This is a genomic window from Streptomyces sp. Rer75, from assembly GCF_013414305.1.
GTDB lineage: Bacteria > Actinomycetota > Actinomycetes > Streptomycetales > Streptomycetaceae > Streptomyces > Streptomyces himastatinicus.
Genome location: NZ_CP058693.1, coordinates 8,419,523 through 8,477,193 on the forward strand (window position 1 = coordinate 8,419,523; position 57,671 = coordinate 8,477,193).

Genomic DNA, 57,671 nt, shown 5'->3' on the forward strand with positions numbered 1-57,671 from the left:
ATGACATTGAAGGTGCCGATCAGATTGACCTGAATGACCTTGCTGAAGGCAGCCAGCGGGAACGGCCCGGTCCTGCCCACCGTCTTGAAGGCGTTGCCGATGCCCGCGCAGCTCACCGCGATGCGCAACGGGCCAAGGCTCTCGGCCAGTTCGATGGCGGCGGTGATGTCCTCCTCGCTGGTCACATCGCCGGGGGAGTAGGTCACCCGCGGGCCCAGCTCCTCCGCCGCTTCCTTGCCCGTGGACGACCGCCCGACGATGACCACGCGGGCTCCCCGGTCACGCAGTTCACGTACCGCCGCCAGGCCGAGGCCGGACGCTCCACCGGTGACCAGTGCGACGTTTCCTTCGATACGCACGTTTCGCTCCCCGTTCCCAAGCCGTGTGAAAGATCCCTGGCAGCCCCGGCCGGCAATCACGCTGAGCTGCCGCAACCGCTGTCATGCCATGGGCCGGAGGCGGCAGACGGCCGGCTCCGCGGGTGATGGGTGCGGTGATCCTATCCCGCATCTGCCGACTTCATCCGCTGATTCCGCATTCACCTGCCGCTGTTACGCTCCGCTTCCGGGCCGAGCGGATGATCACGCTGTGTTCATTGCCTTAGGTCGCACGCCTTGGGTAGCGTTCCGGCTGCCGTACAGAACGGCGGGCAGGAGCGATGAGCCTCATCGCGGAGCTTCTGCGCCAACGGGGGAAAACGGGGAAATCATGACTTTCGGCTGTACGTAGCGGGTTTACCACCTCTTTGAGCAGGTCGGCGCCGCTGTGCTGCCCACCTGCGGTGTTCACGGTCGTCCGGCGCATTTGGGCTATTTGGTCCCGGGGTTTCCGGGAGCCCGCCAACGCATTCCGCATTGCTTTGCGCTGACGCACGCACATGTAACTCCGGGACGACGTGTTCCCGTTGGAATTGTCCATTGAAATGGGACCGGACCCCATCGCCGGTTCGCCCTGCTCCGGGCTGGACAACGACTCACTGGGATGGATTACCTGTGTCCGATTCGCCGACGTTCGCCGCGACATTCACCGTGACCGCGGAGAACCCTCTGCTGAAGGGGCATGTCGTCCATGGACGCAGCCTGTTGCCCGGCGTCGGCTACGTCGACCTGGTGTTACAGGTCCTCGCCCGGCACGGCCACGCCATGCGGGACATCGAGCTGCGCAACCTCACCATCCTCGCGCCGCTCGTCGCCGCACCGGGCGAAGAGGTCCTGACCACCGTCGAAGGGCGCCCCGCGCCCGCCGGAGGGTGGCGGATCGAGGTCCGCAGCAGGCGCCCGCAGGACCGGGCCGACGTCCTGCACGCGAGGGCGACGGCACACCGGCACACCGCACCCGCCTTCCAGAAGCGACTGCCGCTGCCGCTGACCGGGCACCATCGGGCCACCACGCTCAACGACATCTACACGTGGCTCCGGCAGCAGGACCTGGTCCACTCGGGTCTGATGAAGTCCGAGGGCGTGGTGCACCACCGCCCCGATGACTGGGTCGTGGAACTGGAACTGGCCGCCGGACACCGCCCCCAACACCGCGATGGCGCGGACGGTTTCCTCTTCCACCCGGCCCTGTTCGAGGCGGGGTTGCTGGGCGGCAGCGTGGGCAGCCACATGCTGTACGAGGGAGACGCGGACGAGGGCCTGTACCTGCCGCTGGTCTTCGAGTCGTTCCGGGCGGATGCCCCCTTGGGCAGCCGTTGCTACGTCCGGGTCCCGGCCGCCTCGACGCACCGGGACGACGAACTCATGCGTCTGGCCGTGGAGTTCTACGACGAGACCGGGGCTAAGGTCGCCGAGGTCGGCAGGCTCTCGGCCAAGCGGGTCCGGGACTTCTCGGCCCTCGACGTCCGGGAGGGTCCCGTGCTGCACACCGCGGTCTCCGCCCCTCCTGCCGGAGACCCGGTCGCCGTCGCGGTGGCTGCCGGACCGGACGTGGCGGCCACGCTGCGCGAACTGATCGCGGTACGGCTGGACGTACCGGCGGCGCAGGTCGACGTCGAGAGCGGCTTCTACGAACTGGGCCTGGCCTCGGCGGACCTGGTGTCCCTGGTGCCCGATCTGGAAGACCGGCTGTCCCTGTCGCTCTCACCGACCCTCATGTTCGAGTACCCGTCCGTCGTCGAGGTGGCGGCATGGCTCGAAGGCCAGACCGCCGGGGTGCCGGACGGAAGCGGATCGGCCGACTCGCCCTCCGTCACCCGTGCCGCGCTGACCGACGAGATCTCCGCGCTGCTGGGGGTGCCGGCGGAGGAGGTGGACCCGGACGCGGCGTTCGAGGAGTTCGGTTTCGACCTGACCGGTCTGGCCCGGCTCGTCGACCGGCTGAACGACCGCTACGGGCTGGCGCTGACGCCCGCGGTGTTCGCCGAACGCCCGACCGTGCGTGCCGTCGCCGCGTACCTCGCCGAGGCCCGGGGCGGGACGACGGCGGTCGCCGCGGACACCCGCCCGGCGCCGGACCCGGAGACGCGGGCGCGTCCGCATCCGATGCTGCATCGCGTGGAGCGGGACGGCGAGGGTGCCGTCTGCCATGCGCGTTTCGAGGGCGACGAGTCGTTCCTGCGGGACCACCAAATTCGCGGTGCCCGGGTGCTTCCCGGGGTGGCGCAGCTGGAGATGGCGCGCGCCGCGGTGGCAAGTGTCCTCGTCGACGGGGCGGAGCAGGGCCGGGTGCGGCTGACCGACGTGGTGTGGCTGCGGCCCGCGGTGTGCGGCCCGGAAGGGCTGGAACTGCGCGTGGACGTGCGCACCCTGCCCGGGCACGGCTGGGAGTACACGATCCACCAGGTGGGCGCCGACGGTGAACTCACCCTGTGCGGCCAGGGCCGTGCGGACCTGTCGGACACCGGCTACCGGAGCCTGCCGAGCCTGGACGAGCTGCGTGCGGCCTGCACCGAACGGACACTGGCCTCCGCCGACATCTACGGGATCTACGCCCGTGTGGGCATGGACTACGGCCCCGCACAGCGCTCGCTGGCCACGCTCGGCGTGGGTACGGACGGAGCGGGACGCCCCCAGGCGCTGGTGGAACTGCGGCTGCCCGTCGCGGCGGACCCGCTGGACGGCTATCGGCTCCACCCGGGCATCGTGGACGGCGCGCTGCAGGCCGTCATCGGACTGCGGCTGGCAGAGGAACGATTCAGCGGCTCGTCGGCGCGTCCTGCCCTGCCGTTCGCCCTCCAGCGTGCGGAGGCGTCCGCACCCACCCCCGGGACGGCGTACGCCTGGATCCGGCACCAGCCGGGGAGCGGGCCCAAGGACACCTCGCCGAGGCTGGACATCACGGTGTTCGACGAACGCGGCCGGGTGTGCGCGGACCTGGCCGGACTGAGTACCCGCACCCTGACGGACGCCCCGGCGAACGCCTCGGTGGATGCCCCGGCAGACGCGTACCCGTCCACGCCCTCGGCGCACGCCGCGACGGACATCGCCATCGTCGGCGTCAGTGGCCGCTATCCGGAGGCGGCGGACCTGGACGAGTTCTGGCGGAATCTCCGCTCGGGCCGGGACTGCATCCGCGAGGTCCCGGCAGAGCGCTGGGACCACCGGCGCCACGCCGATGTCGGCGGCTCCTCCTCGGGCAGATGGGGCGGCTTCCTCCAGGAGATCGACCGGTTCGACCCCCTGTTCTTCCAGATCTCGCTACACGAGGCCGAACTTCTCGACCCGCAGGAACGCCTGTTCCTCCAGTGCGCCCACCACACGCTCGAAGACGCCGGATACGCGGGCGAACTGCCCGGCAGGGTGGGGGTCTTCGTCGGTGTGATGTACCAGGAGTACCAGCTCTACGGCGCACAGGCGCAGGACCGCGGCGTGCCCGCCGCCCTGTCGGGCAGCGCCTCCACCGTGGCCAACCGGGTCTCGTACTTCTACGACTTCACCGGCCCCAGCATGACCGTGGACACCATGTGCTCGTCCTCGCTGACGGCCATCCACCTGGCCTGCGAGGCCATCAGAAGCGGCCAGTGCGACACGGCGCTCGCGGGTGGGGTGAACCTCCACTCCCACCCGAACAAGTTCCTGATGCTCAGCCAGCGCCGTTTCCTCTCCAGCGACGGCCGCTGCCGCAGCTTCGGTGAGGGCGGCGACGGCTACGTGCCCGGCGAGGGCGTCGGGGCGGTGCTGCTCAAGCCCCTGGAGCGGGCCGTCGCCGACGGGGACCAGATCCACGGCGTGATCAAGGGGACCGCGCTGAACCACGGCGGGCGGACCTCCGGCTACTCGGTGCCCTCCCCGGCGGCGCAGGGCGAGGTCATCACCGAGGCGCTTGCCGCCGCGGGCGTCGACCCCCGCTCGCTCGGCTACCTGGAGGCCCACGGCACGGGGACGTCCCTCGGCGACCCGATCGAAATCGCCGGGCTGACCAAGGCGTTCCACGCCCCGGGCGGTCTGCCCACGGACCTTCCGATCGGCTCGGTGAAGTCGAACATCGGCCACTGCGAGGGCGCGGCCGGCATCGCGGGCGTCACCAAGGTGCTGCTCCAGATGCGGCACGGGGAGCTGGTGCCGAGCCTGCACTCCGGCGTGCTGAACCCGCACATCGACCTCACCGGCACACCGCTGAGCGTGCAGCAGCGGGCGGAGCCGTGGCGCCGACCGGTCCTGGAGGGCGACGGCGGACACCGGACGCATCCGCGGACCGCCGGTGTGTCCGGCTTCGGCGCGGGCGGCTCCAACGCCCACGTCGTCATCGCCGAGTACGAGCCGCCGACCCCGCCCCCGGCGCGGTCCGACGCGCCGCGCCGTCCCGCCCTGCTCGTACTCTCCGCCCAGAGCCAGGTCCAACTCGTCGAGCAGGCACGGCGGTTGCACGCCCGGCTGGCGGAGCTGACCGACGACGACCTCCCCGATGTCGCGTGGACCCTCCAGGTGGGGCGCATGGCCCTGGAGGAGCGGCTGGCCTTCGCCGCCACGTCCATCGAGGCCGCCCGCGCACGGCTGGAGTCGTTCGCCGCAGACCCGGGGCACCCGAGATCCTGGGTACGGGGCACCGCGCCCCGTGGCCGGGGGAGGACCGCCGGGGCGGACGGCGACGCCTTGCGGTCGGCCCTCGCGGAGTGGACCGCCCACGGCACGCCCGACCGGCTGCTGGGCATGTGGGCGGAGGGAGCCGCCGTGGCGTGGGACACGCTGTATCCGTCGCTCCCTCCCGCACGGCGCATCAGCCTCCCCGGATATCCCTTCGCCCGGGAGCGGTGCTGGTTCGACCTCGACCTCGCTGCCGGGACCCGGGTCACGACGGAGCCGCGCCAGACCGCCACCGGGCAGGACGCCACGGGCCAGGGCTCCACCAAGCAGAACACCACCGGCCCGGACGAGATGGTGCTGCTGCGCCCTGAGTGGGTCGAGCGTAACTCCCGTCCCGCCGAGGACACCTTCGCCGAACACCACGTCCTGGTGATCGGCCACCTCACGGCCGACGACCGCGATGCCCTCCGGACCGCCCTGCCCGCCGCCGCGTGCCACTTCCTGGAACTCGCGGACGGTTCGCTCGACCGCCAGTACGCGCAGGCCGCCGAGGGCGTGTTCACGCTGGCCCACGGGATCCTCGACGGCAGGGTGCGACGGCCGGTCCTGCTCCAGGTCGCCCTCGTCGGCGCCGCCGCCACCGACGCCGAACGAGACCGCCTCGCCTGCTTCGGCGGGCTGGCGGGTCTGCTGAAGACGGCTCACCAGGAGAACCCGCTCCTGCACACCGGATATGTCGAATGCCTCGACGCGCCCACACCGGCCACTGTCGCCACCCGACTGGCCGGTGAAGCGGTGCGCGACCCGGAACCGGAGGTGCGCCACCGCGACGGCCACCGGCTCGTCGCCACGCTGGCCCCCATCGCCGCTCCCCGGGCCCAGGCCCAGCCGTGGAAGCAGGACGGCGTCTACCTCATCACCGGCGGCGCCGGGGGACTCGGCCGGATCGTGGCGAAGGAGATCGCCGCGTCGGCAGGCCGGGCCACCGTCGTGCTCACCGGCCGGTCGCCCCTGAGCGCGCAGGCACGGGCCTCACTGAACGAGCTGCGTACGGCCGGGCTGACCGTCGACTACCAGCGGACCGACGTGACCGACCGGGCGTCGGTCGAGCGTGTGCTGGCTCATGTGGCGGACAACCACGGGCCACTGACCGGCATCGTGCACAGCGCCGGGGTCATCGACGACGGCTTCCTCCTGCGCAAGAGCCCCGAGCGGCTGGCGCGCGTCCTCGCCCCCAAGGTCGCCGGACTGGTCAACCTCGACGAGCTGAGCCGGGACCAGCCGCTGGAGGTGTTCCTGTGCTTCTCGTCGACCGCCGGGGCCTTCGGCAACCCCGGACAGGCCGACTACGCCGCCGGAAACGCGTTCATGGACGCCTACGCCGCGTACCGCAACCGCCTCGTCGGCGCCGGGCTGTGCACCGGTTCGACGGTCTCCGTCAACTGGCCGCTGTGGGAGGAGGGCGGCATGGACGGCGACGCGGTGCGGGAGAGCCTGCGCGACGCCGGTCTGGCACCGCTGGACACCCCGCGCGGACTGGAGGCGCTGCGGTGCGCCATGGACCCGCGGGACAACGGCCTCGCCGACGGCCGGTTGCTCGTCCTGGTGGGTCGCCGTGACGAGCTGCTGTCCCGACTGCCCGGCAACGCCCCCGAGCCCGCCGTTCCCGAGCCCGCTGCGGCCGTCCCGCCCGAGGCACCGAATGACGAGGCGGACCGGGCCCTGGAGGACAGGGCGGTGGGTCATCTGCGGCGGCTGCTGGCGTCGTCACTGAAGCTCGGCCCCGAGCGCATCGCCGTCGACACGCCGCTGGAGCGGTACGGCATGGACTCCGTCATCGCGGTCAACGTGATCTCCCGGCTGGAGGAGGACTTCGGGCCGCTGTCCCGGACGCTGCTCTTCGAGTCCGAGACCGTACGCGAACTGGCACGGTACTTCGTCGCCGACCACACCCAGACCCTGCGCACTCTGCTCGGCGTCCCCACTCCGCCGCCCGCGCCGCCCGTCCAGGACACCACCACCGCACGGCAGGTGGTCACGGCTTCGCCGACCCCGCCGCACCGGACGGACACCGGGGACGAGACGGAGCCACGGAGCGGGCGCGCGGACGTCCACGACCGCGGCGAGGACATCGCCGTCATCGGCATCACCGGCCGTTATCCGGGGGCCGAAGACCTCGACACCCTGTGGACCAACCTGCGCGATGGCAAGGACGCCGTCACCGCGGTGCCGCCCGGCCGCTGGAACCACGAGTCGGCCGACGGCACCGGGGAGGAACCCGGCCCGTGGGGCGGATTCCTCGACGGCATCGACCGGTTCGATCCCCTCCTCTTCGGCATCTCGCCGCGCGAGGCCGCCGCGATGGACCCGCAGCAGCGGCTGTTCCTGGAGACGGTGTGGCATCTGCTGGAGCAGAGCGGCGTGACCCAGTCCGTCATCGAGCGACGGTACGAGCGGCGCGTCGGGGTCTACGTCGGAGCGGCGTACCAGCTCTACCGGGCCGACGCGTCGGACCCCGCGCTCGCGGCGGTCACCTCGGCGGCCTCGTACAACATGATCGCCAACCGGGTCTCGCACTTCTTCGGTCTGGAGGGGCCCAGCCTCGCCGTGGACACCATGTGCGCGTCGTCGGCCACCGCCATCCACCTCGCCTGCGCCGACCTGCGGCGCGGCGAGAGCGAACTGGCCGTCGCCGGAGGCATCAACCTCACCGTCCACCCGGACAAGTACATCGCCCTGGCCGAGTTGCAGCTGCTCGGCAGCCACCCGGGCAGCCGCAGCTTCCGCGACGGGGACGGCTACCTCCCCGCCGAGGCCGTCGGCGCCGTGCTGCTCAAGCCGCTGGCCGCGGCGGTCCGCGACGGCGATCGGGTCCACGCCGTCATCAAGGGCACGTCCTCGCTGCACGGCGGCCGGTCCAACGGCTTCATGCGGCCCAGCCACCGGGCCCAGGTGAAGGTCATGCGGCGGGCGCTGGAGCAGGCCGGTGCCGGACCGGACTCCATCGGGTACGTCGAGGCCGCGGCCAACGGAACCACGATCTCCGACGAGATCGAATTCCAGGCCCTGCGGGAGGTGTTCGACGGGGTGACCGAGCCGGTGGCGCTCGGCACGGTGAAGTCGAACCTCGGACACCCCGAGGCAGCCTCCGGGATCGCCCAGCTCACCAAGGTCATCCTGCAACTGCGCCACCAGGAGCTGCCCCCGCTGGTGGCGGCGGGTTCCCCCAACCCCCACCTCGACGCCGACGGCACCGCGCTGCGGCTGTGCGACCGGCTGACGCCCTGGGAACCCCGTGGCGCCGCCGGTCCCGATGGCCGCCCGGCGCCCCGCCGCGCGCTCATCAACTCGGTGGCCGCGGGCGGAAGCCACGTCAGCCTGGTCGTCGAGGCCCCTCCACCGACCGGTGCCGCCGCGCCGGAGCCCGACGACCCCGCCCCCCAACTGGTGGTGGTGTCCGCCGCCACTCCCGAGCGGCTGCGGACGGCGGTACGGCGGCTCCATGCCTACCTGGAGGGCGACGGCCCGGCGAGCCTGGCCGACATCGCGTACACCTCGCAGCTGGGCCGCGAGGCGCAGGCCGAGCGGTTCGCCGTGGTGGCGGGCTCCCTCGACGAGCTGAGGCAGGCCCTGGCGCAGCAGTCCGCGGGCCCCCCGGGGGCCGGGGACATGCTCGCGGACGACGCGGCCCCGGCCGTACCCGTCCACCGGGGCAATGCCGAGGAGGACGCGGGCCCGCTGGGGACCGTGCTGTCCGGGGCGCGGGGCGAAGCGTTCCTGGCCGGTCTGGTGGCCGACGGCGACCTCGACCACCTCGCCGAGCTGTGGGTGCGCGGGATCGACGTGCCGTGGGACGGCCTGCACCGCGGGGCGCGCCGACTGGCGCCCCTTCCGCTGACGGAGTTCGAACGGGACAGGCACTGGGCCGGCCGCGCGGCCGGGGCGCTCGCCATCCCCGAAACCGCGGCTACAGCTGCCACCGATGCCGTCACTGACACCGACGCCGTCACCGGCCGCGCCGAACCACCACGGGACCGGACACTGACCGAGGCCGAGCGGACCATGGCCGCCGCATGGTCCGAACTGCTGATGATCGACGTCGACCGACTCGGAGCCAGGAGCAACTTCCTCTCCCTCGGCGGCAATTCACTGCTCGCCACCCGCCTGATCAACCTGCTCGCGCAGCGGACCGGTGTGGAGCTTCCGGTGAAGGTCGTCTTCGACGCGCCCGGACTCGCCGAGATGGCCGCCGAGCTGGAACGCCGTACCCCCTCCGGGAACACCGCGGCGCCGGACACCGAGCAGATCCTGCGGAGCATCGCCCTCATCGAGCGCATGAGCGACGAAGAGCTCGACGCGCTGGACATCGCGAACTGAGCAGACAGGACGACGATGAACACCATCCCCCAGGACCTCCGCCAGGAAGTGGTCCGAAAGATCCGGTCCCTCCCGGCCAAGCGGCAGCGCGCCCTGGCCGCGTTGCTCGGCAAGCAGGGCCTCGACCTGTCCGCGCTCGGCATCATCGCGCCGTCCCCCCGCCCGGCGGGCGAGCCCGTCCCGTTGTCGTTCACCCAGCAGCGCCTGTGGTTCCTGGCCCAGCTGGACGGAAGCAGCGCGGCCTACAACATCCCGATCGCCGTGCGGCTGCGCGGACACCTCGACCGCGCGGCGCTGGTGCGGGCGCTGGAGGCCGTGGTGGGGCGGCACGAAGCCCTGCGCACCCGCTTCGTGGACCACGACGGCGTTCCGTACCAGCACATCGGTGACGGTGGCGACTTCACGGTCCACGAGGAGGACGTCGCCGACGAGGCGGAGCTGTCCCGGATCTGTGCACGGGAGGCCGCCACCCCGTTCGACCTGGCGTCGGACCCGCTGATCCGCGCCCGGCTGCTGCGCCGGTCCGAGCGGGAACACGTGCTGCTGGTGACGATGCACCACGGGGTGTCCGACGGCTGGTCGGCCGGTGTGCTCTTCCGCGACCTCACCGCGTACTACGAGGCGTTCCGCGACGGACGGCCGGCCCCGCTGGAACCGCTGCCCGTGCAGTACGCCGACTACGCGCGATGGCAGCGCCAGTGGCTCGTGGACGACGTGCGGGCGCGCCAGGTGGAGTACTGGAGGAAGCAGCTCTCCGGAGTCGACCCCAGGCTGTCGCTGCCCACCGACCGTGAGCGGCCGCCGGTCAAGACGTACCACGGGGCGCGCGAGAGCTTCCGCTGCCCGCCCGAGCTGCTGGAGAGGGTGCGCGAGGCTGGCGCGCGGCACGATGCCACCTTGTACATGACGCTGCTCGCTGCCTGCACCATCGTGCTGCACCGCTACACGCAGCGGACCGACATCGTCGTCGGCACGGTGGTGGCCAACCGCAGCCGGCGCGAGGTCGAAGGGCTCATCGGCTTCTTCGCCAACACCCTGGCGATGCGCACCGACCTGTCGGACGACCCTGCCTTCCCTGAGCTGCTGACCCGGGTGCGGAAGACCGCGCTGGAGGCGTACGACCACCAGGACGTGCCCTTCGAGGCCGTGGTGGACGCGCTGCGGCTGGAGCGCAGCCAGAGCCATTCGCCGGTCTTCCAGACGATGTTCGTGCTCCAGGAGGCGCAGACCGAGGAGGAGACCCGGCTCGGCGGACTGGAGCTGTCCCCGGTCGACTTCGACATCGACGTCACCAAGTTCGACCTCACACTCGACCTCCGCGAGACGCCGGACGGGCTCGTCGGAACGGCCGAGTACAACACCGACCTGTTCGACCGGGACACGGTACGGCGCTTCGTACGCCACTACACCACCGTGCTGGAGGCCATCGCCGACCACCCCAGGGAGCGGATCTCCCGGCTGGGCGCACTGGAGGCGACCGAGCGGCAGCGGGTCCTGGTGGAGTGGAACCAGCGCCCGCCGGGCCTGGATTCCCCGGACCGGTGTCTGCACGAGTGGTTCCAGGACGTGGCAGCCGCGACGCCCGACGCGGTGGCGGTGGAGTGCGAGTCCAGGTCACTGACGTACGGCGAGCTGAACGCACGGGCCAATCGCCTGGCGCGCCACCTGCGCGGTCTGGGCGTCGGGCCGGGCGTGCTGGTGGCCCTGTGCCTTCCGCGGTCGGAACACATCGTGACCGGTGTGCTGGCGGTACTCAAGGCGGGCGGCGCGTACGTCCCCCTCGACCCGGCCGTGCCGGTCGAGCGGCAGAACCATGTGCTGAGTGACAGCGAGCCACGGGTGCTGCTGCTGGACGGCCCGGCCGCCGAGGGGCTGGAGACGTCGGGGGCGTCGGTCGTCGACCTGCGGGCCGACGCCGCATCGTGGGCGGACCTGCCGGACGGCGATCTGAGTCGCGCCCAGGTGGGAGCGTCCCCGGCGGATCTCGCGTATGTCATCTACACCTCGGGGTCGACGGGTGTGCCGAAGGGGGTGATGGTCGAGCATCGCAATGTGGTGCGGTTGTTCTCGGCGACGCGGGGGTGGTTCGGGTTCGGGAGCGGGGATGTGTGGACGTTGTTCCATTCGTTCGCTTTCGATTTCTCGGTGTGGGAGATCTGGGGTGCGCTGCTGCATGGTGGGCGTTTGGTGGTGGTGCCGCAGTCGGTGACGCGGAATCCGCGGGAGTTCTATGAGTTGGTGTGTTCGGCCGGTGTGACGGTGCTGAACCAGACTCCGAGTGCGTTCCGGCAGTTGATCGCGGCGCAGGGTGAGGAGGGTGCGGCGCATCGGCTGCGGGTGGTGGTGTTCGGTGGTGAGGCGCTGGATGTGGCGGCGCTGGAGCCGTGGATGGGGCGTGCGGTCAACCGGGACACCCGGTTGGTGAACATGTACGGGATCACGGAGACCACCGTGCATGTGACCTACCGGCCGCTGGAACGCGCCGACACCGAGGGCACGTCGAGTCCCATCGGGCAGCGCATCCCCGACCTGCGCGTCTACGTCCTGGACGGCCATGGCGAGCCGGTGCCCATCGGCGCGGTGGGGGAACTGTTCGTGGGCGGCGCGGGCGTGGCCCGTGGCTACCTCAACCGTCCCGAGCTGACCGCCGAACGTTTCCTGCGCGACCCGTTCCGCAGGGAACCGGGGGCCAGGATGTACCGGACGGGCGATCTGGTCCGGCAACTGCCCGACGGCTCGCTGGAGTACCTGGGCCGCAACGACGACCAGGTCAAGATCCGCGGCTTCCGCATCGAACCGGGCGAGATCGAGAGCAGGATCGGCGAACACCCCGCCGTGCGCTCGTGCGTGGTCCTGGCCCGGGAGGACCAGCCGGGCAACAAGCAACTGGTGGCATACGTGGTCCGGGAGGACGGCCACAGCGACGCGGACCCGGCCCCCGAGCTGCGCCGCCACGCCGAGCGCACCCTCGCCGCGTACATGGTCCCCAGCGCCTTCGTCGTCATGGACGCCCTGCCCCTCACCGCCAACGGCAAGCTGGACCGCAAGGCCCTCCCGGCACCCGGCACCGGCGCCTACGACCAGCGCGCCTACGTGGCGCCGAGCACCGACACCGAACGGGCGCTCGCGGCAGCGTGGGCCGAGCTGCTGGACTTCGACGAGACACGTATCGGCGCCGACGACAACTTCTTCGCGCTCGGCGGCCACTCGCTGCTCATCACGGTCCTGGTGGCCCGGCTGAAGGGCCTCGGCTTCGACGTCCCGGTGCGCAGCGTGTTCGGCAGCCCGACGCTGGCCCGGCTGGCGGCGGAGATCGACGGGACCACGGCGGACCAGGCGTACACGGTGCCGCCCAATCCGATCCCCGAGGGCTGTGAACACCTGACCCCGCAGCTGCTGCCCCTGGTGGCGCTGGACCAGGCGCAGATCGACGCGATCGTGGCGACCGTCCCCGGCGGCGCCCCCGCCGTCCAGGACATCTATCCGCTCGCCCCGGCGCAGGAGGGCATTCTCTTCCACCACCTGCTGGACCCGGACAACGACCCGTACCTCGTCTCCGTGCTCCTCACGGCCGACGACGAGGCGGCGTGCACCGCCTTCACCGAGGCGCTGCAGACGCTGATCGACCGCCACGACGTCCTGCGCACCGCCGTGCACACCGCGGACCTGCCCGAGCCGGTGCAGGTCGTGCGGCGCACGGCGCGCCTGGAGGTGGAGCGGACCCGCCTCGATCCGGACCAGGACGCCGAACGGCAGGCGCGTGCGCTGCTGGACCGGCCCCGGCGCATGCGCGTTGACCGGGCCCCGCTGCTACGGCTCCTCATCGCCGAGGACCCGCACGCCGACCGGCGCCATCTGCTGCTGAGCGCCCATCACCTCATCGAGGACGCCACCACCCTGCGGCTGGTCCTCCAGGAACTCGCGGCACACATGGCGGGCCGGGCCGACCTGGCGCCGCCCGCGCCGTACCGCGACTTCGTCGCGCACACCGTGCGGCGGATGGCCTCGGATGAGGTGGAGGCCCATTTCCGGGCCGCCCTCGCCGATGTCACCGAGCCGACCACCCCCTTCGGCCTGACGAACGTACGCGGCGACGGCCACCGCTATCCGCAGCTGCGGCGCGCGCTGCCCGCCGACCTCACCCGCGAGGTGCGCGCCCAGGCCCGGCGGCTGCGCGTCAGCCCGGCCGTCCTCTTCCACGCCGCGTGGGCCCGCGTGGTGGCCGCGTCCACGCAGCGGGACGACGTCGTGCTGGGCACCGTGCTGTCGGGGCGCCTCCAGGGCGTGCCCGGGGTCGAGCGGATGCTCGGCAACTTCATCAACACCCTGCCCCTGCGGGTGCGGCTGGCGGACCGTACCGTCCGGGACCTGGTCGCGGATGTGGACACCGGCCTGCGGGAGCTGATCGCCCGCGAGCAGACCCCGCTCAGCCTGGCGCAGGGCTGCAGCGGCCTGGACAACGACACCCCGCTGTTCAGCTCGGTGGTCAACTTCCGCCACTTCGAGCCCGGGGACGCGACCGCCGCCCGGCTGGAGGACCTGGGGATCCGGTGGGTCGCGGAGGCCGACGCGATCAACTACCCCCTCTCGGTGTCGCTGGACGACTTCGGCACCGAACTGTCCCTGCACATCCGGGTCGACGACGCCGTGGCATGCGAGGCCGTGGCGGACTACGTCGAGACCGCGCTGTACGGCATCACCGGCGCCCTCGCCGCGGACGACGGAACCAGCACCCCGGTACTCGACGTCGACGTCCTGCCCGAGGCCGAGCGCCGACGGCTCCTGGTGGAGGGGAACCGGCAGCCCGAGGGCGCGGACTCGCCCGAGCGGTGTGTGCACCGGTGGTTCGAAGAGGTGGCCGCCGGGTCGCCGGACGCGGTGGCGGTGGTGTGCGAGGGCCGGTCGCTGTCGTACGCCGAGCTGAACGCGAGCGCGAACCGGCTCGCCCGCCATCTGCGCGGCCTCGGCGTCGGCCGCGACACCCTCGTGGCGCTCTGTCTTCCGCGCAGTGAGCACCTGGTGGTGAGCGTGCTCGCGGTGCTCAAGGCAGGTGGCGCCTATGTGCCGGTCGATCCGGCGGTGCCGGTGGAGCGGCTGGCCCATGTGCTGGGCGACAGCGCGCCGCGGGTGCTCCTGGTCGACGGGCCGGTGCCCGAGGGCCTGGACACCTCCGGGGTCCCGGTCGTGGACATCCGGGCGGACGCCGGGCGGTGGGAGAGCGAACCGGACGGTGATCTGACCGGAGTGGCGGCCTCACCGGCGGATCTCGCGTATGTCATCTACACCTCGGGGTCGACGGGTGTGCCGAAGGGGGTGATGGTCGAGCATCGCAATGTGGCGCGGTTGTTCTCGGCGACGCGGGGGTGGTTCGGGTTCGGGAGCGGGGATGTGTGGACGTTGTTCCATTCGTTCGCTTTCGATTTCTCGGTGTGGGAGATCTGGGGTGCGCTGCTGCATGGTGGGCGTTTGGTGGTGGTGCCGCAGTCGGTGACGCGGAATCCGCGGGAGTTCTATGAGTTGGTGTGTTCGGCCGGTGTGACGGTGCTGAACCAGACTCCGAGTGCGTTCCGGCAGTTGATCGCGGCGCAGGGTGAGGAGGGTGCGGCGCACCGTTTGCGGGTGGTGGTGTTCGGTGGCGAGGCGCTGGATGTGGCGGCGCTGGAGCCGTGGATGGGGCGTGCGGTCAACCGGGACACCCAGCTGGTGAACATGTACGGGATCACGGAGACCACCGTGCATGTGACCTACCGGCCGCTGGAACGCGCCGACACCGAGGGCACGTCGAGTCCCATCGGGCAGCGCATCCCCGACCTGCGCGTGTACGTCCTGGACGGGCGCGGCAAACCCGTACCGCCCGGCGTCGTCGGCGAGCTGTTCGTGGGCGGCGCGGGCGTGGCCCGCGGCTACCTCAACCGCCCCGAGCTGACCCGCGAACGCTTCCTGACCGACCCGTTCTGCGGAGAGCCGGACGCCCGCATGTACAAGACCGGCGACCTGGTACGCCAGACAGCGGACGGCTCGCTGGAATACCTGGGCCGCAACGACGACCAGGTCAAGATCCGCGGCTTCCGCATCGAACTGGGCGAGATCGAATCCGCCCTCGCCCGGCACGAGGCGGTGGCCCACGGCGTCGTCGTCCCCCGGCAGTCCGCCGACAACCGCACCCTGGTCGCGTACGTCCGCCCCACCGCCCAGTGGCTCGACTCCGCCGCCCGGGAACAGAACACCACGCTTCTCGACCAGTGGCAGCGGGTCTTCGACGACGAATACGCCGGTGCCACCGGGGACGCGGACACCGCCGACGACCTGAACCTGGCCGGCTGGGAGAGCAGCTACACCGGCGAGCCCATCGCCGAGTCCGACATGCGCGAATGGATCGACGGCACGGTCCGGCGCATCGAGGATCTGCGCCCCAAGCGGCTGCTGGAAATCGGCTGCGGCACCGGACTGCTGCTCTTCCGCTACGCCGAAGCCTGCGACGCGGTCCACGCCCTCGACCTCTCCGCCACCGCCCTCGACGACGTACGCCGGGGCGTGGCGCGCCGCGGCTGGTCGCACATCACCCTGGAGCGGGGCGACGCCTGGTCCGTGACACATCTGCCCCGCGCCATGTACGACACCGTCGTCATCAACTCGGTCGCCCAGTACTTCCCCAACCGGGCCTACCTGGAGGAGGCCATCGCCCGGCTGCTGCCCCTCGTCGAGGAGGGCGGCCGCATCCTCATCGGCGACGTCAGGAACCTGGACCTGCTGTCGGCCCATCTGACCGCCTCCGAACGTGGCCGCGCGGGCGGCCGCACGACGGCCGGTGCCCTCACCGCGCAGGTGCGCCACCGCCGCCGTCAGGAGAGCGAACTGCTCTTCAGCCCGACGTACTTCACCGGCCTGCCCGAGCGGTTCCCCGAACTCGGCGCCGTCGACATCATGGCCAAGCGCGGCACCGGCGACTACGAAATGCTCGCCTACCGCTACGACGTCGTCCTGACCAAGGGCGCCGGCCCCGCCGACGAGCCCCTGCCCTGGCTGGAGGCCACCACCCCGGCACGGCTGCGCGCCCTCCTGGAGGGCGGCACCCCCGACCGGTTCGGCGTCAGCGGCCTGACCAACCCGCAGGTCGAGGACGATGTGCGGATCAGCGACGCCCTCACCCGGCTGCCGTCCTCGCACGAGGTGGAGCCGCTGACCGGAGGCGCCAGGCTGTCCCGCGCGGCGACCGATGCCGTACGGGAACTCGACGCCGTGCTGCGCCACGCGGAACAGCTCGGCTACCGCGTCGAACCCACCTGGTCACAGGACCGGCCCGACGCGCTGGACCTGGTGTTCGGCAGGGGCCGGCTGCCCCGGGTCCGCGCCCGCGCCCCCTACCGTGCGACACATCTGGCCAACACGGTGCGCATCGGCGACCTGGGCCCGTCGATGGCGCGCCTGCTCAAGGAACACCTGTCCGCGAGCCTGCCGGAGTACATGGTCCCCGGGGTGTTCGTGCTCCTCGAAGAGTTCCCCGTCACCGTCAACGGCAAGGTCGACAAGGGAGCGCTTCCCGCGCCCGACGAGGACGCCGTGGCCAAGGAGGCGTACGTCGCGCCACGCACCGAAGCCCAGCGGACCCTGTGCCGGATCCTCCAGGACGTGCTGGGGCTCGGCCGCGTCGGGCTGGAGGACGGCTTCTTCGCCCTCGGCGGGCACTCCCTGCTGGCCGTACGGCTCAATCTGCGCGTGCGCCAGGAGACGGGCCGGGAACTGCCGCTCCAGCTCATCCTCACCGGTGCCACCGTGGCGGACATGGCCGCGGCGCTGGAGGAGGAGCCCGCCACGGAGGACACCGCGCCGCTGGTCCCCGCCGCACCCGCGCCCGGCGCGGACGCGCCGCTCTCCCTCCAGCAGGCCGACCTGTGGTTCCTCAACCACCCCGGCCACCTGCCCGCGTCGTACGACAACGCTCAGCTCGCGTACCGCATGGCGGGCCACCTGGACCGGGACGCCTTCGCGGACAGCGCCCGCGCCCTGGTCGAACGGCACGCGATCCTGCGCACCAGCTACGTGCGCCACGACGGCACGGTCACCCAGCGCGTCAACGACGGTAGCGGCTTCCCCGTGCACATCGCCGAGCGGATCACCGGAGCCGACGCGCTCACCCGGTGGCTGCGCGACGAGCGGACCCGCCCGTTCGCACCGGACGACCCGTACATGGTGCGCATCCACCTGGTGCCGGTCTCGGAGCGTGAACACGTCTTCGTCCTCACCCGGCCCTGGGGCGTGTTCGACGGATGGTCGCTGACCATCGTGCTGTCCGAACTGCTCACCCTGTACCGCGCGCTGACCCGCAACACCCGGCCCGAGCTGCCGGAACTCCCGCTGCGGTACGCCGACTTCGCCCGCTGGCAGCGCGGCGCGGTCGACAGCGCGGAACTCGACCGCCAGCGCGCCTACTGGCGGCGGCAGCTGGACGGGCTGCCCGCGTGCCTGTCGCTGCGCACCGACCACCCGCGGCGCGCCGTCAAGTCCTACCAGGGCGCCTCGCTCCCCTTCGAGGTGGGGCCGGATGTGCTCACCGGGCTGCGGAAGCTGGGCCGGGAACGCGGCGCCACCCTCTACATGACCCTGCTGTCGGCGTTCGGCGTGCTGGTCGGCGGCCACAGCGACGACGACGAACTCGCGATCGGATCCCCGGTCACCCACCGGCCCCGGGCCGAGCTGGAACACCTCGTGGGTTACTTCGTCAACACGCTCGTGATGCGCCTGGACGTGGCCCCGGACCGGTCCTTCACCGAGGTGCTGGCCCGGGCCGGGCAGGTCACCGCCGAGGCCCACGCGCACAAGGACCTGCCCTTCGCCGACCTGGTCAGGAGCCAGGTGCCGGAGCCCGACCCGGCCCACTCCCCGCTGTTTCAGGTGATGTTCAACCTGGTCCCGAACCCGGTGCCGGAGCCGGACCGGACCGACGCCGACGACCTCGCGATCACACCCGTCGACCTCCACTCCGGCACGGCGAAGTACGACCTCGGCCTGACGGTGCGGGAAACGGCGTCCGGGCTGCTGGGATCCCTCGAATACTGCACCGATCTCTTCACCCGGGAGACGGCCGGCCGCATGGCCCGGTCCTACGAGCACCTGCTGCAAGTAATCGTGGCCGACCCGGGCGCCGGTCTGGAGTGGCTGCGCGCACGGGCGTATCGGGCACGGGTGGATCGGGCACGGGCGGAGCGGGCACGGACGGACGAGTCCGAGTGACGGCGCGATCGGAGAAGGAACACCTCATGCCCACGAGTTATCCGACCGAGCGCGCGGTGGCCGTGGTCGGCATGGCCTGCCGTGTCCCCGGAGCCGAGGACCTGGGCGCCTTCTGGCGGCTCCTGCGGGACGGCGTCGACGCCATCACGGACGTTCCCGCGGGGCGGTGGGACCTGGACGGTGCTCCCGGCGCCCTCGACACGGCGGGGCTGCGGCGTGGTGGCTTCCTGGACCGGGTCGGCGACTTCGACCCCGGGTTCTTCGGCATCTCCCCCCGGGAAGCCGCGGCGATGGACCCGCGGCAGCGGCTGGCCCTCGAACTGAGCTGGACGGCGCTGGAGCACGCCGGTGTGGTTCCGGACCGCCTGCGCGGCGGCTCGGCCGCCGTCTTCCTCGGCGCCACCGGCGACGACTACGCCACGCTCGCCCATCGCCGCGGTCCGGACTCCGTGTCCCACCACTCGCTGGCCGGACTGAGCCGCGGCGTGATCGCCAACCGGGTCTCGTACCACCTCGGTCTGCGCGGGCCCAGCCTCACCGTGGACGCGGCACAGTCCTCGTCCCTGGTGGCCGTCCACCTGGCGTGCGAAAGCCTGCTCTCGGGAACCACCGGTCTTGTGCTGGCCGGTGGCGTCCACCTGAATCTGGCCCCGGAGAGCACGCTCGCCTTCGCCCGGGCGGGAGCACTGTCCCCGGACGGCCGCTGCCACACCTTCGACGCGCGCGCCAACGGCACCGTCCGGGGCGAGGGCGGCGGCGTGGTCGTCCTGAAGCGCCTGACGGACGCCCTCGCCGACGGCGACCCGGTGCACTGCGTCCTGCTGGGCGGCGCCGTGAACAACGACGGCGGTGGCCAGGCCCTCACCGTGCCCGACGGCGCGGCACAGCGGGAGCTGTTACGGGACGCCTGCGCCCGGGCCGGGGTGGAACCGGCGCATGTGCGGTACGTGGAACTGCACGGCACCGGTACCAAGGCGGGCGACCCGGTCGAGGCGGGAGCCCTCGGAGCGGTGTTCGGCGAGGGCCGGACCGGCGAACAGCCCCTGCTCGTGGGCTCGGTGAAGACCAACATCGGGCACCTGGACGGCGCCGCGGGCGTCATCGGGCTGATCAAGGTGGCGCTGTCGCTCCGGCACGGGACCCTGCCGGCGAGCCTGCACTACGCCGACCCGCACCCGTCGATCCCCATGGAGCGGCTGAAGCTCCGGGTGAACGCCGCCACCAGGACGTGGCCCGACGGCCCGCGGCTGGCCGGTGTCAGCTCGTTCGGCCTGGGCGGCACCAACTGCCATCTGGTGGTCGCCGAAAGCCCCAACGGTCCCACCGACCCCACCGGCGACGACGCAGACGAGACCGCCGGCGTGAGCCCGGCCGTCCCGTTCCCGGTCCCGGTGTCGGGCAGGACCGAGGCGGCGATGCGGGCCCAGGCGGATCGCTTGCGCGCATGGGTGGCGGCCGACCCGGGCCTGTGCCCGGCGGACGTGGGGTATTCGGCAGTGACGACCCGTTCGGCGCTGGAACACCGCGCGGTGGTGGTGGCGTCGGACCGCACCGAACTCCTGGACGGCCTGGCGGCGGTGGCGTCCGGGGCGCCGTCCCCGAACGTGGCGGAGGGCGTGGCCGGTCACGCGTCCGGCGTGGTGTGGGTGTTCCCCGGACAGGGGCCGCAGTGGGCCGGGATGGCCCTGGATCTGTGGGAGTCGTCGGCCGTGTTCGCCGCGCGGATGGACGAGTGCGCGCGGCTGCTGGGCGGGCTCGTCGACTGGTCCTTGCGGGAAGTGCTCGCCGACGAGGCCGCGTTGCGGCGGATGGACGTGATGCAGCCCGCCCTGTTCGCGGTGCAGGTGTCGCTCGCCGAGGTGTGGCGCTCCGTGGGACTGGCGCCGTCCGCCGTGGCGGGCCACTCACAGGGCGAGATCACCGCTGCCTGCGCCGCGGGGATCGTGTCCCTGGCGGACGCCATGCGGCTGATGGTGGAACGCAGCCGGGCCATCGTGGCCCGGCTGTCCGGCCGGGGAGCCATGGCCCTGCTGGCGATGCCATCCGAGGAGGTGGACCAGAGCCGGGTGACCATCGGGGCGGTGAACGGCCCCGGCGCGGTCGTCGTCTCCGGCCCGGTCGATGTGGTGCGGGAGATGGTGGCCGAGTGTGAGGCCCGTGGCGTACGGGCCCGGATGGTTCCCATCGACTACGCCTCGCACTCGCCGCAGGTCGAGGACATCCGGGAGGACGTCCTGCGGGCAGCCGACGGGGTCACTGCCCGGGACACCGGTGTCGCGTTCTGGTCGACCGTCACCGGTGGCCGACTCGGCGCCGACCGGCTGGACGCCGAGTACTGGTACGCGAACCTGCGGGAGCGGGTGCGGCTGGAGGACACCGTCCGGGCGCTGGCCGAGGCCGGACACGGGGTGTTCCTGGAGGTCAGCCCGCACCCGGTGCTGACCATGGCCATGCGGTCCACGGTGGACACCGTGGACGGTGCCGCCGGGGCGGTGGTGCAGGGCACGCTGCGCCGCAACGCGGGCGGCGCCCGGCGGTTGCTGCTGTCCCTGGCCGAGGTGTACGCGCGGGGCGCGGCGGTGGACTGGCGGCCGCTCTTCGAGGGCTCCGGGGCCCGTACCGTGGAACTTCCCACCTACGCCTTCCAGCGACAGCCCTATTGGCTCTCCGGCGAGGCCCTTTCCCCGGCCGTACCGCGATCCGGGCCGTCGTCCGCGCCGCCGGAGGCGGAGTCCACCCCCGAACCGTCCGGCCCGGGGGAGCCGGAGCTGTGGACGCTGGTGCGCTCCCACGCGGCGGCCGTCCTCGGGCACACCGCCCCCGGCACCGTCGAGGCCGACCGCTCGTTCAAGGAGCTGGGCTTCGACTCGGTCACGGCGGTGGAGCTGAGCGAGCGGCTGGGCCGCGCGACCGGTCTGCCGCTGCCCACCTCGCTGATCTTCGACCACCCCACCCCCGCCGTGCTCGTACGCCATCTGCACGACGAGCTGTCGGGGCGCCTGCCGGACCGGCAGCGGACCCCCGACGACTCCGCCGCCACCGACGACGACCCGATCGCGATCGTGGGCATGAGCTGCCGGCTGCCGGGCGGTGTGTCCTCTCCCGAGGACCTGTGGCAGCTGGTCATGGAGGGTGTGGACGCAGTCTCTGCCTTCCCGGAGGACCGCGGCTGGAGCCTGGATCCGGCGGACACCGGACACGTCCGCACCGGTGGATTCCTGGCGGACGCCATGGACTTCGACGCCGACTTCTTCCGGATCAGCCCGCGTGAGGCCCGGGCGATGGACCCGCAGCAGCGGCTGTTGCTGGAGGTGTCATGGGAGGCCCTGGAACGGTCCGACATCGACCCCGCCACGCTGCGTGGCAGCCGGACGGCCGTCTTCACCGGCGTCATGAACCAGGACTACGTGCCCCGGTTGCACGAGACGACCGAGAGCTTCGCCGGACACGCGCTCACCGGCGGGGCGCCGAGCGTGGCGTCCGGCCGTGTGGCCTACACCCTCGGGTTGGAGGGGCCCGCGGTGTCCGTGGACACCGCGTGTTCCTCGTCGCTGGTGGCGTTGCACCTGGCGGCGCGGTCGCTGCGGTCGGGGGAGTGCACGCTGGCCCTGGCCGGGGGAGTGACGGTGATGTCCACACCCGGGATGTTCGCGGAGTTCTCCCGGCAGGGCGGGCTGTCGCCCGACGGCCGCTGCAAGGCGTTCTCGGACGCGGCCGACGGCACGGGCTGGGCCGAGGGCGTGGGCATGGTGGTGCTGGAGCGGCTGTCGGACGCACGGCGCAACGGCCACCGCGTACTGGCCGTGGTACGCGGTTCCGCGATCAACCAGGACGGCGCCTCCAACGGGCTGACCGCTCCCAACGGCCCGTCGCAGCAACGCGTCATCCGCGACGCGCTGGCGAGCGCCGGTCTGTCCGGCGGGGACGTCGACGCGGTGGAGGCACATGGCACCGGGACCGCTCTCGGCGACCCCATCGAGGCGCAGGCGCTGCTGGCGACGTACGGGCAGGAGCGGGAGCGTCCGCTGTGGCTGGGGTCGGTGAAGTCGAACCTCGGCCATACGCAGGCGGCGGCGGGCGTGACCGGTGTGATCAAGATGGTGATGGCCATGCGCCACGGCGTGCTGCCGCGCAGCCTGCACCTCGACGAGCCGTCGCGGCACGTGGACTGGTCGTCGGGAGCGGTCGAGCTGCTGACCGAGCGGCGGACATGGCCCCTCGGCGACCGGCCGCGCCGGGCCGCGGTGTCGTCGTTCGGAATGAGCGGCACCAACGCGCACATGATCCTGGAGCAGCCGCCGACGCCCGCAGAAGACACCGCAGCCGACACCACCGAAGATCGGTTCCCGGTGCCGGTCGTCCTGTCCGGCGCGACCGAGACCGTGCTACGGGACCAGGCCGAGCGGCTGCGCCACCACCTGGAGAACGCCCCGGACCTGCGCCCGGCCGACATCGGCTGGTCGTCGACGAGGCGTACCCCCTTCCGCCACCGTGCCGTCGTCGTGGCCGCCGAACGGGACGGCCTGGTGGCCGGGCTGGACGCGCTGGCGCTCGGCCCGGACGCCCCGGGCCCGGTGCGCGGGGCGGCCCGCGACACCGGTGGCCGGGTGGTGTTCGTCTTCCCCGGCCAGGGCTCCCAGTGGGCCGGGATGGCGGTGGAACTCCTCGACGCCTCGCCGGTTTTCGCCGGACGTGTCCGCGAGTGCGCGGCCGCCCTGGCCGAGTTCGTGGACTGGGACCTGGAGGGCGTGCTCAGACAGGTGCCGGGGGAGCCCACGCTGGAGCGGGTCGACGTGGTGCAGCCGGTGTCCTGGGCGGTGATGGTGTCGCTGGCGGCGCTGTGGCGGTCGTACGGTGTCGAACCCGCCGCCGTCCTGGGCCATTCGCAGGGCGAGATCGCGGCGGCCTGCGTCGCGGGCGCGCTGTCGCTGCGGGACGCCGCGCGGGTCGTCGCGTCGCGTTCGCAGGCGATCGCCAAGGGGCTGGCAGGGCTGGGCGGAATGATGTCGGTCGCACTGCCGCGCGGGGAGGCGGAGTCCCGGCTGAAGCGGTGGGAAGGCCGCCTGGAGGTGGCGGCGGTGAACGGTCCCTCCGCGACCGTGATCGCCGGTGAGCCGCGGGCGCTGGACGAACTGCTCGCGGACTGCGAGTCGGAGGGCGTCCGGGCGCGCAGGGTGCCGGTGGACTACGCCTCGCACACCTCCCACGTGGAACGCATCGAGGACGAACTGGCCCGGGTGCTCGCGGACGTGCGCCCCGCCCGGCCCACGGTGCCGTTCTTCTCGACGGTCGGGCGGGACTGGCTGGGCGAGGAGCCGGTGGACGCGGGCTACTGGTACCGGAACCTGCGGCAGACGGTGCACTTCCAGTCCGCCGTGGAGGCGCTGGCCGAGCAGGGCCACGACACGTTCATTGAGGTCAGCTCCCACCCGGTGCTCGTCATGAGTGTCCAGGAAACCCTGGAGGCCCGCGGGGACGCGGCCGCCACGGCGGTATCGGGAACGCTGCGGCGCGACGAGGGCGGCCCGGACCGGTTCCTCGCGTCGGTGGCGCAGGTGTGGACGCGCGGTGTCGCGGTGGACTGGACCCGGGCGTTCACCGGCCTCGGCGCGTCCGGCGTCGAGCTGCCGCCGTACCCCTTCCAGCACCGGCGCTACTGGCTGGACCCCGCGGCGGACCAGCCGCTGCTCGGACACGCGGTGGACCTCGCGGAAGGGTCCGGCACCGTTCTCACCGAACGGCTGTCGCCGCGCAGGCGGCCGTGGCTGGCCGACCACCGGGTGCTCGGCCAGATCGTGGTACCGGGCACCGCGCTGCTCGAAATGGCCCTGCGCGTCGGCGACATGGTGGAAGAGCTGACCCTGCGCACGCCGCTGGTGATCCCGGAGCGCGGCGAGGCCGAGGTGCAGCTGACCGCGGCGCAGCCCGACGACGCCGGACACCGCGCGGTGCGCATCCACGGACGTGTCCTCGGCGACACCGACGCGGCATGGCAGTTGCACGCCACCGGAGTGGTGAGCACCGCCGGATCCGACGGCGCGGGCATCGTGCCCGGCCAGTGGCCTCCGGCCGGGGCGACACCGCTGGACCTCACCGACTGGTACGAGGAACTGGCCGCGCGCGGCCTGGAGTACGGGCCGTCGTTCCGGAACCTGGTCCAGGTGTGGCGCGACGGCGACGACCTCCTCGCGGAGATGGCCCTCAGCGACGAGGCGGGCCCGTTCCGGATGCATCCGGCGCTGCTCGACGCGGCACTCCACCCGCTGGTGCTGGAGACGGGCCCCGGACCCGTGGTGCCGTTCTCCTGGGCCGGTGTGCGACTGACGCGCGCGGGGGCGTCCCGGGTGCGCGTACGGATCAGCCCGACCGGGGACAACCGGGCGTCGCTGACCGTGGCCGACGACAGCGGGGTCGAGGTGCTGTCGGTCGACTCCCTCACCCTGCGGCCACTCGACGCCCGGCGGGTCGACCCGAAACTCTTCCAGGTCGAGTGGCGCGAGACCGCCCTGCCCGGCACACCGGCCCGGCCGGGCACCACCATCGTCGTGCCGCCCTCGGCGCCGGACACGGACGGCCTGCCCGGGGCCGCTCACACGACCGCGGAGTCGGTGCTGCGGGACGTACGGATGTGGCTGGAGGAGCACCAGGAGCACCAGGACGGCTCCTCCCCGCTGCTGGTCACCACCCGGCGGGCCGTGGCCGTGGCGCCGGACGAGGACGTCGACCTCGCCGCCGCCACCGTATGGGCCCTGCTGCGCTCGGCCCAGACCGAACACCCCGGCCGTATCGTGCTGGTGGACTCCGGAGCCACCGGCGAACCGCCGCCCGATCAGCTGGGACGCGCCCTGGCCACAGGCGAACCGCAGATCGCGCTGCGCTCGGAGGCGGCCTTCGTCCCCCGGCTCGCCCGTGGCTCCGTCCCCGCCCCCGAGCCCGGGCGGCCGGGTGTGGACCCCGATGGTACCGTGCTGATCACCGGCGGAACCGGGGGACTCGGCGCTGCGGTGGCACGCCACCTGGTGGCCCGCCACGGGGTGCGCCACCTGCTGCTGGTGAGCCGCCGGGGCTCGGCCGCCGACGGCGCGGACGATCTCGTATCCGAGCTGACCGAGGCCGGTGCCGCGGTCACGGTGGCCGCCTGCGACGTGGCCGACCGGGCCGCGCTCGCCGACGTCCTCGCCTCCGTACCCGAGTCGGCACCGCTGCGTACCGTGGTGCACGCGGCGGGCACCCTCAGGGACGGCCCGGTGCTGTCGCTGACGCCGGAACACCTGCACGCCGTGCTGTCCGCGAAGGCCGACGCCGCGTGGCATCTGCACGAGCTGACCCGCGGCCTCGACCTGTCGGCGTTCCTCATGTTCTCCTCCGTCTCGGCCACGCTCGGCCTCGCCGGACAGGCCAACTACGCGGCGGCCAACGCGTTCCTCGACGCTCTGGCCCACCACCGGCACCGCCAGGGGCTGCCCGCGGTGGCACTGGGCTGGGGGCTCTGGGAACAGGGCACCGGGCTCACCAGCCGGCTCGCCGACGCCGACCGGCAGCGCCTGGCCCGCATCGGTCTGAGGCCCCTGCCCACCAGTGACGGCCTGGCCCTGCTCGACCTCGCGCTGGGCGCGGACCGGCCGCACCTGGTGCCCGCCTGGCTGGACATGTCCGCACTCCGCGACACCGAGCCACCCCCGCTCCTCCGCGGGCTGGCCCCGGCCCCGGCCGCCCGTGGCGGGCGGGCGCGCGAGGACGCGAAGCCACTGCGCGAGCGGCTGTCGGCCCTGCCCGAGAGGGACCGCGAGCTGACCGTGCGGCGTCTGGTGCAGGCCGAGACGGCGACGGTGCTGGGCCGCTCCGGGCCCGGCGACGTACTCCCCGAGCGGGGCTTCACCGACCTGGGCTTCGACTCGCTGACCGCCCTGGAACTCCGCACCAGGCTCGGCACCCTGACCGGCCTCGCGCTGACCGCCACGGTGACCTTCGACCACCCCAGCCCCCACGCGCTGGCACAGCACCTGCTGGGGCGGCTCGCCCCGCAACCGCTCACGGACGGGCCGCCCGCGGCCGAATCTGTGGACCCCGCCGTCCTCGCCGAGCTGGACCGGCTGGAGGCGAGCGTGACCGCCGCCGCTGGCGACGGACTGCGGTCGGCCGTCACCACCCGGCTGTGGGAGCTGCTGGCGACGCTGAGCCCGGAGGACGACGCGGTGGACCCCGCCCTGGATCCCGAGGTGGCCGCGGCCGGCGCGGACGAGCTCTTTGCCCTGATCGACGATGAGTTGGGAAGGCCCTGAACACCATGAGCGACGAGAAGCTGCTCGCTTATCTGAAGCGGGTCACCGCCGAACTGCGCCAGACGCGCCGGAAGGTGGCGGAGCTGGAGTCGACGAGCCAGGAGCCGACGGGCCGGGAGCCGATCGCGATCGTGGGCATGGCGTGCCGCTTCCCCGGCGGCGTGTCCTCGCCCGAGGAGCTGTACCGGCTGGTGGCCGACGGCATCGACGCGGTGTCCGAGTTCCCGGTGAACCGCGGCTGGGACCTCGGCGGGCTGTACGACCCCGACCCGGACCGGGCCGGTACGAGCTACACCCGGCACGGCGGGTTCCTGCACGACGCGGCCGACTTCGACGCGGCCTTCTTCGGGATGTCGCCCAAGGAGGCGCTGGCCACCGATCCGCAGCAGCGCCTGCTGCTCCAGTCGAGCTGGGAGGCGCTGGAGCGCGCCGGAATCGCCCCCGCGTCGCTGCGCGGCAGCCGCACCGGGGTCTTCACCGGGGTGATGTACGGCGACTACGGGTCGCGTCCGGAAGGCGCCGCCGAGGGCTTCGAGGGCCACCTGTTCACCGGCAGCCTGCCGAGCGTGGCGTCCGGCCGCGTGGCCTACACCCTCGGCCTGGAGGGCCCCGCGGTGTCCGTGGACACCGCGTGTTCCTCGTCGCTGGTGTCGCTCCACCTGGCGGCGCAGGCGCTGCGGTCCGGTGAGTGCGCGCTGGCGCTCGCGGGCGGGGTGGCGGTGATGGCGACGCCGCGGACGTTCGTGGAGTACTCGCGCCAGCGCGCCCTGTCGCCCGACGGCCGCTGCAAGGCGTTCTCGGACGCGGCCGACGGCACGGGCTGGGCCGAGGGCGTGGGCATGGTGGTGCTGGAGCGGCTGTCGGACGCGCGGCGCAACGGCCACCGCGTACTCGCCGTGCTGCGCGGCTCGGCGGTCAACCAGGACGGCGCCTCCAGCGGGCTTACGGCCCCCAACGGACCGTCGCAGGAACGGGTCATCCGGCAGGCGCTCGCCTCGGCCGGGCTGTCCCCCGAGGACGTGGACGCCGTCGAAGCACACGGCACCGGCACGGTCCTCGGCGACCCCATCGAGGCGCAGGCGCTGCTGGCCACGTACGGCCAGGGCCGTACCGAACCGCTGTGGCTCGGCTCCCTCAAGTCGAACATCGGCCACGCCCAGGCGGCCGCGGGCGTCGGCGGCGTCATCAAGATGGTGATGGCCATGCGCCACGGTGTGCTGCCGCGTACCCTGCACGCCGACGTGGCCTCGCGGCACGTGGACTGGTCGTCGGGCGCGGTCGAGTTGCTGACCGAGCGGCGGCCGTGGCCCCTCGGAGACCGGCCGCGCCGGGCCGGGGTGTCGGCGTTCGGCGCCAGTGGCACCAACGCCCACGTGATCATCGAGGAGCCGCCCGCCGCGGACGCCGAGGAGACCGGACCGGTGGTGGCGGCCCCGGTGCCGGTGGTGGTGTCGGGCGCGACCGAGGCCGCACTGCGCGCCCAGGCGGCGCGGCTGCTGGAGCGGGTGGTGTCCGACCCGGACGCCACACCGGCGGACATCGGCCACTCCACGGTCACGACCCGCTCGGCGCTGCACCACCGCGCCGTCGTCGTCGCCGAGGACCGCGCCGAACTCGCCGACGGGCTGGCCGCCCTCGCCGCCGCCGAGCCGTCGCCGCGCGTGGCCGAGGGCTCCGTCGTCCCCGAGTCCGGTGTGGTGTGGGTGTTCCCCGGCCAGGGCTCGCAGTGGGCCGGGATGGCCCGCGAACTGCGGGAGTCCTCCCCGGCGTTCGCCGCACGGCTGGACGAGTGCGAGCGGGCGCTGAGCGGTCTGGTCGACTGGTCGCTGGGGGAGGTCCTGGAGGACGAGGCGGCCCTGTCGCGGGTGGACGTGGTCCAGCCCGCGCTGTGGGCGGTCATGGTCTCGCTGGCCGAGGTGTGGCGTTCGGTGGGGCTCGTCCCGTCGGCCGTGGTGGGCCACTCCCAGGGCGAGATCGCCGCCGCGTGCGTGGCCGGCGCGCTGTCCCTGGAGGACGGCGCGCGGGTGTCCGCGCTGCGCGCCCGCGCGCTGCGGGCCCTCGCCGGTGGCGGCGGGATGCTGTCCATCGTGGCGTCCGAATCCTGGGTACGGGAGCGGATCGAACCCTTCGGGACCCGGCTCTCGGTGGCGGCGGTCAACGGCCCCACCACCGTGGTCGTGTCCGGCGACCCGGACGCACTGCGGGAGCTGGGCACCGTCCTGGCCGGGGCCGGGGTGATGCGGTGGAACGTCGCGGGAGTGGACTTCTCCGCGCACTCCGCGCAGGTGGAATCGCTGGAAGCCGAGCTGATGGACGTCCTGGCCACGGTTCAGCCGCGCCCCTCGCAGGTGCCGTTCTACTCGACGGTGACGGCGGGCCCACTGGACGGCACCGAGCTGGACACCGCGTACTGGTACCGCAACCTGCGGGAGCCGGTGCGCTTCCAGGAGACCGTACGGGCCCTGTACACGGACGGGTTCGGGGTGTTCGTGGAGGTCAGCCCGCACCCCCTGCTCGGCATGGCCGTCCAGGACACGGTCGACGACACCTCCGGCCACGGCGTGGTGGTGGCGGACACCCTGCGCCGTGAGGAGGACGTGGTCCGGCGCTTCCTGCTGTCCATGGCCCGGCTGCACACCCACGGCCTCGCGGTGGACTGGACGCATGCCTTCGAGGGCACCGGTGCCCGCACCGTGGAACTGCCCACCTACGCCTTCGAGTACCGGCCGTACTGGCTCCGGACACCGAAGCCGCTGGTGGGCCCCGGCGTCGAGCTGGCGGACGACGAGCGGACCGTGGTGACCGGCCGGCTGTCGCTGCGTACCCACCCGTGGCTGGCCGACCACCGCGTACGGGGCCGGGCCGTCGTGCCGGGCACCGTCCTGCTGGAGATGGCGCTGCACGCGGGCCCGGTGGTGGACGAACTGACCCTGCGGGCGCCCGTGGTGGTGCCCGAGCGGGGCGAGGTCGAGATCCAGCTGCTGGTGGACCCCGCCGACGACGGCGGCCACCGGCCCCTGCGACTGTACGCCCGCGCCCCCGAGGCCGACTGGCAGCTGCACGCCACCGGCGCGCTCGCCGAGGACGCGGTAGCGCCTTCCGGGGACGCGGCGGACCTCGCCGCCTGGCCGCCTCCGGGCGCCGAGCCGGTGGACCTCGCCTCCTGGTACGAGGACCTGGACGCGCGGGGCCTGGAGTACGGGCCCGGCTTCCGGGGGCTGCGGGCCCTGTGGCGGCACGGCGGCGAACTGTTCGCCGAGGTGCGGCTGCCCGAGCCTGTCCGCCCCGCGCTGCTGGACGCCGCCCTGCACGCAGCCCTGGACCCGACCACCGACCCGGCGCTGCCGTTCTCCTGGAGCGGCGTCCGGTGGCCGGCCCCGGAGACCGCAGCGGGGATGACCGGGCTGCGGGCGCGGATCACCCCGCTGGCGGACGGCGCTGTGGCGCTGCGTATCGCCGATGCCACCGGCCACGGCGTCCTGTCGGCCGACTCGCTGACACTGCGTCCGCTGGGCGACGCGCTCCAGGACGTTCAGGACGGCGACGGCATTGCCGCGCTGTACGAGCTGAGCTGGCACGCGGCGCGGCCGGACACCGCCACCGCCGACGCCGCGATCGGCATGGGGGGCGTCACGGTGCTGCGCTGCCCGTCCGCCGACGGCGATCTGCCCGAGCGGGTGCACACCGTGGTCTCCGGCGTACTCGGGGATCTGCGGGCCTGGCTCGCCGACGCGGACACCGGTGAGGCGCGCCTGGTGGTGGCCACCGAGCGCGCCGTGGTGGCCGATGCCGCGACCGGTGCGGAGGTGGATGGAGCAGCCGCGGCAGTGTGGGGCCTGGTCCGGTCGGCGCAGACCGAGAACCCGGACCGGATCGTGCTGGTCGACACCGACGACATGGACGGTCTGCCCCGGCTGCTGCCGTCCCTGCTGGCCTCCGGCGAGCCCCAGATCCTGGTGCGCGGCGGCGAGCGGTACGTGCCCGGACTGGTGCGCGCGGAACCGCCCGCGGCAATGGCGGCACCGGTGTTTCCGGCCGACGGCACGGTGCTGATCACCGGCGCGTCGGGCACCCTCGGCGGACTCGTGGCACGCCACCTGGTGGCCGAACACGGCGTCCGCCACCTGGTGCTGGCCGCCCGTGGGGGAGCGCCGGAACTCGCCGATGAGCTGGCCGCGACGGGCGCCACGGCGTCCTCCGTGGTGTGCGACGTCAGCGACCGCGACGCGCTCGCCGCCCTGCTCGCCGCCATTCCGCCGGACCGGCCGCTGCGCGCCGTGGTGCACGCCGCCGGAACCCTGGACGACGGTGTGATCGGCTCGTTGACACCGGAGCGGCTGCGCTCGGTGCTGGCGGCGAAGGCCGACGGCGCCTGGCATCTGCACGAACTCACCCGTGACCTGGACCTGTCGGCCTTCGTGCTGTTCTCCTCGGTGTCCGCCACCTTGGGCACCGCCGGGCAGGGCAACTACGCCGCCGCCAACGCCGTCCTCGACGCGCTGGCACACCACCGCCGCGGCCTGGGCCTGCCCGCGCTGTCCCTGGGCTGGGGCCTGTGGGCCGAGCGCAGCGCGCTGACCGGGCGGCTGGACGAAACCGACCTCGCGCGCCTGACCGGCGCCGGTGTCCGCCCGCTGGCCACCGAAGAGGGCCTGGCCTTCCTCGACGCCGCCCTCGGCATGGACAGGGCGCAGCTGCTCCCGGCCCGGCTCGACCCCACGGCCCCGGACGCCACGACGGGCAGTACGCCGCCGCTGCTCCGCACCCTCGCCCCGACAGGGCGCCGCCGCACGCCCGCCCCGCTCACCGCCGGTCCCCTCGCCGCGGGTGGCGCCACCCACGACGGGCCCGGCACCGGTGGTCTGCGGGCGATGTCCGAGGACGAGCGGGAACGCTTCGTCGAGCGGCTGGTGCTGCGCGAGACCGCCGCGGCGCTGGGACACGACTCCGACACCGGCATCGACCCCGACGCCGACTTCCAGCGCCTCGGTTTCACCTCACTGACCGCGCTGGAGGTACGTAACCGGCTGAGCGCCCGCACCCGGCTGCGGCTTCCCGCGACCCTGGTGTTCGAACACCGCACCCCGAGGGCGCTCACCGCCTTCCTCACCGGCAGGCTGCTCGACGCCGAACAGCCGTCCTCCGCCGTCCGGACCACCGCACCGACGGCCGAGGGGACGGCCGAGGTGGCCGATGACGACCGTATTGCGGTCATCGGCGTCGCCGGCCGCTACCCGCTGGCCGGGACGGTCGGCGAGCTGTGGGACAACCTCGCCCGGGGCAGGCACTGCATCCGCGAGGTCCCCGCCGAACGCTGGGACGCCGACGCGCACTACGACCCGTCCGGTGCGCGGGGCGCCTACAGCAAGTGGGCCGGGTTCATCGACGACGTCGACGCGTTCGACCCGTTGTTCTTCCACATCTCGCCGGCCGACGCCGAGGCCATGGACCCGCAGGAACGCCTGTTCCTCCAGACCGCGGCGGCGACCCTGGAGGACGCCGGTTATCCGGCGGCCACGCTCGCCGCGCAGGGGCCCGTCGGTGTGTTCGCCGGTGTGATGAGCAACGACTACGCGTGGATGGGCGGAGAGGCCAGCGCGCTCGGCGTACCGACCGACGCCCACTCCCGCCACTGGTCGGTCGCCAACCGCGTCTCGTCCTTCTTCGACTTCACCGGACCGAGCCTCGCGGTGGACACCGCGTGCTCGGCCTCGCTCACCGCCGTCCACCTGGCATGCCGCAGCATCCTGAGCAGGGAGTGCGCGGCGGCCCTCGCGGGCGGCGTCAACCTCATCCTGCACCCGCAGCACCTGCGCAGCCTGGCCCAGGCGGGGATGCTCTCCCACGACGACCGGCTCAAGGCGTTCGGCGCCGACGCGGACGGCTTCGTCGACGGCGAGGGCGTGGGCGCCGTCCTGCTCAAGCCGCTGGCCGCGGCGCTGGCCGACGGCGACCGGGTGCTCGGAGTGATCCGCGGATCGGCCATCAACGCGGGTGGCGACGCCGGTGGTTACACCGTGCCCAAGGCATCCGCCCAGGCCGCGGTGATCCGCGGCGCACTGGACCGGGCCGGTGTCACGGCGCGGACCATCGGCTACGTGGAGGCACACGGCACCGGCACCCACCTCGGCGACCCGATCGAAATCGCGGGACTGACCGAGGTGTTCGGCGGGCCGGTGGACCCGGCGCGCCGGGCGGAGGGGCCGGCGGTGGCGCTCGGCTCGGTGAAGTCCAACATCGGCCACCTGGAGGCGGCCGCCGGTATCGCGGGTCTGACCAAGGTGCTGCTGCAATTCCGGCACGGGATGCTGGCGCCGTCGCTGCACGCGGACCGCCGCAACCCGGAAATCGACTTCGCGAGCACGCCGTTCGAGGTGCAGCGGACCCTGCGGCCCTGGAGCCCGCTGGAGGACTCCGGCGCGGACGGCGCCCCGCAGCCGTCGCCACGGCGTGCCCTTGTCAGCTCTTTCGGCGCGGGCGGCGCCAATGCCTGTGTCGTTCTGGAGGAGTATCCGTTGGCCACCGAGCCCGAGTCCGAGCCGGAGCCGATCGACGAGCAGTCCGAACAGCTGCTGGTGCTCTCGGCCAGGACCGAGGAGCGGCTACGGGCCTACGCGGCGGACGTGGCCACCTTCCTGGGCGGCGGCCACACCCCGTACGAGACGGCCGGGACCGGGGACGCCACGCAGGACGCCGGACGTCTGTGCCTCCGCCTGGCCGCGGAGATGGCGGGCGTGGCACCGGACTCCCTCGACCTCGCGACCGATCTGGTGGACTGCGGCTTCGGCGTGGCCGAGCGCGCCCACTACTACGCGCTGCTGGCCGAGGAGCTGGGCACCGAGCTGCCCCCGGCCGCCACGATGGCCGGGACCATCGGAGCGGTGGCGGACGCGGTGGCGGGCCTGATGCCGCACGGCGAGGAGACGGCGACCGGCATCGTGCCGGGTGGCGAGGTCGCCACCCGCCGGGGTCCGCGGCTCGCCGATGTGGCCCACACCCTGCGATCGGGCCGTACCGCCTTCGAGTTCCGGCTCGCCCTGACGGCCACTTCGGTGTCCGAGGCCGCGCGGCTGCTGGAGGCGTACGCGGCGGGCCGGGACGAGGTCCGGATCAGCACCGGGCGCACGGCCCGTATCCGGGTGTCGCTCTCCGAGGACGAGACCACCGCTCTGGAGGCCGCGCTGAGCCAGGGCGACCTCATGACGGTGGCCGGGAGCTGGGTGGCCGGGGCCGAGGTGGACTGGTCCCGTATCACCCCCGCCGCCGCTCGCCGGATCGAGCTGCCGGGCTATCCGTTCGCCCGTAAGCGCTGCTGGATCCCCCGGCCGTCCGGTGTGTCATCCGCCCCCGCGCCGGTGGCGGCCGGCCCCGAGCCCGCCGTCGCCCGGGTGCTCGCCGGGTACGCGGCGCTGGACGCGGCCTCGGTGTCCGGGGTGCTCGGCGTCTATCAGCGCATGGGCGTCTTCCAGCACCCGGGCGAGCGCCACCACGGCGGGGAACTGCGCGTCGGGCTCCGTATCCGGGACAAGTTCCAGCGGTTGCACGACGCGCTGCTGGGCCTGCTGGCGGAGGCCGGGTTCCTGACCCGGGACGGCGACCACGTCATCACCACCGACGCGGTGGCCGGGGCGCACCCGGGCGAGGGCGCGGACCGGTGGGAGGCCGAGTTCGAGCGGGTGGCGGACACGTGCCCGGACATCGCGCCCACCGTCACCCTCAACCGGGAGTTCCTGCGGGCCTACCCACGGCTGCTGCGCGGTGAACTGGTGGGCACCGAGGTCATGTTCCCCGACTCCTCGATGGAGCTGGTGCAGGACCTCTACCGGGGGAATCCGCTCACCGACTTCTTCAACCTGCTGGCGGCCGACACCGTACGCGCCTTCCTCGGCGCCCGGCTGCCCCAGCTTCCGGCCCACGAGTCGGTCCAGGTGGTCGAGCTGGGCGCCGGGACCGGTGCGACGAGCGAGCGGGTGCTGTCGGCGCTGGCCGGGCACTCCGGCCGGGTCGGCTTCACCTTCACCGACATCTCACCGCGCTTCCTGGAGCACGGCCGTGAGCGGTTCGCCGCGGCCTATCCGTTCGCCCGGTTCCAGCTGCTCAACCTGGAACGCGGACTGGCCGAGCAGGACTTCGTACCCGGTTCCGCCGATGTGGTCCTGGCCACCAACGTGGTGCACGCCACCAGGAATCTGCGGACCACCCTGCGCAAGGTCAGGGAACTGCTGAAGCCCGGTGGCCTGCTGGTGCTCAACGAGCTGACCGCCATCCGGCCCTACCTCACGGTCGGTGGCGGCGTGATGGAGGGGTGGTGGGCCTTCGAGGACAGCGAGCTGCGCATTCCGGGCTCGCCGCTGGCCACGCCGCCCGCCTGGACCCGGCTGCTCCAGGAGGAGGGCTACGCGCAGGTCAGGGTCCTCGGCGCGGAGGAGGGCGAATGGGGCCAGCGGCTGCTGGTCGCCGAGAGCGACGCCGCCGTGCCCGGCGGGCCGTCGGCGAAGCCCGCCACTGAGCCCGCCGCCGAGGCGGCCACCACGGGCTCGCGGCCGGACGCGGCCGACGGGATCGAGGACCGGCTGCGGGAGCTGCTGGAGCGGGTCCTGAAGCTGGACGAGCGGATCGACCCCGATCGTCCGCTGGCGGACTACGGCTTCGACTCGCTGAGCGGGCTGAAGATCGTGGCCGCGGTGGATGACGCGTTCGGTGTGCCCGTGCCGCTGGACGAGTTCTTCGAGCGCCCGACGCTACGGGAGCTGACGGCACACCTGACCTCCGGCTGGCTCACCGCAGCGGCAGCACCTGCCGTCCCCGCCGAGGCAGCCACCGTGGCCGGGCCGTCCCCGGCGTCCGCCGCTGCGGCACCGGTCCTGCGCCCGCGCACCGATGCCGAACTGACCACCCACCCGCTGTCGGAGGGACAGCGCGCGCTGTGGGTGATCGAGCAGATCGCACCCGGCAACCACGCCTACAACCTCCCGCTCGCCTTCTGGCTCGACCGCGACGTCGACGTCCTCGCCCTGCGCGTCGTCCTCCAGGACGTCCTGGACCGGCACGACGCGCTGCGCTCGACCGTCCGTACCGGCGAGGACGGGCGGCCCTTCGTACGGATCGCCGCCGAACCCGAGCTGCCGTTCCAGCAGGTCTTCCTCACCTCGGACGACGAAGCGGACCTCCGCGACCGGATACGGGCGGACATGCGGCAGCCCTTCGAGCTGTCCCGGGGCCCGCTGGTGCGCGCCACGCTGTACACCCTCGGCGACGGCCGCCAGGCGTTGCTGCTGACCGTGCACCATCTGGTGCTGGACGGGGTGTCCATCCCCCTGCTGCTGGACGACGTCGAGCGCGGTTACCGCACGGTCCGCGAAGGCCGTCCGCTGCCGGACAGCCGGCCCGCCCGCACCTTCGCCGACTTCACGGCCCATCAGCGCGACCTCCTGGCCGGGCCCGAGGGAGAGCGCCTGCGCGCGTACTGGACGGACCGGCTGCGCGACCGTCGGACCACCGTCCCGCTGCCCCTGGACCGGCCGCGGCCGCCGGTGCCCGGTTTCCGGGGCGCGGTGGTGGAAGGGCGCCTGCCCGCGGCGGTGACCGAGGGGGCCCGGGCCCTCGCCACCGCCGAGCGGACCTCGCTGTCCAGCGTCATGCTGGCCGCCTTCTTCGCCCTGCTGCACCGCTACAGCGACCAGGCCGACATCGCCGTCGGCACCCCGACGGCGAACCGTCCGGCCGAGGGTTACGACGATGTGCTCGGCTACTTCATGAACATGGTGGTCGTGGCCGAGCGGGTGGACGGGCAGGAGCCCTTCCACGCCCTGGTCCGCCGGGTGCACCGGACGGTGATGGACGCCCTGCGGCACGGCGCCTACCCGCTGATCACCCTCGCCGAGGAGCTGAGGCGCGAGCACCCCGCCGCCCGTGACACGCTCTTCGACGTCGCCTTCTACTTCCACAACTGGGCCCGCGACATGCGCAACGACGGCCTCGTCCGGGACCGCGTCGAGGGCGTGCACCAGGAGGGCGAGTTCGACCTGACCCTCGATCTGATCGACCACCCGGAGGGCTGCAAGTACACCCTGAAGTACAACCCCGACCTGTTCGACGCCGCCACGGTGGAGCGGATCGGCGACCACTTCGGCACCCTGCTCGCGTCCGCGGTCGGCGCCCCCGGGGCCACGGTGGGTGATCTGGAGCTGCTGACCGAGGGCGAGCGTGCCATGCTGGCCCCGCCCGCCACCGCCGCGTACCCGGCCGACACCCTGGTGTGGGAGCTGGTGCGGCGCCAGGCCGAGGCACGCCCTGACGCGGTGGCGGTACGTTTCCAGGGCACGGAGCTGACGTACCGCCGGCTGCGGGAGCGGGTGGACGCGCTGGCCGCCCGGCTGGTGGCCGCGGGCGTCGGACGCGGCCGTACGGTCGGTGTCCTGCTGCCGCGTGACCCCGGACTGCCGGTGGCCCTGCTCGCCGTCCAGGCCGCCGGTGGCGCGTACGTACCGCTCGACCCGGCGTACCCCGCGCAGCGGCTCGCCTACATGGCCGAGGACGCCGGACTGCACCTGCTGCTCACCCACTCCGCCGTCGAGGCCACCTGCGGCGGCACGGTGCCCCGACTGTTCGCCGACGGCGACGGGCAGCCGCCCGCAGTCCCATCGCCGGGCCCCGCGGGGCCGCTGGACACCGCGTACGTGCTGTACACCTCCGGCTCCACCGGCCGTCCCAAGGGTGTCCGCGTCCCGCACCGGGCGCTGGTCAACTTCCTCTGGTCCATGGCCCGGGAACCCGGGTTCGGGGCCGGGGACACACTGCTCGCCCTCACCACCGTCTGCTTCGACATCTCCGGTCTGGAGCTGTACCTGCCGCTGATCAGCGGCGGCACCGTCGAGATCGTGCCGACCGAGGTCGCCCAGGACGGACTGCGGCTGCGGGAGGAGGTCGAGCGCGGCACGGCCACGGTGATCCAGGCGACCCCGGCCACCTGGAAGATGCTGCTCGCCGCGGGCTGGCAGGGGAATCCGCACCTCAGGGTGTTCTGCGGTGGCGAGGCGCTGCCGTACGACACGGCGCAGGCGCTGCTCGCCACCTGCCACGAGGTGTGGAACCTCTACGGCCCCACCGAGACCACCATCTGGTCGGCGGTGAGCAGGCTGCGACGCGGCGAGCCCGTCACCATCGGGACTCCGGTCGCCAACACCGGGCTGTACGTGCTCGACAGCGCGCGCAGGCCGGTGCCCACCGGTGTCGCCGGTGAGCTGTACATCGGCGGCGACGGCGTGGCCGACGGCTACCTCGGCCGCCCCGAGCTGACCGCCGAGCGCTTCCTGCCCGACCCCTTCGCGACCCGTCCGGACGCCACGATGTACCGCACGGGCGACCTGGTCCGCAGGTTTGCCGACGGGCGGATCGCCTACCTGGGGCGGATGGACGCGCAGGTGAAGGTGCGTGGCTTCCGGGTCGAACCGGAGGAGATCGAGTCGGCCCTGCGGCGCCTGGAAGGCGTCCGCGAAGCCGCGGTGGTGGCACATGGCCACGGTGGCGGCGACGGCACGCTGCTGGCGTGTTACGTGCTCGACGACGGCGCCCCCGAACCGACCCGGGACCGGCTCGCCGCCTGGCTGCCGTCCCATATGCTCCCCGACGCACTGATCCGGGTGGCCTCCCTCCCGTACACGCTCAACGGCAAGGTCGACCGCACCGCGCTGGCCACACTGGCACCGGCCGACCTGCGGGCGCGCTTCGGCGCCCCGGCGACCGAGCGGCCACAGCGGTCCGCCGAACCCGCGGCGCCCTCCGTAGCGTTTACGGGCCGCGTCGAGGCGCTGATGTCCGAACTCGCCCGAATGGCAGGCGAGTTGACGGGCATGCGGCCGCAGGACATCGGCCCGGACACCCCGCTCGGCGAGGTCGGCATGAACTCGGTGCGCTTCACCGCGCTGAGCGCCGAACTGCGCAAGGCGTACGGCATCGAGGTCCGCCCGACCCTCTTCTACCGCAAGGGCACGCTGTCCGCGCTGGCCGAGCACCTGTGGGAACACCACCCCACCGAGCTGACTCCACGCTTCGGTGCCGCCGCGGAACAACCGGCGGCCGAGCGCCGGCCCGCCGGGCAGCCGGCCGGGCCACGGCCCGGCGGCCATGCCGCGATCATCGGCATGGCCGGGCGCTTGCCCGGCTCGGAGAACCTGGACGCGTTCTGGTCCCATCTGGCCGACGGGCACGACCTGGTGGGCGAAGTGCCCGCCGGGCGCTGGGACTGGCGCGACCAGCCGTCCTCCCGCTGGGGCGGTTTCCTCCCCGGCGTGGACCGCTTCGACGCCGCCTTCTTCGGCATCTCGCCGCGCGAGGCGGAGCTGATGGACCCCCAGCAGCGGCTGCTGCTGGAGGTGGTCTGGTCGGCCGTCGAGGACGCCGGCTACCGCCCGTCCGACCTCGCCGGACAGCGCGTCGGAGTGTTCATCGGCGTCGCCAACGCCGACTACCTGGAGGCACAGCGGGCCGCCGGCCACGCCCCACAGGGCCACACCGCCACCGGCGCGGCGCTGTCCGTCGTCCCCAACCGGATCTCCTACCAGCTGGATCTGCGCGGCCCCAGCATGGCCGTGGACACGGCCTGCTCCGGTTCGCTCTCCGCCGTCCACCTGGCCTGCGCGGCGCTGCGCGACGGCACCTGCGACCTGGCTATCGCGGGCGGCGTCAACCTCATCCTCACTCCGACGGTGTACGAGGTGCTGAGCCAGGGCGAGATGCTGAGCCCCGACGGCCGCTGCAAGACCTTCGACAGCCGGGCCGACGGCTACGTACGCGGCGAGGGTGTCGGCGCCGTGCTGCTCAAGCCGGACGACCGGGCCAGGCGCGACGGCGACGCCGTGCACGCCGTCATCCGGGCGGCCGCGGCGGGCCACGGCGGCCGTACGACCTCGCTCACCGCACCCAGCCCGGACGCCCAGGCGGATCTGCTGGCCGAGGCGTACCGCACCGCCGGTGTGCCACTGGAGACGGTCGGCTACATCGAGACCCACGGCACCGGCACCGCGCTGGGCGACCCGATCGAGACCACCGGGCTGAGCACCGCCTTCCACCGGCTGCGCGCGGAACAGGGCACCGCCGCCGTGCCCGGCTGCGCCATCGGATCGGTCAAGACGAACATCGGCCACCTGGAGGCCGCGGCGGGCATCGCCGGGCTGTTCAAGACGGTGCTGGCCATGCGGCACGGCACCATCCCGGCCAGCCTCCACCTGCGTGAGCAGAACCCGTACCTGGAACTCGACGGCGGCCCGTTCGAGGTGGCCGCCACCGTCCGCCCCTGGCCGCGGCCGCGCGACGCGGCCGGACACGAGCTGCCGCGGCGCGCCGGCGTCAGCTCCTTCGGCTTCGGCGGGGCCAACGCGCACGTCGTGCTGGAGGAAGACCACATGCCGGACACCACCGAGGACGGCGCGGCGCAGCAGCTGTTCGTCCTCTCCGCCCGCGACCCCGAGGCGCTGCGGCGCACCGCACGGCAACTCGCCGACCACCTGGCGGATCACGATGTCCGGCCGGGCGACCTGGCGTACACCCTGCAGACCGGACGGGAGCCCATGGGCCACCGGCTCGCCGTGGTGGCGGACGGCACCGCGGCGCTGAGGGCGGAGCTGGTCGCGCACCTGTCCGGCCACCCCTCGGCGGTGCGTACCGGACAGGCCGAACGGGGCGCCGCCCCGCACCCGGCGGTCAGCGGTACACCCGATCTGGCCACGGTCTCCCGCGCGTGGCTGTCCGGTGCCGACGTCGACTGGCGGGCGCTGCACCGGGGCGCCGCCCCGCGCCGGGTGCACCTGCCCACCTACCCGTTCGCCGCCACTCGCCACTGGTTCGCACCGGGGCCGTCCCCGGCGGTGGCACCCGGCCGGGCCGTCACCCCGCCGCATCCGGCCCTGCTGGATGCCGATGTCCCCACCGAGGGCGGACCGGCCTTCGCCAAGACCCTCACCGGAGAGGAGTTCTTCCTGCGCGACCACGTCGTCGGCGGCGAGCCGGTGCTGCCCGGCGTGGTGTACCTGGAGATGGCCCGGCTGGCCGGTGAACGCGCCCTGAGCGCACCGGTTCGCGGCGCCGACGGCCTGGTGTGGGCGAGCCCCATCCGGGTCCCCGCAGGCAGCGAGCACCGGGTGGTGGTCCGGCTGACCGGCGACGGCGGCACCTCCTTCGAGGTGCGCACCGACGGTGACGACGTCACGGTGCACGCGCACGGCACGCTGCTGCTCGGCGAGGCCGGGGACCGCCCCGCCCGGATCGACCCGGCGGGCGTGCGGGCGCGCTGCACGGCCGTCCGGGCCGGTGCCGACTGCTACACGGCCTTCTCCCGGCTGGGCCTGGACTACGGTCCCAGTTTCCAGGTGATCGAAGAACTCGCGGTCGGCGAGCGCGAGGTGCTGGCGTCCTTGCGCCTGCCCGGGGCGCGCGTCGCGGATGCCGCTGACTACGTGTTCCACCCGTCGCTCCTGGACGCCGCCCTCCAGACGGCCGGCCGACTCGCGCCCGGCGCCGACGACCTGACCCGCCCGCTGCCGTATCTGCCCTTCTCCCTGGGATCGGTGCGGCTGTACGGCGAACTGCCCGAGCTGATGTACGCGTACGCCACCCCCTCGGCGCGCCCGGCCACCGCCGGAACGCTCTGCTTCGACGTGGCGCTGCTGGACCGGGCAGGCGACGTGGTGCTCGCGATCGAGTCCTTCACGCTCCGCGCGGTGCCCGCGGGCCACATGGTGGCCGCGCGGGGCACGGCGGCCGCGGACGATGCGGTGGCCGCGTTCGAACCGGTCCGGGAGCCCGCGCCTCTCGGCGCGCGGCCGTGGCAGGGGACCGTTCTGGTGCTGGATGCCGGATCCCACGGCCCCGCTGTCGGCGCCGCCCTCACGGCCGCCGGTGCGACCGTCCAGCACATCGAGCTGACCGCCGGATTCGACGCCGGGGCGGCGGTCCGCGCCGGAGGGCAGGGACCCGGCCCCGTCCACGTAGTACATCTGGCGGGGGAGGACGCCGAACCCGGCAGCGCGGTCGAGCACGGCTTCCACGTGGCCTTGGCCTTCTGCCGGGAGTGGCAGCACGAGCGGCGCGACGCACTGCGCTACCTCTACGTCCACCGCGCCCCGGCCGTATCGCCCGCCCATCCGGCCATGGCCGCGTTCGCCCGCTCGGTGCGCAGCGAACACCCGTCCCTCGACTTCGGTGTCCTGGCCGTCGCGGACGGCTCGCTCGCCGAGGCGGTGGCCGGTGAACTCGGCGCCGAGGGCGGACCCGAGGTCCGGATCGACGCCACCGGGCGAACCCGCGGCTCCTGGCAACAGGTGAGCCTGCCCGCCGCCACCGGGTCCGCCTTCACCGGATCGGGAGCCCACGTCATCACCGGCGGGACCGGGGCGCTGGGACTGCTGCTGGCCGAGCACATCGCCGCCGCACGGCGCGCCGCGGGAGTCACGGAGGGCGGCATCGTGCTCGCGTCGCGGACCGCTCCCGGCCCCGGGGCCGAGGCCCGTGCCCGGGCGATCGGCGCCCGCGTGGTCCAGGCCGATGTCTCCGACGCCGCGGCGGTCCAGGCGCTGATCGCCGGGGCACGCCGGGAGCACGGTGCGGTGAGCGGGGTCCTGCACGCCGCCGGGGTGCTCAGGGACGGCCTGCTGCGCCACAAGTCCCGGGCGGATGCGGAGGAGGTGCTGGCCGCCAAGGTGCACGGGACCGCGCTGCTGGACGAGGCGACCCGTGAGGACGCGCTGGACTACTTCGTGACGTTCTCCTCCGCGGCGGCGGCGTTCGGCAACGTCGGCCAGACCGACTACGCCTTCGCCAACGCCTTCCTCGACCACTTCGCCGAGCGGCGCGAGGAACAGCGCCGCCGGGGCACGCGGCACGGCCGTACTCTCGCCGCCGCCTGGCCGCTGTGGGCCGACGGCGGTATGCGCGTCGACAGCAGTGGGCAGGAGCACGCGTCCCGGGTGCTCGGCATGCGTCCGCTGCGCACCCGCCCGGCGCTGGACGCGCTGGAGCGGGCCCTGGCCGGGACCGCGCCGAGACTGCTGCTCGCGGCGGGCGACCCGGCCCGGATCCTGACCGCCCTGCGCGGCGAGGAGAAGACGAAGCACACGACGAAGCACACGACGAACCCCACCGCGCCGGGGGCCCAGGCGGCCGAGGTGGCGGATACGACGGATGTACGGGCCCGGGCCGAGCGCCTGGTGCTCCGGATCATGGCGGAGGAGCTGAAGCTGCCGGAGGCGGAGATCGCCGTCACCGAGACCTTCGACCAGTACGGGGTGGACTCACTGATCACGCTGAGCGTGACCCGGCGGCTGGAGGAGCACGTCGGCCCGCTGTCGAAGACCCTGCTGTTCGAGTACGTGACGGTCCGCGAACTGGCGGACCACCTGGCCGAAGCACACCCGGAGGCGCTGGCCACACGGCATCCCGCCACCGCCGAGCCCGCCACTGCCGAGCCCGCCAACGCCGAGCCCGCCACTGCCGAGCCCGCCGCCGTTGAAGCTGTCGCCACCAAGGCCGTCCCCGCCGAGCCCACCACCGGGCAAACCACCCCCCGCGGCCAAGACATCGCGATCATCGGTGTCGCGGGCCGGTATCCGCAGGCAGACGACGTGGACGAGTTCTGGCGCAACCTGCGCGCGGGCCGGGACTGCGTCGAGGAGATCCCGTCCGAGCGGTGGAACAACGACCTGTTCCACGACGCCGACACCTCGCGGACCGGCAAGACGTACGGCAGGTGGGGCGGCTTCATCCGGGGCGCCGACCGCTTCGACCCGATGTTCTTCCGGATGTCACACATCGAGGCCGAGCACACCGACCCCCAGGAGCGGGTGTTCCTGGAGACCGTCTGGCATCTGCTGGAGGACGCCGGCGTCACCCGGGACGGGCTGCGGGGCTCCCGCACCGGGGTGTTCGTGGGCATGATGTACGGCCAGTACCAGCTCTACGGTGTCCAGGAGGCGCTGCGCGGCGAGGGCCTGCCCCCGCACTCCTCGTTCGCCTCGGTCGCCAACCGAGTGTCGTACTTCTTCGACTTCACCGGGCCCAGCGTCGCCGTGGACACGATGTGCTCCTCCGCGCTGGTCACCATCCACCAGGCGTGTCAGGCCATCCGCGACGGTGACTGCGATGTGGCGGTCGCCGGTGGCGTCAACATCACCAGCCACCCGGCGAAGTACCTGCAACTGGCGTGGCGTGGCTTCCTCGCCGAGGACGGCCGCTGCCGCAGCTTCGGCGAGGGCGGCACCGGATACGTCCCGGCCGAGGGTTCCGGCGCGGTCCTGCTCAAGCGGCTCGACGCAGCGCTGGCCGACGGCGACCGGATCCTGGCGGTCGTCAAGGCGTCCGCGGTCAACCACGGCGGCACGGGGCGCGGCTTCAACGTCCCCAGCCCCAGAGCGCAGGGAGATCTGGTGCGGGCCGCGCTCGACCGTGCCGGGATGCGCCCGGCGGACCTGGACTACGTGGAGGCACACGGCACAGGTACGGCGCTCGGCGACCCGGTCGAGGTGACCGGCATGATGCGGGCCTTCGGGGACGACATGCCGGAGCGGCTGCCGATCGGCTCGGTCAAGTCCGCCATCGGGCACGCCGAGTCGGCGGCCGGCATCGCGGCCGTCACCAAGGTGCTGTTGCAGATGCGCCACGGTGAGCTGGTTCCCACCCTGCACGCGGACCCGCTCAACCCGAACATCGACTTCGCGGCCACCCCGTTCGAGGTCCAGCGCGACCTCGCGCCCTGGCCGCGGCGTCCGCTCGCCGACGGCACCACGCGGCCGAGGACCGCGGGCGTCAGCTCCTTCGGCGCGGGTGGCACCAACGCGCACGTCATCCTCCAGGAGTACCCTGCCGTCGCGCTTCCACCGGCCCGCCCGGCCGGTCCGCACCTGGCGGTCCTCTCGGCCCGGGAGCCCGATCGGCTGGCCGAACAGGCCCGCCGCCTGGCGGCACACCTGCGCGCCGAGGGCTCCGGCGCGGCGCCGCAGGAGGTCGCATGGACGCTCCAGTCGGGACGCGAGGCCATGGCGCACCGGCTGGCGGTCCGCTTCGACGACCTCCCGCAACTCGCCACCCGGCTGGAGGAGTTCGCGGCCGGGGGTGAACCGGCCGACTGCTGGACCGGAACGGTCGACCCCCGTAAACCGGCCGACGACGCGACGCCGTCGACCGATCCGACGGCCTGCGCGGCCGCCTGGACCGCGGGACGGCGGGTCGACTGGGCGGCCCTGCACGGCGAAGCACGGCCCGGCCGGGTGCCCCTGCCCGGCTATCCGTTCGGCGGTGGCCGGGTCTGGCTGGCGGCGGCCGACGCCGAACTGGCGGCCCTCGAAACCGGCCCCACCGCCGGGGGACTGCTGCTGACCAGGCAGTGGACGCCCGCCGAACCCGCGCGGCGGACCATGCCGCCAGGCAGGACCGCCGTCCTGGCCGTACCGGGGACCGAGGGCCCGGCCGCCCGGCTGGCCGCCACCCTGCCGACCGCGGAAATCCTCACCCCCGAACGGCTCCGAGCCGACCTCGACGCCACGGACACCCGCTGGGACCGCTACGACGCGGTGGTCGACCTGGCGGGCTGCGCACCGGCCGGGGAGCCCGTCGACCGCTCCGTACTGCACACCTGGCTGGGCTGGTTGCAGCGGGTGGTGGACGGGGGCGGGCGCGGGCTGAGCGCCTTGCTCGTCTCCCGGGGTACGACACCGGCCCCTGCGGGCGCGGCCCGGACCGGGCTCTACCGGATGCTGCAGAGCGAGTACCGCCATCTGCGCTCCCGCCACCTCGACCTCGGGCAGGCCGACGACGAGCGGCTGTGCCGGTGGGTGGCCGATGAACTCGGCGCCGGGGACGAGCCGTCCGAGGTCGCCTACCGCGACGGGATCCGCCACCGTACGGTGCTCCGCGAACTGGCGGACCGTACGGGTGAGCCCGTACGGTTCCCGGCCGGACACGTGCTCTGGGTGACCGGTGGCACCCGTGGCATCGGACTGCTGACCGCGCGCCACTTCGTCGCCCGGTACGGCGTCCGCAAGCTCGTCCTCACCGGCCGTGAGGAGCTGCCGCCCCGGGCGGACTGGGCGGCGCACATCGCCGAGGGCGGCGTGCTCGGCCGCAAGCTGCGCCCCCTGGCGGAGCTTGCGGACCAGGGGGTGGAGCTGGAGGTCCTGTCCGTCCCGCTGGACGACCGGCAGGCCATGGCCACGGCACTGGCGGACGTCACCCGCAGGCTTGGCCCGGCCGGCGGGGTGATCCACAGCGCGGGCGTCACCGACACCGCCAACCCCGCCTTCGTTCGCAAGCCGCGCACGGGCATCGAGCAGGTGATCGGCCCCAAGGTCTTCGGCCTGGACACCCTCGTGGAGTGCTTCCGAGACCAGCCACTTGCCCTGTTCGTGCTCTACTCCTCAGTCGCCGCCACCGTGCCCGCACTGGCCGTCGGGCAGAGCGACTACGCGATGGCGAACGCCTACCTGGACGCGGTCGCCGAGGCGCGCCCGCACGGGCTGCCGCTGGTGAGCGTGCAGTGGCCGAGCTGGAAGGACACCGGCATGGGGGAGGCGCGCAGCGCCGCCTACCGGGCCTCCGGGCTGGCCACGCTGCCGGACGTGCAGGGGCTCGCGCTGCTGGACCGGGCGCTCGCCAGTGGCGCCCGCGTGGTCATGCCCGCGGTGGTGCGTCCGGACGCCGACTGGCAGCCCGAGCGGCTGACCGGCCGCCACCTGGCGCCCGCCCCCGTACGGACCGAGGCCCCGGCAGCCCCACCGGAGCCGTCCGGGGCGCGCCAAGGAACGGCCGAAGGAGCAGCCCAAGGAGCGGTCCAGGCCGCGATGGACGCCGCGGCCTCATGGCTGCTCGACCAGCTGGCGGTGGAGCTGCGGTTCGACCGCGCCCGGCTCAGTGGCGATGTTCCGGTGCACGACTACGGCATCGACTCGATCCTGGTCACCCAGCTCGTACAGACCCTGGCCAAGCAGCTGGACGTGTCGATCGACCCGTCGGCGCTGCTGGAGCATCCGACCGCCGACGGCTTCGCGGCCCATCTCGCCCGGGAACACCGGGACGAGCTCGTCGCCTGCTTCGGCGGCGGCGCCCCGTCCGATGTGCCGCTGCCCGCGGCATACGTGGCACAGACGGAGGCCGTCGCCGATCCCGTATCAGCCGTGTCCGTGTCCGCCGAGCCGGTACCCGCCGGTGCGGACATCGCCGTGGTCGGCCTGTCCTGCCGGTTCCCCGGCGCCGGTTCCGCGGGGGAGTACTGGGAGCTGCTGCGCGAGGGCCGCTCCGCCCTGCGGCCCGTACCCGAGGGGCGCTTCGGCGGGTCGGCCGGTCACCACGCGGGGCTGCTGCCCGATGTGCTCGGCTTCGACCCGGAGGCGTTCCTGCTGTCCGAGGCGGACGTCGCCGCCATGGACCCGCAGGCGCTGCTGCTGCTCGAGGAGGTCAACAGCGCGGTGCACGACGCCGGTTACCGGCCCGCCGAGCTGAAGGGGCGCCGGGTCGGTGTGTACGTCGGCGCCCGGTCGGGCTGGGCCCCGGACGACATCCGGCTGGGCCAGGCGAAGAACCCGGTGATGGCCACCGGACAGAACTACCTCTCCGCGAACGTGTCGCAGTTCTTCGACTTCCGCGGGCCCAGCATGGTGGTCGACACCGCCTGCTCCTCCGCCCTGGTGGCGATGGACATGGCGGTACGGGCCCTGCGGGCGGGCGACATCGAATCGGCGGTGGTCGCCGGGGTGAGCCTGCTGATGGACGGGCGGGCGCACGAGGTCTTCGCCCGGCGGGGACTGCTGAACCCGGGCTCCGAGTTCCACCTGTTCGACCGCAGGGCGGCCGGACTCGTCCTCGGCGAGGGAGTCGGTGCCGTCCTCCTCAAACCGCTGGCCCGGGCGCAGTCCGACGGGGACCGGGTGATCGCCGTCCTCAAGGGCATCGCGGTCAACAACGACGGCCGCACCGCGGGCCCGGCCACCCCGAATCCGCAGGCGCAGAAGGATGTGATGGCCCAGGCGCTGGCGCACAGCGGCCACCTCCCCGGGGACATCGGCTGGGTGGAGGCCAACGGATCCGGCTCGACCGTCACCGACCTGCTCGAACTCAAGGCGATCCAGGCGGTCTACCGGTCCGGTTCCGCACAGCCGGTGGCGCTCGGCTCCGTCAAGCCGAACATCGGACACCCGCTGGCCGCCGAGGGGATCGCCGCGTTCATCAAGGTCGTGCTGATGCTGCGGCACCAGGAGCAGGTGCCGTTCCGCTCCGGGCAGGAACCGCCGGCCCACTTCGACCTGGCCGCCTCGCCGCTGTACTTCCCGAGGGAGCCCCGGCCATGGCCGGGGACGGCGGGCATCGCCGCGCTCAATTGCTTCGCCGACGGTGGCACCAACGCACACCTGCTGGTCGGTCCCGCGCCCGTAGGCCACCACCCCGCCAGGCGGCCGCTGCCGGAGGCCGCGCTGAACCGGCGGGTCGTCATCAGGGGCGCCGCCGCACCCGCCGCCCCGGCCGGGGGCCTGTTCTGGGACACCTACCGATGAGCGGCACGGCGGCGGACCGCGCCCGTCCCGGCCGGGCTCCGGAAGGCCCGCTGCCCGTGGTGTTCATGTTCTCCGGGCAGGGCTCGCAGTACTTCGGGATGGGCAAGGAGTTGTACGACGAGAACGAGGTGTTCCGTACGGCGCTGAGGCGCTACGACGCCGTGGTCGCCGAGGAGCTGGGCGAGTCGGTGCTCGCCCGGATCTTCGACCCGGAGCAGCTGCGGAACCACCCCTTCGTCGACACCCGGATCACCCACCCGGGCATCGTCATGATCGAGATCGCGCTGGCGGACACTCTCCGGGCTGCGGGCATCGAGCCCGACCAGCTGCTCGGAGCCAGCCTCGGCGAGTACGCGGCGGCCGTCGTCGCGGGCAGCCTCGACCCGTCCGACTGCCTGCGGGTGCTCGTCCGGCAGGCCGACGCGCTGCGCATGACCCCCCGCGGTGGCATGCTCGCCGTGTTCGGCGCCCCCGGGCTGATGGAGTCGGTGCCGGGCCTCGACGCGTGTGAGATCGCCGCCCGCAACTACCCGGGCAGCTTCGTGGTCGCGGGCGCGGAGGTCGCGCTGACCCGCGCCGAAGCCGGACTGCGCGCCCGGAACGTGGTGCACCTGCGGCTGCCCGTCGAATACGCCTTCCACTCCCGGCTGATGGACGGGGCGGTGGAGGAGAGCCGGCGGAGCTTCGACGGAGTGGCCTTCGCGCCGCCGCGCATCCCCTGGGTGTCCTGTGTGGACGGCGCACCGGTGGAGCGGCCCACCACGGAGCACTTCCAGCGCGCCGCGCGCCGGCCGATCGAGTTCGAGCGCGCCATGGCGTGGTTCAAGGAGCGCGGCGACTTCCTCTACCTGGACCTGGGCCCCTCGGGCACGCTGCACAACTTCCTGCGCGCAGTCCTCCCCAAGGACACCCGCTCCACCTCGCTGCCGCTGCTCAGCCCGTTCGCCAAGGACACCGACCTCTTCGGGACGGCCCGGGCACACGCCGCCCCGAAGACACCAAGGAAGGCACACGCCATGAAGGTCTACGGATTCCCGGGGCAGGGGGCGCAGCGGCGGGGGATGGGCGCGGGGCTGTTCGAGGAGTTTCCCGAACACACCGCGATCGCGGACCGCGTGCTCGGCTACTCCATACGGGAGCTGTGCGTGAGCGATCCGGAGCGCCGCCTGAGGCACACCGAGTTCACCCAGCCCGCGCTGTACGTGGTCGGCGCGCTGTCGTACCTGCGGCGCGCCGACCAGGACCCGGTGCCGCCCGACATTCTGATCGGGCACAGTCTGGGCGAGTACGTGGCGCTCTTCGCGTCCGGGGCCTTCGACTTCGAAACCGGGCTGCGACTGGTGCGGCGGCGCGGCGAGCTGATGGCCGCCGCCGGTGGCGGGGGGATGGCGGCGGTGGTCGGCACCGACGAGCCGACCGTGACCCGTACGCTCGCCGAACCCGGCCTCGACGGCCTGGACCTGGCCAATCACAACGCCATGGACCAGTTCGTCATCTCCGGCCCGGGCGAGCAGATCGACGCGGCGTGCGCGGCCCTGGAGGCCACCGGCGCCAGAACAGTCCGGCTCAACGTCAGCGCGCCGCTGCACTCCCGCTACATGCGCGGGGCGGCCGAGGAGTTCGCCGCCTTCCTCGCCGGGTTCGACCTGTGCGCCCCGGCGATTCCCGTGCTGGCCAACGTGGACGCCATGCCGTACACGTACGACACGGTCAAGGAGCGGCTGGCGGCGCAGATCGCCTCCCCGGTCCGGTGGACCGAGACCGTGCACACCCTGATGCGGCAGGGCGACTTCGACTTCGTCGAGCTGGGCCCCGGACAGGTGCTCACCAAACTGGTCCGACGCATCAAGGCGGCCGGTGAGCCGTCTCCGGCCCTCCCCACGGCCACGCAAGCGGCGGCGGTGGCCGACCCTGTTACGCCCGCTGTGCACGCCGACGCACTCGGCGCCCGGAGCTTCCGCGAACGGTACGGGCTGCGGCGCGCCTATCTGGTGGGCTCGATGTACGGAGGTGTCTCCGGAACCCACCTGGTGCGCTCGGCGGCGAAGGCGGGCCTGCTCGGCTTCCTCGGTGTCGGTGGCCTTTCCGCCGACGAGACGGAACGGCAACTGCGCGGTGCGGTAGACGAGTTGGGGCCCGGCGGTGCCTTCGGGGTCAACTTCCTGTACCGGCACGGGGCACCCGGGCAGGAGGCCGTGCTGGTCGACGCGCTGCTGCGGCACGGGATCGACCTGGTCGAGGCATCCGGCTTCCCGCTGATCACCGAGCAGTTGGTGCGTTTCCGGCTCAAGGGTGGCCGGATCCTGGCCAAGGTGTCCAGGACCGATGCCGCCGCCGCGTTCCTGGCGCCGCCGCCCGAACCGCTGGTCGCCCGGCTGCTCGCGGCGGGCGCCGTGACCGAGGCCGAGGCCCGGGCCGCTGCGGACCGCCCGATGGCGGACGACCTGTGCGTCGAGGCGGAAGGCGGCTGGCTGAGCGGCACGGCCGATCTGCTGTCGCTGCTCCCCGCGACGCTGCGGCTGCGGGACCGGTCGGCCCTGCCCGGCCACCGGGTGCACATCGGATGCGCCGGTGGCATCGGCACCCCGGAGGCGGTCGCGGCGGCGTTTCTGATGGGCGCCGAATTCGTGCTGACCGGTTCGGTCAACCAGTGCGCGGTGGAGGCGGCCACCAGTGACCAGGTGAAGGAGATCCTTCAGGAGCTGCACGAGTACGACGTGGCCGCCGCGCCCTGGGGCGAACTGTTCGAACTCGGGGTCCAGGCCCGCTATGTGAAGCGCGGGCTGCTCTTCCCCGCCCGGGCGTCCCGGCTCCATGAACTCTGGCGCCGCCACGGCTCCCTGACCGAGATCGACGACGACACCAGGACCCAGGTGTTCCACCGCTACCTGGGTGGCGAGGCGTCCTCCCCGGCTCCGGCCCCCGGCACGGAGCCCAAGGCGGCCCTGGCGGCCCTGTTCCGAGAGTACTTCGCCCGTGGCCTGCGCCTCGCGCTGACCGGCGATCAGCGGTCCAGGGTCGACTACCTCATCCACTGCGGCCCGTCGATGGGCGCGTTCAACCAGGCGGTCGCCGGGACCCCGCTGGAACACCGGCGGGCCCGCACGGTCGAGGCCATCGCCGACACCCTCATGGAGGGCGCGGCCGAGCACGTCAACGGCCGGCTGCGCAGTCTCCACACGCAATAGACCCATGCCCACACATCCCGAACAGGAGCACACCATGAGCACGGTGCCGGAAGGCGAGCCGTTGATCTTCAATCCGTTCACACCGGACTTCATGAACGATCCGTATCCGCACTACGCGGAGTTGCGCAGGGAAGTGCCGGTGCACGAGCACCCGGGCGGCTTCTGGATGCTCTCCCGCTACCAGGACGTGTTCGACCTGCTGCGCTCCGGCCTCTCCGTCGAACAGCGGCATGTCGCCCCGGGGCCCTTCCGCGACGCGTACGAGAAGGCGGGCGTCACGGACGAGCCGCGGCTGAAGGGCCTCGCCCTGCTGGACCGGGACCCCCCGGACCAGACCCGGCTGCGCAAGCTGGTCACCCAGGCGTTCACGGTACGCGCGGTCAACGCCATGGAGCCCCGCATCCGCGCCCTCGTCACCGACGCCCTGGACAGCTTCGCCGAGGCCGGGGGCGGCGACCTGGTCGAGACGCTGGCCTTCCCCCTGCCGTTCACGGTCATCTCGGACATGCTCGGCATGCCCCCGACCGACACCCGGCACATGCGGGAACTGACCGGCACGCTGATGCGCTCGGTCGAACCGACCACCGACCCCGTGGTGATGAGGGCCGTCGAGGCCGCCGACGCGGAGCTGTTCGAACTGGTCGGCGACGCCGTCGCGTGGAAGCGGAACCACCTCGCCGACGATCTGCTCAGCGCGCTCATCGCCGCCGAGGACGACGGGGACAAGCTCACCCACGACGAGCTGGTCGCCCAGGTCACCATGCTCTACGTCGCCGGTCACGAGACGACCGTGAACCTCATCTCCGGCGGCACCCTCGCCCTGCTCCGCAACCCCGACCAGCTGGAACTCCTGCGCGCCAAGCCCGAGTTGGAGGCCAACGCGGTCGAGGAGATGCTGCGCTACGACGCGCCCGTGCACAACAGCAGGCGGGTCACGCTGGAGCCGTACCAGGTCGGTGGGTACGAGATCCCTCCCGGCTCCTTCATCCTCGCCAACCTGGCCGGGGCCAACCGGGACGAGGAGTTCTTCGGACCCGATGCGGAGGAACTGCGCCTGGACCGGGAGAACGCGCGCCGCCACGTGTCCTTCGGCGGCGGTATCCACCTCTGCCTCGGTGCCACCCTGGCCCGTATCGAAGGCCGGGTGGCGATCGGAGAGCTGGTGCGCCGGTTCCCCGGTCTCGCCCTGGACGGCGAGGTCGAGTGGAACGGACTGCTCAGCCTCCGCGGCGCGGCACGCCTGCCCATACGGGTCTGAGCCCGCACCGCGGCAGACCGAACACCTTCGACGACGAGAGTGACGATGAACGAATCAGCACCCACGACGACGGTCGGCCACGACACCGTGCACCACGTCAGGGACCTCCCGGTGGCCGAACGGCGGGACGACGCCTGGCAGGCACTGGCCGCTCTGGGCGAGCCCGCCCCCACGGCGGACGGCCTCGCCCTGACCAGCTTCGCCGTCGTCAAGGCGGTGCTCAAGGCGCCGGACCGGTTCTCCCTCGCGAAGGTCTTCGAGGCCGTGGAGACCGGATACCCCCTCATCCCGCTGGCCTTCGACCCACCCGAGCAGACCCACTACCGGCGCATCCTGCAACCCCTCTTCAGCCCCCGCCGGATCCGCCCGCTCACGGACGCGCTGCGCGCCCAGGCCGTCGACCTCATCGAGGCGGTCAAGGCCCGCGGCGGCTGCGACTTCGTCGCGGACATCGCCGTCCCCTTCCCCGCGCAGGCCCTGCTGACCCTCCTGGACATCCCGCTCGCCGACCGGGACCGGCTCATCGCCTGGAAGGACGCCGCCCTCCAGCTCACCGCCAACGCCGCCGGTGAACTCGTCCTCACCGACGAGGAACGGGCCGCCAGGGTGGACCTGACGATGGCCATGGCCGGCTACCTCGCCGAGCTGATCCAGGCCCGTCGCGCCCGCCCCGGCGACGACATGCTCAGCGAGATCCTGGCCCTGGACGGCGAGGACCGGTTCTCCGACGAGGAGGCGATAGGGCTGTGCCTGATGCTCGTCCTCGCCGGCCTGGAAACCGTCACCGACGCACTGGGCCTCGCCATGGAGCGCCTGGCCACCGACCCCGCTCGACGCCGTGAACTGGCGGACGACCCCTCCCTCGTCCCGGCCGCGGTGGAAGAATTGCTCCGGCTCGACCCACCGGCCCCCTTCCTCCCCCGCATCACCACCGAGGACGTCGAGATCGGCGGCTGCCCCATCCCCGCCGGCACCCTCGTCAACGCCCACCTGACCACCGCCAACCGCGACGAGAGCTGCTGGCCGCACCCCCACACCACCGACTTCCACCGCCCGGAAAACCCCCACACCAGCTTCGGCGTAGGCGTCCACCGCTGCCTGGGTACCCACCTCGCCCGCCTGGAAATGCAACTGATCCTGGAGGAATGGCACCGCCACATCCCCGACTACGCGATCGCCGAAGGCACCCCGCACCGAGCCAGACTGATCCGCGCGAACATCGGCCTGGAATCACTGCACCTGACCTTCGACCCGAGCCCCCCGCCCCACCCGGCCGTCTGACACTCCGGCCCCCGGCGGGCCGGCGGACGGAGTCCGTGGCGCGGTGTGGTGGGCTGCGGTGGCCAGCGCCGCGAGCGTCATGGCGACGAGCCACTATCTGGAGCGCATCGAACGCATCGACCCGCTCCTGCACGCGGTGATCGAGGTCGATCCCGACGCGCTGCGCGAGGCCCGGCGCCTGGACGCGGAGGGGGATCGCGGCAGACCGCTGCACGGCATGCCCGGCGGGGGGTCAAGGGGTCGCAGGTTCAAATCCTGTCGTCCCGACCAGCGTTTTCGCAGGTCGGAGGCCGTTTCCGCAGAGATGCGGGGGCGGCCTTTTCCGTGTTTTCCGGTGTGGTGGTCGCATGGTGGTCTCATGCGTTCCGCGTCGTGCATCGGTGCTCGGAGGAGTCGGCCTGGCTGTCGCTGCGCGGTCGGAGGACGGCCCGCGGCTTGGGCTTGCGCGCTGAAACTGATCGGTTTACGGTGATGGAAACTGATCGGTTTCTCGCCGTGGGGGCGAGTGTGAAAACGAGACTCACCAGGAGATCGGATGACTACCGCGCGCGACCCCGATCGGCAAAGGCCGGATCCGGAGCTTCCGGCGAAGCTGGCCGCGCACCCGTCGGTGCAGGCCGTACTCGCCCGGCGCAGGGCCGGTGAGGACGCAAGCCCGCCGACGGTGATCGACGCGGCCTGGCTGCGCGAACTATGCCTGGCGGCCGGTGCGGACGACGCGGCCGCGGTCAGCCTGGACCACCCCGACCTCGCCGGCGAGCGCGAGCACGCGCTGGCCGCGTTGCCCGGCACGCGCACCCTGATCGCGATGGTGGTCCGGATGAACCGCGACAACTGCCGCTCCCCGGCCCGCAGCGTGGCCAACCAGGAGTTCCACCAGGTCGACGAGCAGGCCAACCACGCCGCCCGCAGCGTCACCCAAGCGCTGCAAGACGCCGGCTACCGCGCGCTCAATCCGTCTGTCGGCTTCCCCCAGGAGATGGACCGCTTCCCCGGTGAGCGGATCTGGGTGGTGGCGCACAAGACGGTCGCGGTGGCCGCGGGGCTCGGCGTGATGGGCCTGCACCGCAACGTCATCCACCCCAAGTTCGGCAACTTCATACTGCTGGCCACCGTCCTGGTGGACGCCCAGGTGAGCGAGTACGGGCAGGCGCTGGACTACAACCCCTGCATCGACTGCAAGTTGTGCGTCGCCTCCTGTCCGGTCGGCGCCATCAGCAAGGACGGAGACTTCGACTTCCTCGCCTGCACCACGCATAACTACCGTGAGTTCATGAGCGGGTTCACCGACTGGGCGCAGACCGTGGCCGACAGCCAGGACGCCGCCGACTACCGCTCCCGGGTCAGCGATTCCGAAAGCGCGTCCATGTGGCAGAGCCTGGCCTCTCCCCCCGGCTACAAGTCCGGCTACTGCCTGGCCGTCTGCCCCGGCGGCGAGGACGTCCTGGGTCCGTACCTGGAAGACCGCAAGACCTTCATGGACACCGTGCTGCGACCGCTCCAGGACAAGAAGGAAACCCTGTACGTCCTGCCGGGCTCACATGCGCAGGAGTACGCCCAGCGCCGCTTTCCGCACAAGCCCGTCAAGGAAGTCACCGGCGGCTGGCAGCCCCCGGCGAAACGCCCCTCATCCTCCTGACCCGAGGGTTCTTCGGTGTACGACGCCTACGAGGGCTCTGTGCTCGCGCCCACGACGAACCCCTCGGAGTAAGTCATGAATGAAATTCACCCCTTCCGCGTCCTGCGGGCCAAGCCGCTGTGGATCGTCAATGGCGTCATCACGGGAGTCCTCGCGCTGCTGTTCACCGTGTTCTACGTCGGTGCCAACATCGATCCGGTCGATCACATGAAGAAGTTGCCTGTCGGTCTGGTCAACGCCGACACGGGGGCCGCTGTCGGTGGCAAGCAGGTCAACCTGGGGGCGCGGATCACTGAGTCGATCAAGAAGTCCACTACGAGCGGGGACAAGATCGACTGGAGAGTGATGAACGAGAAGGAGGTGAAGGAGGAACTCGGCGAGGGCAAGCTGTACGGCGCGCTCGTCGTGCCCGACAACTTCACCTCCTCCGTCACCGCACTGACCAGCACCGCAGACACCAAGAGCCCGGTTCGCCCGACGCTGACGGTGCTGACCAACCAGTCCGCCGGCAGCCTGGGCTCCAGCCTGGCCCGGACAGCTTCGACCGCGGCGGCCGAGAGCGCCTCGCTCCAGGTGGGCAAGGAACTGACCGCGCAGAACGGGGCCGAGCAGGCGAAACTGCCCGCCGCGGCACGCGTCCTGCTGGCCGACCCGGCCGCCGTCACGGTTGAGGACGGTCATCCGCTCGACTCGCACAGCGGCCTGGGCCTGACCGCGTTCTACTACGCGCTCGTCCTCGTGGTCTGCGGCATGCTCTCCGCCAATGTCATCAGCGGCCAGGCGGACCACGCCCTCGGCTACACCCACAACGACATGGGACCACTGCGCCTGCACCGCCCGCTGATCCGGGCAACCAGGGTGCAGACCCTGGCCATCAGCAGCACGCTCATGATCGGTCTGTCGCTGCTGATGGGCACCCTGGTCATGGTCGGCGCGGTCGGCATCATGGGCATGGACGCCTCCCACCTGCCGCTGCTGTGGCTCTACTCGGTGTGCGCCATCGCGGTCTCCGGGATCGGTGCGCTCACCCTCCTTGCCGTGTTCGGCACGCCCGGCATGCTGGTCGTCACGCTGGTCTTCATCGGGATGGCGGTGCCGACGGCCGGTGCCACCACCCCGATCGAGGCGCTGCCGGGCTTCTACCGCTTCCTCGCGGAGTTCGAGCCGCTGGGGCAGATCACCGACGGTGTCCGCTCGATCCTCTACTACGACGCCCAGGCCGAGGCCGGCCTGGCCCGGGGATGGGTGATGATGGCCGCCGGTCTCGTGGTGGCCGGGCTGTTCGGCTTCGGGGTGACGGGCTGGTACGACCGCAAGGGGCTGCACCGCATCCCCGCCGAGACGAAGCCTGACAAGACCGCCGTCCCGGCGTAGCGGAACGTCACCGCCGGACAGGTTCGGCTGTGCGCGGCGCGGGATATCGCCCCGACACACCCTGGAAACCGATCGGTTTTTAATTCAATGAAATCGAGTTACCCTCCCAGTATGACCACCGAGGTGAAGTCAAGTTCCCGAGAGCGGCTGCTGGAGGCGGCGGCCACGCTCACCTACCGAGACGGTGTCGGCATCGGTGTCGAGGCGCTGTGCAAGGCGGCGGGGGTGTCGAAGCGCTCCCTGTACCAGCTGTTCGACAGCAAGGACGAACTACTGGCGGCGAGCCTGGAGGAGCGTGCCTCCGCCTTCGTGGCGAGGCTCCTGCCCGCGGCGGACGATGGCAGCTCACCCCGCGAGCGGATCCTACGGGTCTTCGAGAACGTGGAATCGCAGGCGGGTGCTCCCGAGTTCCGAGGCTGCCGGTACCTGGCGGTGCAGATCGAGCTCAAGGATCAAAGCCACCCTGCGAGCCAGGTGGCGCACCGGATCAAGGGGAATCTGACAGCCTTTTTCCGTGGCGAGGCCGAACAGGGTGGCGCGAGCG

11 protein-coding genes (2 of these 11 running past the window's edge) are annotated in these 57,671 nt (G+C 72.8%); 10 read left to right on the plus strand and 1 reads right to left on the minus strand.

The window, feature by feature from the left end; genetic code table 11:
• A protein-coding gene (locus HYQ63_RS36335) for a 3-hydroxyacyl-CoA dehydrogenase (protein WP_179937946.1) crosses the window boundary here: on the minus strand, positions 1 to 359 show its start. 400 nt of this gene lie to the left of the window's left edge; 359 of the gene's 759 nt are visible here — the first part of the coding sequence; its start codon is at positions 357 to 359; its stop codon lies beyond the left edge, outside the window.
• 633 nt (positions 360 to 992) lie between these two features.
• Here HYQ63_RS36335 and HYQ63_RS36340 point away from each other — a divergent pair.
• From HYQ63_RS36340 to HYQ63_RS36385, 10 genes are all read left to right on the plus strand, one after another.
• Positions 993 to 9,341: an SDR family NAD(P)-dependent oxidoreductase gene (locus HYQ63_RS36340; RefSeq protein WP_179937947.1), complete on the plus strand. Its 8,349-nt coding sequence runs from the start codon at positions 993 to 995 to the stop codon at positions 9,339 to 9,341.
• 15 nt (positions 9,342 to 9,356) lie between these two features.
• On the plus strand, positions 9,357 to 18,572 hold the full coding sequence (locus HYQ63_RS36345; RefSeq protein ID WP_179937948.1) for a non-ribosomal peptide synthetase: 9,216 nt from the start codon (positions 9,357 to 9,359) through the stop codon (positions 18,570 to 18,572).
• A gap of 26 nt (positions 18,573 to 18,598) precedes the next feature.
• Positions 18,599 to 26,854, plus strand: a complete 8,256-nt coding sequence (locus HYQ63_RS36350; RefSeq protein ID WP_179937949.1) for a type I polyketide synthase — start codon at positions 18,599 to 18,601, stop codon at positions 26,852 to 26,854.
• A gap of 32 nt (positions 26,855 to 26,886) precedes the next feature.
• Positions 26,887 to 48,387 carry an amino acid adenylation domain-containing protein gene (locus HYQ63_RS36355; RefSeq protein ID WP_373689232.1) on the plus strand — a complete coding sequence of 7,167 codons (21,501 nt, stop codon included), beginning with the start codon at positions 26,887 to 26,889 and terminating at the stop codon, positions 48,385 to 48,387.
• Positions 48,384 to 51,575, plus strand: coding sequence for an ACP S-malonyltransferase (gene fabD, locus HYQ63_RS36360; RefSeq protein WP_179937951.1), 3,192 nt, complete (start codon positions 48,384 to 48,386; stop codon positions 51,573 to 51,575). Before HYQ63_RS36355 ends, fabD begins: the two co-directional genes overlap by 4 nt.
• A gap of 34 nt (positions 51,576 to 51,609) precedes the next feature.
• Entirely contained in the window at positions 51,610 to 52,833 is a 1,224-nt protein-coding gene (locus HYQ63_RS36365; RefSeq protein ID WP_179937952.1) for a cytochrome P450, read from the plus strand.
• A 45-nt stretch (positions 52,834 to 52,878) separates the two neighbouring features.
• Entirely contained in the window at positions 52,879 to 54,114 is a 1,236-nt protein-coding gene (locus HYQ63_RS36370; protein WP_179937953.1) for a cytochrome P450, read from the plus strand.
• Positions 54,115 to 54,649: 535 nt separating this feature from the next.
• Entirely contained in the window at positions 54,650 to 55,753 is a 1,104-nt protein-coding gene (locus HYQ63_RS36375) for a 4Fe-4S binding protein (RefSeq protein ID WP_179937954.1), read from the plus strand.
• 75 nt (positions 55,754 to 55,828) lie between these two features.
• On the plus strand, positions 55,829 to 57,127 hold the full coding sequence (locus tag HYQ63_RS36380) for an SNG1 family protein (protein WP_179937955.1): 1,299 nt from the start codon (positions 55,829 to 55,831) through the stop codon (positions 57,125 to 57,127).
• 111 nt (positions 57,128 to 57,238) lie between these two features.
• Positions 57,239 to 57,671, plus strand: the 5' portion of a protein-coding gene (locus HYQ63_RS36385) for a TetR/AcrR family transcriptional regulator (RefSeq protein ID WP_179937956.1). Its footprint extends 137 nt past the window's final position; only the first 433 of its 570 coding nucleotides appear in the window; its start codon is at positions 57,239 to 57,241; its stop codon lies off the right edge, out of view.

What these genes read in the sequence shown, in the direction of transcription:
- HYQ63_RS36380 (WP_179937955.1), top strand. Translation starts at nt 55,829, where the DNA reads ATGAATGAAATTCACCCCTTCCGCGTCCTGCGGGCCAAGCCGCTGTGG.
- HYQ63_RS36370 (WP_179937953.1), top strand. Translation starts at nt 52,879, where the DNA reads ATGAACGAATCAGCACCCACGACGACGGTCGGCCACGACACCGTGCAC.
- HYQ63_RS36345 (WP_179937948.1), top strand. Translation starts at nt 9,357, where the DNA reads ATGAACACCATCCCCCAGGACCTCCGCCAGGAAGTGGTCCGAAAGATC.
- HYQ63_RS36350 (WP_179937949.1), top strand. Translation starts at nt 18,599, where the DNA reads ATGCCCACGAGTTATCCGACCGAGCGCGCGGTGGCCGTGGTCGGCATG.
- HYQ63_RS36375 (WP_179937954.1), top strand. Translation starts at nt 54,650, where the DNA reads ATGACTACCGCGCGCGACCCCGATCGGCAAAGGCCGGATCCGGAGCTT.
- HYQ63_RS36365 (WP_179937952.1), top strand. Translation starts at nt 51,610, where the DNA reads ATGAGCACGGTGCCGGAAGGCGAGCCGTTGATCTTCAATCCGTTCACA.
- fabD (WP_179937951.1), top strand. Translation starts at nt 48,384, where the DNA reads ATGAGCGGCACGGCGGCGGACCGCGCCCGTCCCGGCCGGGCTCCGGAA.